48 protein-coding genes, 1 pseudogene and 1 riboswitch (2 of these 50 cut by a window edge) are annotated in these 56824 nt (G+C 69.4%); of the genes and pseudogenes, 25 read left to right on the forward strand and 24 right to left on the reverse strand.

Translation table 11 applies throughout. The annotated features are described in order from the left end of the window. Positions 1 to 512: the 5' portion of a cytochrome ubiquinol oxidase subunit I gene (locus ACIPRD_RS28955; protein ID WP_401567280.1), read on the reverse strand. 997 nt of this gene lie to the left of the window's left edge; 512 of the gene's 1509 nt are visible here — the first part of the coding sequence; the start codon lies at positions 510 to 512; its stop codon lies off the left edge, out of view. 224 nt (positions 513 to 736) lie between these two features. After that, positions 737 to 1816 carry a histidinol-phosphate transaminase gene (hisC, locus tag ACIPRD_RS28960; RefSeq protein WP_356402172.1) on the reverse strand — a complete coding sequence of 360 codons (1080 nt, stop codon included), beginning with the start codon at positions 1814 to 1816 and terminating at the stop codon, positions 737 to 739. 504 nt (positions 1817 to 2320) lie between these two features. Between hisC and ACIPRD_RS28965 the strand changes: the two genes are divergently transcribed. The 3 genes from ACIPRD_RS28965 (at position 2321) to ACIPRD_RS28975 (ending at position 6680) form a co-directional block, all read left to right on the forward strand. Next, entirely contained in the window at positions 2321 to 3433 is a 1113-nt protein-coding gene (locus tag ACIPRD_RS28965) for a LacI family DNA-binding transcriptional regulator (RefSeq protein ID WP_356402170.1), read from the forward strand. Positions 3434 to 4558: 1125 nt separating this feature from the next. Further along, positions 4559 to 5638: a metallophosphoesterase gene (locus ACIPRD_RS28970; protein ID WP_356402168.1), complete on the forward strand. Its 1080-nt coding sequence runs from the start codon at positions 4559 to 4561 to the stop codon at positions 5636 to 5638. A 181-nt stretch (positions 5639 to 5819) separates the two neighbouring features. Continuing rightward, entirely contained in the window at positions 5820 to 6680 is an 861-nt protein-coding gene (locus ACIPRD_RS28975; protein WP_401567284.1) for a hypothetical protein, read from the forward strand. A 75-nt stretch (positions 6681 to 6755) separates the two neighbouring features. Here ACIPRD_RS28975 and thiC read toward each other — a convergent pair whose 3' ends face one another. Further along, positions 6756 to 8552, reverse strand: a complete 1797-nt coding sequence (gene thiC, locus ACIPRD_RS28980; protein ID WP_401567287.1) for a phosphomethylpyrimidine synthase ThiC — start codon at positions 8550 to 8552, stop codon at positions 6756 to 6758. Beyond that, a riboswitch (TPP riboswitch) is annotated at positions 8545 to 8718 on the reverse strand. Its footprint overlaps the gene before it by 8 nt. Before the next feature lie 71 nt (positions 8719 to 8789). On the opposite strand from thiC, the gene ACIPRD_RS28985 reads away from it, so the two are divergent. Further along, positions 8790 to 10283, forward strand: coding sequence for a YibE/F family protein (locus ACIPRD_RS28985; RefSeq protein ID WP_401567290.1), 1494 nt, complete (start codon positions 8790 to 8792; stop codon positions 10281 to 10283). A gap of 140 nt (positions 10284 to 10423) precedes the next feature. Here ACIPRD_RS28985 and ACIPRD_RS28990 read toward each other — a convergent pair whose 3' ends face one another. The 4 genes from ACIPRD_RS28990 to ACIPRD_RS29005 form a co-directional block, all read right to left on the reverse strand. Continuing rightward, on the reverse strand, positions 10424 to 10861 hold the full coding sequence (locus ACIPRD_RS28990) for an SsgA family sporulation/cell division regulator (RefSeq protein WP_356402160.1): 438 nt from the start codon (positions 10859 to 10861) through the stop codon (positions 10424 to 10426). A 97-nt stretch (positions 10862 to 10958) separates the two neighbouring features. Further along, positions 10959 to 11825, reverse strand: coding sequence for an IclR family transcriptional regulator (locus tag ACIPRD_RS28995; protein WP_401567293.1), 867 nt, complete (start codon positions 11823 to 11825; stop codon positions 10959 to 10961). Positions 11826 to 12026: 201 nt separating this feature from the next. Then, entirely contained in the window at positions 12027 to 12239 is a 213-nt protein-coding gene (locus ACIPRD_RS29000; RefSeq protein WP_356402156.1) for a DUF5326 family protein, read from the reverse strand. A gap of 129 nt (positions 12240 to 12368) precedes the next feature. Next, positions 12369 to 12686: a cupin domain-containing protein gene (locus ACIPRD_RS29005; RefSeq protein ID WP_356402154.1), complete on the reverse strand. Its 318-nt coding sequence runs from the start codon at positions 12684 to 12686 to the stop codon at positions 12369 to 12371. 52 nt (positions 12687 to 12738) lie between these two features. On the opposite strand from ACIPRD_RS29005, the gene ACIPRD_RS29010 reads away from it, so the two are divergent. From ACIPRD_RS29010 to ACIPRD_RS29035, 6 genes are all read left to right on the forward strand, one after another. Continuing rightward, positions 12739 to 13116: a phage holin family protein gene (locus ACIPRD_RS29010; protein WP_356402152.1), complete on the forward strand. Its 378-nt coding sequence runs from the start codon at positions 12739 to 12741 to the stop codon at positions 13114 to 13116. A gap of 7 nt (positions 13117 to 13123) precedes the next feature. After that, positions 13124 to 13618, forward strand: a complete 495-nt coding sequence (locus tag ACIPRD_RS29015; RefSeq protein ID WP_401567297.1) for a low molecular weight protein-tyrosine-phosphatase — start codon at positions 13124 to 13126, stop codon at positions 13616 to 13618. Further along, the gene (locus ACIPRD_RS29020) at positions 13611 to 14762 is read left to right on the forward strand and encodes a cystathionine gamma-lyase (protein ID WP_401567299.1); all 1152 of its coding nucleotides are present in this window, start codon (positions 13611 to 13613) and stop codon (positions 14760 to 14762) included. Before ACIPRD_RS29015 ends, ACIPRD_RS29020 begins: the two co-directional genes overlap by 8 nt. Positions 14763 to 14971: 209 nt before the next feature. Next, positions 14972 to 15877 carry a LysR family transcriptional regulator gene (locus tag ACIPRD_RS29025; protein ID WP_356402146.1) on the forward strand — a complete coding sequence of 302 codons (906 nt, stop codon included), beginning with the start codon at positions 14972 to 14974 and terminating at the stop codon, positions 15875 to 15877. A gap of 88 nt (positions 15878 to 15965) precedes the next feature. Continuing rightward, positions 15966 to 16448 carry an NUDIX hydrolase gene (locus tag ACIPRD_RS29030; RefSeq protein WP_356402144.1) on the forward strand — a complete coding sequence of 161 codons (483 nt, stop codon included), beginning with the start codon at positions 15966 to 15968 and terminating at the stop codon, positions 16446 to 16448. Positions 16449 to 16605: 157 nt separating this feature from the next. Further along, on the forward strand, positions 16606 to 17472 hold the full coding sequence (locus ACIPRD_RS29035; protein ID WP_401567304.1) for a GNAT family N-acetyltransferase: 867 nt from the start codon (positions 16606 to 16608) through the stop codon (positions 17470 to 17472). A gap of 74 nt (positions 17473 to 17546) precedes the next feature. Here ACIPRD_RS29035 and ACIPRD_RS29040 read toward each other — a convergent pair whose 3' ends face one another. Together ACIPRD_RS29040 and ACIPRD_RS29045 are read right to left on the reverse strand one after the other, a co-directional pair. Then, positions 17547 to 17969 carry a heme-binding protein gene (locus tag ACIPRD_RS29040; protein WP_356402140.1) on the reverse strand — a complete coding sequence of 141 codons (423 nt, stop codon included), beginning with the start codon at positions 17967 to 17969 and terminating at the stop codon, positions 17547 to 17549. Between the two features lie 127 nt (positions 17970 to 18096). Beyond that, on the reverse strand, positions 18097 to 19305 hold the full coding sequence (locus ACIPRD_RS29045) for an MFS transporter (protein ID WP_401567306.1): 1209 nt from the start codon (positions 19303 to 19305) through the stop codon (positions 18097 to 18099). 142 nt (positions 19306 to 19447) lie between these two features. Here ACIPRD_RS29045 and ACIPRD_RS29050 point away from each other — a divergent pair, with 142 nt between their 5' ends. Further along, positions 19448 to 19906, forward strand: a complete 459-nt coding sequence (locus tag ACIPRD_RS29050) for a MarR family transcriptional regulator (RefSeq protein ID WP_356402136.1) — start codon at positions 19448 to 19450, stop codon at positions 19904 to 19906. A gap of 10 nt (positions 19907 to 19916) precedes the next feature. Beyond that, positions 19917 to 20369 (forward strand): GNAT family N-acetyltransferase, encoded by a 453-nt coding sequence (locus ACIPRD_RS29055; protein WP_356402134.1) that lies wholly within the window; start codon positions 19917 to 19919, stop codon positions 20367 to 20369. Positions 20370 to 20487: 118 nt separating this feature from the next. On the opposite strand, the gene ACIPRD_RS29060 is transcribed toward ACIPRD_RS29055, so the two are convergent. Both ACIPRD_RS29060 and ACIPRD_RS29065 read right to left on the reverse strand, forming a co-directional pair. Beyond that, entirely contained in the window at positions 20488 to 21879 is a 1392-nt protein-coding gene (locus ACIPRD_RS29060) for a serine hydrolase domain-containing protein (RefSeq protein WP_401567309.1), read from the reverse strand. A 269-nt stretch (positions 21880 to 22148) separates the two neighbouring features. Further along, on the reverse strand, positions 22149 to 23087 hold the full coding sequence (locus ACIPRD_RS29065) for a zinc-binding alcohol dehydrogenase family protein (protein WP_401567312.1): 939 nt from the start codon (positions 23085 to 23087) through the stop codon (positions 22149 to 22151). 82 nt (positions 23088 to 23169) lie between these two features. Here ACIPRD_RS29065 and ACIPRD_RS29070 point away from each other — a divergent pair, with 82 nt between their 5' ends. Next, positions 23170 to 23643, forward strand: a complete 474-nt coding sequence (locus ACIPRD_RS29070) for a MarR family winged helix-turn-helix transcriptional regulator (protein ID WP_401567315.1) — start codon at positions 23170 to 23172, stop codon at positions 23641 to 23643. A 99-nt stretch (positions 23644 to 23742) separates the two neighbouring features. Here the strand turns inward: ACIPRD_RS29070 and ACIPRD_RS29075 are convergent, their stop codons facing one another. The 6 genes and pseudogenes from ACIPRD_RS29075 to dnaB form a co-directional block, all read right to left on the reverse strand. Further along, positions 23743 to 25737, reverse strand: a complete 1995-nt coding sequence (locus ACIPRD_RS29075) for a LysR family transcriptional regulator (RefSeq protein ID WP_401567513.1) — start codon at positions 25735 to 25737, stop codon at positions 23743 to 23745. Positions 25738 to 25950: 213 nt separating this feature from the next. Continuing rightward, positions 25951 to 26391, reverse strand: a pseudogene (locus tag ACIPRD_RS29080) (TniQ family protein); the annotation flags it as partial. Next, positions 26388 to 27506, reverse strand: coding sequence for an AAA family ATPase (locus ACIPRD_RS29085; protein WP_401567318.1), 1119 nt, complete (start codon positions 27504 to 27506; stop codon positions 26388 to 26390). The gene ACIPRD_RS29085 and the pseudogene ACIPRD_RS29080, both read right to left, overlap by 4 nt. After that, positions 27503 to 29632 carry a helix-turn-helix domain-containing protein gene (locus ACIPRD_RS29090; RefSeq protein ID WP_401567321.1) on the reverse strand — a complete coding sequence of 710 codons (2130 nt, stop codon included), beginning with the start codon at positions 29630 to 29632 and terminating at the stop codon, positions 27503 to 27505. Before ACIPRD_RS29090 ends, ACIPRD_RS29085 begins: the two co-directional genes overlap by 4 nt. Continuing rightward, the gene (locus tag ACIPRD_RS29095) at positions 29629 to 30351 is read right to left on the reverse strand and encodes a TnsA-like heteromeric transposase endonuclease subunit (protein WP_401567323.1); all 723 of its coding nucleotides are present in this window, start codon (positions 30349 to 30351) and stop codon (positions 29629 to 29631) included. The genes ACIPRD_RS29090 and ACIPRD_RS29095 overlap by 4 nt, the downstream gene beginning before the upstream one ends. Positions 30352 to 30546: 195 nt before the next feature. Continuing rightward, positions 30547 to 32022, reverse strand: coding sequence for a replicative DNA helicase (gene dnaB, locus ACIPRD_RS29100; RefSeq protein WP_401567325.1), 1476 nt, complete (start codon positions 32020 to 32022; stop codon positions 30547 to 30549). 458 nt (positions 32023 to 32480) lie between these two features. On the opposite strand from dnaB, the gene ACIPRD_RS29105 reads away from it, so the two are divergent. Further along, complete coding sequence (locus ACIPRD_RS29105) at positions 32481 to 33818, forward strand: MATE family efflux transporter (RefSeq protein WP_401567328.1); 1338 nt, start codon at positions 32481 to 32483, stop codon at positions 33816 to 33818. Positions 33819 to 33978: 160 nt separating this feature from the next. Here the strand turns inward: ACIPRD_RS29105 and rplI are convergent, their stop codons facing one another. The 4 genes from rplI to rpsF all read right to left on the reverse strand — a co-directional run bounded on the left by rplI (position 33979) and on the right by rpsF (position 35662). After that, positions 33979 to 34425: a 50S ribosomal protein L9 gene (rplI, locus tag ACIPRD_RS29110; RefSeq protein ID WP_356402125.1), complete on the reverse strand. Its 447-nt coding sequence runs from the start codon at positions 34423 to 34425 to the stop codon at positions 33979 to 33981. Positions 34426 to 34443: 18 nt separating this feature from the next. Next, on the reverse strand, positions 34444 to 34680 hold the full coding sequence (rpsR, locus tag ACIPRD_RS29115) for a 30S ribosomal protein S18 (RefSeq protein WP_003949403.1): 237 nt from the start codon (positions 34678 to 34680) through the stop codon (positions 34444 to 34446). Positions 34681 to 34720: 40 nt separating this feature from the next. Then, a complete protein-coding gene (locus ACIPRD_RS29120) occupies positions 34721 to 35299 on the reverse strand; it encodes a single-stranded DNA-binding protein (RefSeq protein WP_356402123.1) in 579 nt (192 codons plus the stop codon). A 72-nt stretch (positions 35300 to 35371) separates the two neighbouring features. Beyond that, positions 35372 to 35662 (reverse strand): 30S ribosomal protein S6, encoded by a 291-nt coding sequence (gene rpsF / locus ACIPRD_RS29125; protein WP_086797674.1) that lies wholly within the window; start codon positions 35660 to 35662, stop codon positions 35372 to 35374. A gap of 273 nt (positions 35663 to 35935) precedes the next feature. On the opposite strand from rpsF, the gene ACIPRD_RS29130 reads away from it, so the two are divergent. From ACIPRD_RS29130 to ACIPRD_RS29140, 3 genes are all read left to right on the forward strand, one after another. After that, complete coding sequence (locus tag ACIPRD_RS29130) at positions 35936 to 36253, forward strand: hypothetical protein (RefSeq protein ID WP_356402120.1); 318 nt, start codon at positions 35936 to 35938, stop codon at positions 36251 to 36253. Between the two features lie 256 nt (positions 36254 to 36509). Then, positions 36510 to 37631 (forward strand): peptidoglycan bridge formation glycyltransferase FemA/FemB family protein, encoded by a 1122-nt coding sequence (locus ACIPRD_RS29135; RefSeq protein WP_356402118.1) that lies wholly within the window; start codon positions 36510 to 36512, stop codon positions 37629 to 37631. A gap of 81 nt (positions 37632 to 37712) precedes the next feature. Continuing rightward, positions 37713 to 38744 carry an alanine racemase gene (locus tag ACIPRD_RS29140; protein WP_356402117.1) on the forward strand — a complete coding sequence of 344 codons (1032 nt, stop codon included), beginning with the start codon at positions 37713 to 37715 and terminating at the stop codon, positions 38742 to 38744. 150 nt (positions 38745 to 38894) lie between these two features. On the opposite strand, the gene ACIPRD_RS29145 is transcribed toward ACIPRD_RS29140, so the two are convergent. Together ACIPRD_RS29145 and ACIPRD_RS29150 are read right to left on the reverse strand one after the other, a co-directional pair. Next, positions 38895 to 40400, reverse strand: a complete 1506-nt coding sequence (locus ACIPRD_RS29145; protein WP_356402114.1) for a glycosyltransferase 87 family protein — start codon at positions 40398 to 40400, stop codon at positions 38895 to 38897. Positions 40401 to 40537: 137 nt separating this feature from the next. Then, the gene (locus ACIPRD_RS29150; RefSeq protein ID WP_401567334.1) at positions 40538 to 43264 is read right to left on the reverse strand and encodes a transglycosylase domain-containing protein; all 2727 of its coding nucleotides are present in this window, start codon (positions 43262 to 43264) and stop codon (positions 40538 to 40540) included. Between the two features lie 363 nt (positions 43265 to 43627). Between ACIPRD_RS29150 and ACIPRD_RS29155 the strand changes: the two genes are divergently transcribed. The 3 genes from ACIPRD_RS29155 to ACIPRD_RS29165 all read left to right on the forward strand — a co-directional run bounded on the left by ACIPRD_RS29155 (position 43628) and on the right by ACIPRD_RS29165 (position 46871). Next, positions 43628 to 44305 carry a helix-turn-helix transcriptional regulator gene (locus tag ACIPRD_RS29155; protein ID WP_356402110.1) on the forward strand — a complete coding sequence of 226 codons (678 nt, stop codon included), beginning with the start codon at positions 43628 to 43630 and terminating at the stop codon, positions 44303 to 44305. Positions 44306 to 44349: 44 nt separating this feature from the next. After that, positions 44350 to 45432 carry an inositol-3-phosphate synthase gene (locus ACIPRD_RS29160; RefSeq protein ID WP_401567337.1) on the forward strand — a complete coding sequence of 361 codons (1083 nt, stop codon included), beginning with the start codon at positions 44350 to 44352 and terminating at the stop codon, positions 45430 to 45432. Between the two features lie 104 nt (positions 45433 to 45536). Then, on the forward strand, positions 45537 to 46871 hold the full coding sequence (locus ACIPRD_RS29165; protein ID WP_401567340.1) for an MFS transporter: 1335 nt from the start codon (positions 45537 to 45539) through the stop codon (positions 46869 to 46871). Between the two features lie 104 nt (positions 46872 to 46975). Here ACIPRD_RS29165 and ACIPRD_RS29170 read toward each other — a convergent pair whose 3' ends face one another. Beyond that, positions 46976 to 48418 (reverse strand): CCA tRNA nucleotidyltransferase, encoded by a 1443-nt coding sequence (locus ACIPRD_RS29170; protein ID WP_356402104.1) that lies wholly within the window; start codon positions 48416 to 48418, stop codon positions 46976 to 46978. Positions 48419 to 48675: 257 nt separating this feature from the next. On the opposite strand from ACIPRD_RS29170, the gene ACIPRD_RS29175 reads away from it, so the two are divergent. The 5 genes from ACIPRD_RS29175 to ACIPRD_RS29195 all read left to right on the forward strand — a co-directional run. After that, entirely contained in the window at positions 48676 to 51048 is a 2373-nt protein-coding gene (locus tag ACIPRD_RS29175) for a DUF6049 family protein (protein WP_401567343.1), read from the forward strand. A 46-nt stretch (positions 51049 to 51094) separates the two neighbouring features. Further along, entirely contained in the window at positions 51095 to 53539 is a 2445-nt protein-coding gene (gene murJ / locus ACIPRD_RS29180) for a murein biosynthesis integral membrane protein MurJ (protein WP_401567345.1), read from the forward strand. Positions 53540 to 53657: 118 nt separating this feature from the next. Continuing rightward, entirely contained in the window at positions 53658 to 55379 is a 1722-nt protein-coding gene (locus tag ACIPRD_RS29185) for a protein kinase family protein (protein WP_356402098.1), read from the forward strand. 28 nt (positions 55380 to 55407) lie between these two features. Continuing rightward, a complete protein-coding gene (gene sigM, locus ACIPRD_RS29190) occupies positions 55408 to 56133 on the forward strand; it encodes an RNA polymerase sigma factor SigM (protein ID WP_401567348.1) in 726 nt (241 codons plus the stop codon). Continuing rightward, positions 56130 to 56824, forward strand: partial view of an anti-sigma factor family protein gene (locus tag ACIPRD_RS29195; RefSeq protein WP_401567350.1) — the 5' portion only. It continues 214 nt past the right edge of the window; only the first 695 of its 909 coding nucleotides appear in the window; the start codon lies at positions 56130 to 56132; its stop codon lies off the right edge, out of view. Before sigM ends, ACIPRD_RS29195 begins: the two co-directional genes overlap by 4 nt.

The following is a 56824-nucleotide window of genomic DNA, read 5'->3' on the forward strand; positions in this document are numbered from 1 at the left end:
AGTTCGGCGCGGCCCCTGGCCTTGTCGATCCGGTAACCGACGGGGTGCTGCATCCAGGAGTTGGCCGCGAGGATGAAGTACGCCGACAGGATCGTGCCGAGGGAGACCATCCATATGCAGGCGAGGTGGATCCTCTTGGGCAGCTTGTCCCAGCCGAAGATCCACAGGCCTATGAAGGTGGACTCGAAGAAGAAGGCGATCAGCGCCTCGAAGGCGAGCGGGGCGCCGAAGATGTCACCGACGAACCGCGAGTAGGCGGACCAGTTCATGCCGAACTGGAACTCCTGCACGATGCCGGTGACCACACCCATCGCGATGTTGATCAGGAAGAGCTTGCCCCAGAACTTCGTCGCCCTGAGGTACCGCTCCTTCTCCGTACGCACCCAGGCGGTCTGCAGGCCGGCCGTGAGCGCGGCCAGAGAGATCGTCAGAGGGACGAACAGGAAGTGGTAGACGGTGGTGATGCCGAACTGCCAGCGCGCCAGTGTCTCCGGCGCCAGAGCCAGTTCCACGTCGTCACTCTCCTTACGTCGCCGCAATACCGTGGCGTTTCGCCCCATATGTCACGAAATACACGGAGCAATCGGTCGAGCTTGTGAAAGCGTTCACATTCACAAGCCATTATGGCGCACAGGTATTCGGGGAGAGAAGGGGGGGTCCACGGGGCAACGAGAAGGGCCCCGCCCAAGGCGGGGCCCGTCGGCCTCAGTTCGGGACCCCCTACGGGTCCCCCGGCTCAGCCGTCCTTGCGGAACGCCTCCGCGACCTTCAGGAAGATGTCGTTGCCCTCGGTCTCCCCGATCGTCACCCGCACGCCCTCGCCCGGGAACGGCCGGACCACCACGCCGTGCTCCTCACAGGCCTGCGCGAACGCGGCCGTGCTCTCCCCCAGCCGCAGCCACACGAAGTTGGCGTGGCTCTCCGGCACCGTCCACCCCTGCGCCCGCAGCGCCTCGACGACACGCTGCCGCTCGCACACCAGCGAGCCCACCCGGCCCAGCAGTTCGTCCTCGGCCCGCAGCGAGGCGATAGCCGCCTCCTGCGCGAGCTGGCTGACACCGAACGGCACCGCGGTCTTGCGCAGCGCCGCGGCCACCGGCTCGTGGGCGATCGCGAAGCCGACCCGCAGCCCGGCCAGGCCGTACGCCTTGGAGAAGGTGCGCAGCACGCACACGTTCGGCCGGGTCCGGTACAGCTCGACGCCGTCGGGCACCTCGGGGTCGCGGATGAACTCCCGGTAGGCCTCGTCCAGCACCACCAGCACGTCCTTCGGGACCCGGTCCAGGAACCGCTCCAGCTCCGCCCGCCGCACCACGGTGCCGGTGGGGTTGTTGGGGTTGCAGACGAAGATCAGGCGCGTCCGGTCGGTGATCGCGTCCGCCATCGCGTCCAGGTCGTGCACGTCGCCGTCCGTCAGCGGCACCCGCACCGAGCGCGCACCGCTGATCTGCGTGATGATCGGATAGGCCTCGAAGGAGCGCCAGGCGTAGATCACCTCGTCGCCCGGTCCGCTGGTGGCCTGGATGAGCTGCTGGGCCACGCCCACCGAGCCGGTGCCGGTGGCCAGATGCGAGAGCGGGACGCCGAAGCGGTTCGACAGCTCCTCCATCAGGCCACCGCAGGCCATGTCCGGGTAGCGGTTGAGATTGCCGGCGGCGGCGGTGACGCTCTCCATCACACCCGGCAGCGGGGGGTAGGGGTTCTCGTTGGAGGACAGCTTGTAGGCGACCGGACCCTCGGCCGCGGCCGCCTTGCCCGGCTTGTAGGTGGGAATACCCTCCAGCTCCGCGCGCAGCTTGGGGCTCGTCTCGCTCACCGCAGTCCTCCTCACGACAAGCCGGCGGACCGTCGACGCCCCCGGCTTCCTCCAATGCTCCTCACCTTATGAGGATCCGGCGCGCTTGCGTACCCGCGCGAGGCCGAGCCCCGCGGGCTCGGCCGGACCGGGCACCGGGCGGCGGGCACCCGGCCCGCGGACCCGGAGAGCCCGGCCGGCGGCTCCCGGGAACCCGGCCCGCGGGCATCCGGGGGCATCGTCGTACGAAGGCGTACGTATCGGGGGGCGCGCTCCACATATATCTATGCGCCGGTAGCTCGCGCCGTGGCGCGCATCCCTCGTGCAGGTGAGTTGAGACCTCTTCGAAACATCGGACACTTGGCAGGCCCATGCGTGCCGACGAGTCAGGTACCACCGTCGAACCCACCAAGTGCCTGGATTTCCAAGGCAGTTGATCATTTATGATCATGCAGAAACGTGCCTGTCAACGCGTGCATATGCGTCCGCACTACCCCACCGCATGAGCCCTACTATCGGCTCGCCATGACAGCAGCAGGGAAGCACCAGGTGAGCCGCGCGGAAACCTCACGTCGAGGCAGCCGGCCGGGCCGGGCGGGCATCAGAGACGTGGCCGCCGCCGCCGGCGTCTCCATCACGACCGTGTCCGATGCCCTCAACGGCAAGGGCAGGCTCCCGGACGCCACCCGACGCCACGTCCGCGAGGTCGCCGACCGGCTGGGATACCGTCCCTCGGCCGCGGCCCGCACCCTCCGTACCGGCAAGTCGGGCCTGATCGGCCTGACCGTGACGACGTACGGGGATGAACCTTTCACCTTCACCGAGTTCGCGTACTTCGCCGAGATGGCGCGGGCCGCCACCTCGGCCGCGCTCGCCCGCGGCTACGCGCTCGTGATCCTGCCCGCGACCTCGCGCCACGACGTCTGGTCGAACGTCGCCCTGGACGGCACCGTCGTCATCGACCCCTCGGACCAGGACCCGGTCGTCAGCGAGCTGGTCCGCCAGGGCTTACCCGTCGTCTCCGACGGCCGCCCGGCCGGCTCGCTGCCCGTCACCGCCTGGGTCGACAACGACCACGAGGCGGCCGTCCTCGGGATCCTCGACCACCTCGCGGACGCCGGCGCCCGCCGGATCGGCCTGCTCACGGGCACGACGACGGACACGTACACCCATCTGTCGACCACCGCGTATCTGCGCTGGTGCGAGCGGGTCGGCCAGGACCCGGTCTACGAGGCGTACCCCGCGCACGACCCCTGCGCCGGAGCCGTCGCCGCCGACCGCCTGCTCGCCCGCCCGGACCGCCCCGACGCCGTGTACGGCCTGTTCGACCCCAACGGCACCGACCTCCTCGCCGCCGCCCGCCGCTACGGCCTGCGCGTCCCCGAGGACCTGCTGCTGGTGTGCTGCAGCGAGTCCACGGTGTACGCCACGACCGAGCCGCCCATCACCACGCTCTCCCTGAAGCCCCGCCGCATCGGGACGGCGGTGGTCCAGCTCCTCATCGACGCGATCGAGAACGTCGATTCCGACCAGCCGGTCGAGCAGGTGATACCGACCGAACTGATCGTGCGCACCTCATCCCAGCGACGCCCCCAGCGCACGACGGTCAGCCCGCCGAGAACCCCGGAGGGCGGGTGACGCGGTCCTCCGGAGGACGGGTAGCGAGACCCTGAAGGGCGGACGGGGACGCTCGGGCCGTGCGGGCCGCGGGGCGCCGTTCGGCCGGGACGGCGGGCGCGCGGGGCGGGGTGGCACGGCTGGACGGCGCGGCAGGCGCACAGGGGCGGTCCCCGGCTGGGACGGCGGGCCCGCGGAGGCTTCGCGCGGGAACGGTCGGACGGCAGCGCCGGCGCGCCGGCGGGAGCAGCCGGACGGCCGGGACGGCACTCGGGCGGCAGCGGCCGGACGGGGACGGGACGGCGGGCACGCGGGGGCTTCGCGCTGGAACGGTCGGATGGCAGCACCGGCGGCAGCGGCCGGACGGGGACAGGACGGCTGGCGCGCAGGGGCTTCGCGCTGGAGCGGCCGGGCCCGGGGACAGCGTGCGCGCGGGCGTGATGGCGGGCAGGACGGCAGGGCGCCTGCCGGTCGACCGCCCGCCGCCCCGCCCCCGTCCTGGCCGCATCGGACGACGAGCTCGCCGCGACTGCGCGGTCCGGTCGCGCTCACGGCCGTGGAGGCCGCCGCCTCGGTCACCCACCTCCGTCCCCACCGTGCCCTGCCCCGGGACGGCGAGCGCGCCTCGGCCGCGCGGTCCCGCTCCGATCACGGCCGTGGCGGCGGTGCGCGCGGCGCGAGGCGGCCGGATGCCCGCGCCTGGGGGTGCCGACGGCCCGGCGGAGGTGGTTCCCGACCCCGTCGACGCGTCTCCCTGCCGGCACGGGCCAGCCGCGGCCGCGCGTACGGGGCAACGGCGATCCGCCCCTCACCGGCCGCGTACGCCGGATACGGGCGCCGGATACGGGCGCAGGGGAAGGACCGGAGCGCGGACGCCCCTCCCGTCACCCCTGACACACCTGTGCCTGAGGTCCGGCGGACCGGGCGACCGCCCCGGCGGCTGCCCCCGGGGACCGCGGACAGCAGGTCGAACCCCTGCCCAAACGGGGCGAAAGCCGCGGTGAACAGGAGTCTTGCGCCGATTCACCACCCCTGGGTCATCACACGGAGCGACGCACATTCCTATGATGGGCCCACGACACCGCGGGCCGCTGCGACCAGGCAGTCCGAAGCGGTGCAGATGCGGCGCGATGGTGGAGGGGTCTGATGACTCAGGGGGCCGGTCAGGGACCCGCGGTGGAGCGGACGGCGACGCTGCGCGACTTCCGCGTACCCGCGTACGTCCACGAGGCTGGTCCGTACGCGCACGTCCCCCACCCCGGAGACGCCCGTCCGCCAGCCGACGAGGGCTACCCCGAGGGCTACACCCCGACGGAACGCGACCTGCCCGTCATCCAGCGCGGCGACACGCTCCGGATGCCGACGGTCGAGCCGGACCTCGCCGTCGCCCCGCAGCCCGGCACCGGCCACGGCCCGCTGTACGTCGTCGGAGACGTCCACGGCTACCTCGACGAGTTGCTGGCCGCCCTGCAGGAGCAGGGTCTGATCGACGAGGCGGGCCAGTGGTGCGCGGGCACCGCCCGGCTCTGGTTCCTCGGCGACTTCACCGACCGCGGCCCGGACGGCATCGGCGTCATCGACCTGGTGATGCGGCTGTCCGCCGAGGCGGCCGCCGCCGGCGGCTACTGCAAGGCCCTCATGGGCAACCACGAGCTGCTGCTCCTCGGCGCCAAGCGGTTCGGCGACACCCCCGTCAACTCCGGCGCGGGCACCGCCACCTTCCAGGCGGCGTGGCTGCTCAACGGCGGCCAGAAGACCGACATGGACCGCCTCCAGGACCACCACCTGCAGTGGATGGCCCGGCTCGACGCCGTCGAGCAGGTCGACGGCTATCTGCTCGTGCACTCCGACACCACCGTCTACCTCGACTACGGCGACTCGATCGAGGCCGTCAACGACACCGTCCGCGAGACGCTGACCCGCAACGACGCGGACGAGGTGTGGGACCTGTTCCGCAAGTTCACCAAGCGCTTCTCCTTCCGGGACGAGGGCGGCGCGGACGCGGCCCGCTCCCTCCTCGATACGTACGGGGGCACCCGTGTCGTTCACGGCCACAGCCCCATCCCCTATCTGCTCGGCCAGGTCGGCTCCGAGGAGGGCGAGGACAGCGGCGGCCCCAACGTCGAAGGCCCGCATGTCTACGCCGAAGGCCTGGCCATCGCCATGGACGGCGGCGTGACCATGGCCGGAAAGCTGCTGGTGCAGCAACTCCCCCTGGACGACTGAACGTTCACGGGGCATAACCGGCCTGGCCGGGGGTGCTCCGGTCGGCCCGCAATTTCCGCCAACCCCCTGTCACCGTGTGCCGTCACGGCTCTACCATCGGCTTATCCGTAGCAGGCTCCCCTCCGTTTCTGCCCGACGGCTCGTCCGCGTGCGAGCCCCAAGCCCTACGGAGCATCGGGGGATGCACATGAACAGCGTTCCGCAGCACCTGCTGAGCGAGGACCGCCAGGAATTCGAGCGGGCCCTCGATGAGGCGCTGCGCTCCGCACCACACCGGCCGGAACTCGCCGCTGTAGGACAACGGCTGAACTCCGAACAACTGCGCACCATGGCACTCAACGCCATCGCCCTCATCACGGCGGCCGCGGCGAGCGAGTACCAGCACTACGTGAAGGTCCGCCAGGATCTGCGCGAACCGGCGTCCACCACCCCGGCGCCCGCCGCCTCCGGTTCCGCGGAGACGGGTACGAGCGCCCTGGGACTCGCCACCACGCTCGGCGAGACCGCCGAGTCCACCGGAGCCGGCGCGGTGGCCGTGGTCGCCGTCCTGGCCCCCGTCCTCGCCGGCACCGCCGCCGTGATCTTCCTGCTGGTGGGCTACATCCTCAGGGTGCTCGCCCCCGGCAAGACCTTCGCCCGGACCATGCTCACCGCCGGCTGGGTCTTCGGCGCCGTGGCCGCGGCCTCGATCCTCGTCGCCGCCGTGGGACTGCTGATCACCGCCCTGCGCAACAGCGCGACCGCGGAAGCCACCAGCCATGAGGAGGCGAGCCAGGTGGTGGCCGGTGCCCGGGAGGCCTGGCGGGACGCCCTGCTGGAACGCGGCATAGTGCCGTTCCTGGAGGAGGCCCTCGCCCAGCCGGGTACGGCCGCCCTGCACCGCACCGCACCGCCGGCCCCGACCGGCAGGATGCCGCGCCTGGGCTACGACCGCCCCGGCTTCACCAGCCCGGACGACGGCGGCGTTTCCGGCCGTCCGAGCTTCACCAGCCCGGACTACACCAGCCCCGACTTCGGCGGCCCGGAGAACCGGCCGGAATAGCCCCGGCTCGCGCCCCCGGCGGGGCGCGAGCCGGACGCCCGTCACACGGTCAGTACGACGTCCGGTGAGCGGTGATCACTCGGCGATCGGCAGATAGACCCGGTTGCCCGAGGCCGCGAACTCCTGCGACTTCCGGGCCATGCCCTCCTCGATCTCGGCCTTGCCGCTTCCGTGTTCGCGCCGGATGTCCTGCGAGATCCGCATGCTGCAGAACTTCGGACCGCACATGGAGCAGAAATGCGCCGTCTTGGCCGGCTCGGCCGGAAGCGTCTCGTCGTGGAACTCCCGTGCCGTGTCCGGGTCCAGGGCGAGATGGAACTGGTCCTCCCACCGGAACTCGAAGCGGGCGTCGGACAGTGCGTCGTCCCACTCCTGCGCACCGGGGTGCCCCTTGGCGAGGTCGGCGGCGTGCGCGGCGATCTTGTAGGTGATGACGCCCGTCTTGACGTCATCGCGGTCGGGCAGACCCAGGTGCTCCTTGGGCGTGACGTAGCAGAGCATCGCCGTGCCCCACCAGGCGATCATCGCTGCGCCGATACCCGAGGTGATGTGGTCGTACGCCGGCGCGATGTCCGTGGTCAGCGGGCCGAGCGTATAGAACGGAGCTTCATCGCAGATCTCCTGCTGAAGGTCGATGTTCTTTTTGATCTTGTGCATCGGGACGTGACCGGGGCCCTCGATCATCGTCTGTACATGGAAACGCTTGGCGATCCGGTTGAGTTCCCCGAGCGTGCGCAACTCCGCGAACTGCGCCTCGTCGTTGGCGTCCGCGATCGAACCGGGCCGCAGACCGTCGCCGAGCGAGTAGGTGACGTCGTAGGCGGCGAGGATCTCGCAGAGTTCCTCGAAGTTCTCGTACAGAAACGATTCCTTGTGGTGCGCGAGGCACCACGCGGCCATGATCGAGCCGCCCCGCGAGACGATGCCGGTCTTCCGGTCGGCGGTGAGCGGGACGAACGGCAGCCGCACGCCGGCATGGACCGTCATGTAGTCCACGCCTTGCTCGGCCTGCTCGACGACGGTGTCCTTGTAGATCTCCCAGGTCAGCTCCTCGGCCCTGCCCTCGACCTTCTCCAGTGCCTGATAGAGCGGCACCGTGCCGATGGGCACCGGGGAGTTGCGCAGCACCCACTCCCGGGTGGTGTGGATGTTGCGGCCGGTGGATAGGTCCATGACCGTGTCCGCCCCCCAGCGGGTCGCCCAGGTCATCTTCTCGACCTCCTCCTCGATGGAGGAAGTGACCGCGGAGTTGCCGATGTTGGCGTTGACCTTCACCAGGAACCGCTTGCCGATGATCATCGGCTCGATCTCCGGATGATTGACGTTGGCCGGCAGTACCGCCCGGCCGGCCGCGATCTCCTCACGGACCACCTCGGCGGACACGTTCTCCCGCAGGGCCACGAACTCCATCTCCGGAGTGATCTCCCCCCGGAGCGCGTACGCGAGCTGCGTCACCGCCTTGCCGTCACGGCCCCGGCGGGGACGGCGCGGACGGCCCGGGAAGACCGCGTCCAGGTTGCGCAGACCCCCTCGGGGTGACGTGTGCCTGATCCCGTCGTCCTCGGGCCGGACGGGGCGCCCCGGATATTCCTCGGTGTCGCCGCGGGTGGTGATCCAGTTCTCCCGCAGCCGCGGCAGGCCCCTGCGGACATCGGTGTCCTGGGCGGGATCGGTGTACGGGCCCGACGTGTCGTACAGCGTGACCGACTTCCCGTTGGTGAGGTGCACCTGACGGACCGGCACACGCAGATCGGGGCGCGAGCCCTCGACATACGACTTGTGCCAGCCGATGGACGTTCCGGCCTCCCGCTGCGACGACTCGTCGGTCGCGCTCCGTGCGGAGGCAGGCGTGCGTGCGTCCTTGTTGGTCATCCGACCTACTCCCTACGCCGGCATTACCCGGTAACAGGTTCAGCGGTCGGCGCAGCGGCTTCCGTTCGCCGATGTTCCCGGTGGAATCGCGTTCCACGTGAAACATCGCGTGTACGGAGGTCAGCGCCCTCTCAGCCCGGTGCTCCGAGCTCCCGCGTGTGCAAAGTTGTCTCCACGCTAGCGTCCTGTGTGGTGCGAAGAACAGTGGACCTCCCCCGTTCTTGCAATGATCTGGCCGTGACCACGACGCATCAGCCCCCCTTCCCTCCGCCCGGGCCACCCCGCCGGCAGGGCGCCGGTCACGGTGCCCGCCAAGGCGCCGACGGCGGGCACGGAGCGGGTCCGGGCCCCGGCTCGGCCCCCGGAGACGGACGCGGGCACGGGGACGGACACGGGGACGGCGGTCACGGGTCCGGCGGCGGTCACGGCCACGCGCACAGCCACAGCCACGGGCCCGCCGCGCCCGTCTCCAAGCACCTGCGCAAGGTCATCGCGGCGATCCTGGTGCCGTTCAGCGCCGCCGTCATGGTGGGGCTCGTGGTGCTGTGGCCCGGGGGAGCACCACCGCACCAGCGCAGCGGCGTCGGCTTCGACCGCCAGAGCCGGCAGGCCACGGTGACCCAGGTCGTCGAGGTGGACTGCGCCTCGGTCAACGCCTCGGGAGGCGCCCGGTCCGGCTCCCTCTCCGATGGTGGCAGTGGCGGTCCAGCCGGTGAGAAGGCGAAGGGCAGTTGCAAGCGGGCGACGGTCCGGGTCGACACCGGCGGCGACAAGGGGCGTACGTTCACCGAGATCGTGCAGCCGGACCAGTCGCGGCAGTTGCACCAGGGCGAGAAGGTCGTGGTCGCCTATGAACCCTCCGCGCCGAAGGACCTGCAGTATTCGGTCACCGACGTGAACCGGCAGTTCCCCATGGCGCTGCTCGCCGGGATCTTCGCGCTGGCCGTCGTGGTGGTGGGCCGGCTGCGCGGCGTCATGGCCCTGGTCTCGCTGGCGGTCAGCTTCCTGGTGCTGACCCTCTTCATCCTGCCCGCGATTCTCCAGGGATCGAATCCGCTGCTGGTGGCCGTGGTCGGGTCGAGCGCGATCATGCTCATCGCGCTCTACATGTGCCATGGCCTGTCGGCCCGTACGTCGGTCGCGGTGCTCGGTACCCTCGCCTCGCTGCTGCTGATCGGCGTCCTCGGTTCGCAGTTCATCGGCTGGGCGGCGCTCACGGGCAACACGGACGACAACACCGGTCTGATCCACGGTCTCTATCCGTCCATCGACATGAGCGGCCTGCTGCTGGCCGGCGTCATCATCGGTTCGCTCGGCGTCCTGGACGACGTGACGGTGACGCAGACCTCGGCGGTGTGGGAGCTGCACGAGGCCAATCCGGCGATGGGCTGGCGCGGACTGTACCGGGCGGGCATCCGGATCGGCCGCGACCACATCGCGTCCGTGGTCAACACCCTCGTCCTCGCCTACGCCGGTGCCGCGCTGCCGCTGCTGCTGCTGTTCTCCATCGCGCACAGCGGTGTGGGGGACGTGGCCAACAGCGAGCTGGTGGCGGAGGAGATCGTGCGCACCCTGGTGGGGTCGATCGGCCTGGTCGCCTCGGTGCCCGTCACCACCGCTCTCGCCGCCCTCGTGGTGTCGGCCGACCGGACCGGCAAGGACGGCGGAGCTCCGGCCGACCCCCGGACGGTTCCCGAGCGGGCCGGCAGGGGACGGCGCCGGAAGCGGTGAGCGGGGCCGGAAGCTCCGGGCGGGCCTGATTCGCGGGCGGGGCCGGTCGGTCCGGCAGCCCATGCAGAAGCGTTTCTGCATGGGCCCGCAAGGTTCACCGGGAGCGGCGTAGCGTTTCGGCTGCTCGGTGCCGGAACGCTTCAGCCCGCGCTCTGTTCCTCGGCCAGAATGCGGTCCAGGGCCTCGTCGAGGTAGGCATCGAAATCGGCCAGCGCACCCTCCTGGCCGAGCGGCACGAGCTTGTCCGTCCGGTCGAGGAAGGCCACCAGCGGAGGCGCCGACGAGCGGAACAGGGCCTGGTCACTGCCCACCTGAAGCCTGATCAGCACCTCGCCCAGCACCTCGGAGTCGGCGGGTGCGATGTGCACGTCACCCTCGCCGCACGGCCTGCCCACTCCGTCGATCATCAATTCCCGGCCGAACGCCCAGGTCACCGGGGCATCACCGGGCAGATGGAACGTGAGCCGCACCGCATAGGGATCTCTGGCCTCGTAGCGCAACTCCACCGGAATGCGGAAGGAAAGCTCCTCCGAGACGAGGAAGCTCATCATCACTTCTGCCTGTACGGACTCGCGCATCGCCTACCCCGTCATATGACATGGACTGGCCGGGATCGATCCCTGACCGTGCTCAAATCTTGCTGAACGTACACAGCAGATCACAAGGAGTGAGTTTTCAGATACTGATAGAGAGTGTCAGGGCTCCGAGATGGCGCGCGACCTCACCCTGCAGACGCTGTGTCACCGGCATCAGCCGGTCGGCCTGGTGGGCGGGGACCGAGACGGCCAGTGTGGCAGCCATGGTGCCCACGGTGATGGGAATCGCGGCACAAACCGCCCCCAGGGCGTATTCCTGACGCTCCACCACCGGCTCCATGCGTCCGGTCCGGGCCAGCCGCCTCAGCAGGGCGTCGTTGTCCCGCACGGTGTACGGCGTGAGGGAACGGGCGGGATAGCGGGAGAGATGGTCGCGGCGGGCGTCCTCGTCCAGCTGGGACAGCAGACACTGTCCGACGGCGTGCGCGTGCCCCGTCTCACGGAAGTCGGCCCACTCCTCGACCGCCGGAGCCTCCCGGGACGCGGAGACGCACATGACCTCGATCTCGCCGTGCCGGTACATCGCGAGATAGACCGGTACGCCGAGGGAGTCGCGCCAGTGCGCGAGCGTGTCGGCCACCGTGCTGCGACGTTTCTGCTGCGCTCCGCTGCTGCTCAGCCGCTCGGCCGCGGCCCCGAGGAAGAACCTGCCGCGGTCGCGGCGCAGATAGCCCTCGTGCACGAGGGTGCGCAGCAGGTGATAGGCGGTGGGCAGCGCGAGCCCGGTCTCGCGGGCGAGTTGCTTGGCGGGAGCGCCGTACTCGTGTGCCGCGACGGTCTCCAGCAGGCGCATGGCGCGCTGCACCGACCCGATGAGGGTCGCGGAGCGTGTGTCGCGGGCGGCGGAGGCGGGCGGCCGCTGCATGGGGGGCGCGCAGGGCCGGGTCCGAGGGGGAGGTGCGGGAGGTGCGTGGGGTCCTGCCGGTGCGGTGTCAACCGTGGCCAAGGGTCACTCCCGGAGCGCGAGGGGTGGGGGCAGCCCGTGCGAGGAGAAACACGGGTGGGGTGGGTGCCGCCCGTGGGTCGGGGTCCCACGGGAGTCCGGACTCTAACCGTCCGCCACCGCGCGCAGACGGCCTGCCGGGGAAACTTCCCTCCCCCGAGGGAACCGGTGACCCGTGTTACCGCCCGGCCGCTCCCGCGGCCCTCACCAGTCGCTGCGCGAGGAGGAGTTCGAGGTGAACTTCCGCACGATGTAGACCAGCCCGCCGACCAGGGCGACGAACAGCAGCACCTTGAAGAGCAGCCCGATCACGAAGGTGATCACAGCTCCTATGAGGCCGCCGAACACGACCAACGCGATGACCGGCACCGCGACCCACTTCACCCACCACGGCAGCCCCGCGAAGATCTCTCGCATGCCCTTGTCCCCTTGCGCTCGCAGTTCTCGATGTCTGTCTCGATGCTAGGGCCGCGAGGGGCTCCTGTGGGGGCCGGGCGGCCCTTGTCCTCCCCTGAACCGACCCTGAGGCAACCCTGAGAGCCGGCCTCACGCCTCGGGCGGAGAGAAGACCACCAGCACCCTCAGATCCTCACTGATGTGGTGGAACCTGTGGGTCACGCCCGCGGGCACGTAGACCACGCTGCCGCGGGCCACATCGGTCGTCTCCGGCCCCACGGTGATCGACGCGCGGCCGCTGACGACGAAGTACACCTCGTCCTGGCTGTGCGGCTTCTGCGGGTCGTGCTCGCCCGCGTCGAGGGCGTAGAGGCCGACCGACATGTTCCGCTCCCGCAGGAACTGGAGGTAGGCACCGTCGTTGGCCGCCCGCTCCGCCTCCAGCTCGTCCAGCCGGAATGCCTTCATCGTCGTCCGCCCTCACCGCTGCTCGTCGTCCTGGTCTGCCACGATCAGACACATGAAGAATTTCCTAGTCAAGACGATCGCGAACGCGGGCGCCCTGGCGGTCGCGGTGTGGGTGCTCGACAAGATCACCCTCACCGGTGACAGCACGGGCAAGAAGATCGGCACGCTGATAATCGTCGCGCTGATCTTCGGCTTGGTGAACTTCCTGGTCAAGCCGATCGTGAAGGTGCTCACCTTCCCGCTCTTCATCCTGACCCTCGGCCTGATCACCCTGATCGTCAACGCGCTGATGCTGCTGCTCACCTCATGGGTGTGCGACAAGCTCGACCTGAGTTTCCACGTGGAGGGGTTCTGGACCGCCGTGCTCGGCGGCCTGATCATCTCGGTCGTCTCCTGGGCGCTCCATGTCGTCCTGCCCGACAAGGACTGATCCCGTCATGACCTACCGCGTCTGTTTCGTATGCACCGGGAACATCTGCCGTTCTCCGATGGCCGAGTCCGTCTTCCGCGCGCGGGTGGCCGAGGCCGGGCTCGACGGCCTGGTCGAGGTCGACAGCGCGGGCACCGGTGGGTGGCACGAGGGCGACGATGCCGATCCGCGCACGGTCTCGGTGCTCGACGAGCACGGCTACGGCACCGAGCACACCGCGCGGCAGTTCCGGCCGTCCTGGTTCGCCCACCTCGATCTCGTGATCGCTCTCGACACCGGACACCTCAAGGCACTGCGCCGTCTCGCGCCCACCGAGGAGGACGCGCGCAAGGTGCGCCTGCTGCGTTCCTACGATCCGGCGGCCGGCGCCGACCCCGATGTCCCGGATCCCTATTACGGGGGCCGGGACGGCTTCGAGGAGTGCCTGGAGATGGTGGAGGCGGCGAGCACCGGACTGCTCGCCGCCGTCGAGGAGCGACTGGAGGGACACACACATGAGTGAGGCCATCGAAGGCTCCGGCCGCACCGGCGACGGCACGCGCGCGGTACGGGCGGGGCTGCCCGAGCCGGTCAAGCACGAGCCGACCCTTCCCGGGCCGGTGTTCGCCGCGCACTTCCACCTTCCGGGCGAGGTGACGGGACCGTACGCCTACGGCCGCGACGACAACCCGACCTGGACGCTGCTGGAGCGCGCGATCGGCGAGCTGGAGGCGCCCGGCGAGGACGGCGTGGAGACGCTGGTGTTCGCCTCCGGCATGGCCGCGATCTCCGCGGTGCTGTTCTCCCAGCTGCGCGCCGGCGACGCGGTGGTGCTGCCCGCGGACGGCTATCAGGTGCTGCCGCTGGTACGCGCCCAGCTTGAGGCGTACGGCATCGAGGTGCGCACCGCGCCCACCGCCGGCGACGCCCAGCTGGGGCTGCTCGACGGCGCCCGGCTGCTGTGGATCGAGTCCCCGTCGAACCCGGGACTCGATGTGTGCGACATCAGGCGCCTGGTCGAGGCCGCTCACGCGCGCGGCGTCCTGGTGGCGGTCGACAACACCCTCGCCACGCCGCTCGGACAGCGTCCGCTGGAGCTCGGCGCCGACTTCTCCGTGGCCAGCGGCACCAAGCAGCTGACCGGTCATGGGGACGTACTGCTGGGCTATGTCGCCGGACGCGACGGCGAGGCGATGGCGGCCGTACGCCGCTGGCGCAAGATCGTCGGGGCGATCGCCGGTCCCATGGAGGCGTGGCTCGCCCACCGCTCCATCGCCACGCTGCAGCTGCGGGTCGACCGGCAGAACGCCACCGCGCTCAAGGTCGCCGAGGCGCTCCGCGGACGGCCCGAGGTCACCGGCCTGCGCTACCCGGGGCTGCCCGAGGACCCCTCGCACAAGATCGCCTCGCAGCAGATGCGCCGCTTCGGGTGCGTGGTGTCCTTCACCCTGGCCTCGCGCGCGCGTGCCGAACGCTTCCTCGAGGCCCTGCGCCTGGTCGAGGACGCGACGAGCTTCGGCGGTGTGCGCTCGACGGCGGAGCGGCGCGGGCGCTGGGGCGGCGACGCCGTCCCGGAGGGCTTCATCCGCATGTCGGTCGGTGCCGAGGACGCCGAGGACCTGGTGGCGGACGTGCTGCGCGCGCTGGACGCGTCGTCCGCGGGGTGAGAAGAGCGCCGCGGCCGTGCTGAAGGGCGGTCCGAGCCTCCCCCCTCGTGGCTCGGACCGCCGGCGGCTCCGCGCGCGAAGAACCGTGCGAACAAGGCTAGTTGACTCTGCGTCAGTGTCCAATCACGGTAACGACAGAGACCTATCGACTTATTTATAGTTGGGGCCTGCCCGGGGCGGAGGAGGGCGGAGAGAGGGGAGGGAGTCCCGTGGACCTGGCCTTGCTGCGTACCTTCGTCACCGTGCACCGGGCCGGCTCCTTCACCCGCGCCGCCGCCCTGCTCGGCCTCTCCCAGCCGGCCGTCACCTCCCAGATACGCACACTGGAGCGCCAGCTGGGGCGCCCCCTGTTCCTGCGGCAGGCCCGCGGCGTGACGCCGACGACCATCGGCGACGAACTCGCCCACAAGGCCGCACCCCACCTCGACGCCCTGGTGGAGATCGCCGAGAGCGGCCTGGACGACGAACTGCCGGCCCGCACCCTGCATCTCGCCGGCCCACCCGAGTTCACCGCCGAACGCGCCCTTCCCGCCCTCACGGAGCTCACCGGTGACGACGGCAGGGGATTCGCGCTGAGGGCCTCCTTCGGGACCGCGGAGGAGACCCTGGAGGGGCTGGCCGCGGGACACCACGATCTGGCGATCAGCACGGCCAGGCCGCGAGGCGCGCTGCTGACCGCCGGCCCCCTGTGCGACGAGGAGCATGTCCTGGTCGCCGCCCCACGCTGGACCGAGCAGATCGACCCCGGGACGCTGCGCCTCAAGGGAGCGCCCGTGCTGGAGCACCTGCCCGTCGTCGAGGTCCACGAGTCGCTGCCCTTCGTCTCGCGCTACTGGGCCTCCGTCTTCGACTCGCTCCCGACCGCCTCGGGCACCGTCATCGTCCCCGACCTGCGCGCGGTGCTGGCCTGCGCGAGCGCGGGCGCGGGCCTGGCGGTGCTGCCCCGCTATCTGTGCGCCTCCGCGCTCGACCGCGGCGAGGTCGTGATGCTGCACGACCCGGCGGTGCCTCCCCTGCGGACCTACTTCCTGGTGGTCCGGACCGGCACACTCGCCATGCCGCATATCGCGCGGGCGTACGAGTGGCTCCAGCGCGCGGCCATCGGCTGGTGCTGAGCACTTTCTCCCCCGGTGCCACACGCCACGTCCGGCCGGTGTCGTCCCACGATGTTTCACGTGGAACCAGCCGGGCCACATTTCTCCCATGACCGTCCGACCCGTGGTCAAGCGCACCGCACGAGCCGTTCTCCTGGACGGTGACGACCTGATCCTGATCAAGCGCACCAAACCCGGCGTAGATCCCTACTGGGTCACCCCCGGCGGGGGAGTCGAAGCCGCGGACCCGACCGTCGTCGACGCCCTGCACCGGGAGGTGTACGAGGAACTCGGCGCCAAGATCAGCGATGTGGTGCCCTGCTTCGTGGACACGGTGGAGCACATCGGCGAGGACGGCGGCGCCACCGGCGTGAAGGTGCAGCACTTCTTCGTCTGCCGGCTGGAGTCCATGGACCCGTCACTGCGTCACGGCCCCGAGATCGAAGAACCGGCAGGTGAGTACGAGATCGTCCGCATCCCGTTCACCCGGGTCGGCATCGCCTCGGTCCACCTCGTGCCGCTGTCGCTGCGGCACTACCTGGACGGCAACATCGAGGGCGTCCGCGCCATGCACGCCCCCGACCTCGGATGACCGAACGGCGGTCCGGGGCAGACGAGCCTGGCCGGGTTTCACGTGAAACGCCACGCCTGTCCACCGCCCGCGCGGACGGCACCGCATGGCCAAAAGCACGTCCGTCCCCGTCGAAACGGGTGGACGCCAGGGGCGCCGGTCGGACAGCCTGACCTGCGTGCCGACTCCTTCCCTCGCCGTTCTACCCATCCGTCGTCTGACGCTCCGCGATCTCACCGCGTGCGCCGACCTGTCCGAGGACCGGGGGTGGCCCCGTGAGGAACACAAGTGGAGGTTCCTTCTCACCGCGGGCCACGGCTACGGCATCGACGACCCCGACGGCGGCTTGGTCGCGGCGTGTGTCGTCACGAAGTACGGCGCTCATGAGCGGCCCGATCTCGGCGCGGTGGGAATGGTCCTGGTGGCGGCGCGCCATGCCCGCCGCGGAGTGGGACGCCGCCTGATGCGGCACGTCGTCACGGCGATGGGCCCCACGCCCCTGACGCTGCACGCCACGCCCTATGGCCGGCCGCTCTACGAGGAGCTCGGGTTCAAGGTCACGGGCCGGGCGGAGATGCTCCTGGGCCACTTCGTACCGGGCGGCCCCGAGCCCAGGGCGTCGACCCGCGCGGCGACCGCGGAGGACCTCCCCGCGATCATCCGTCTCGACGAGGAGGTGTTCGGCGCCGACCGCACCCCTCTCATCACCCGCCTGCCGGCCTTCGCCGACCAGCTGCGGGTCGCCGAGAAAGGCGGCAGCATCACCGGCTACGCCGCCGCCTGGCCCAATATGGAGACCCATGTCGTCGGCCCGCTGATCGCGCGCGACACGGAGACGGCCAAGGCGCTCGTCTCCTCGCTCGCGGCCCGTACCGAACGTCCTCTGCGCACCGACATCGACGTACGGCACGAGGAACTGCGTACCTGGGCGAAGGCGCGAGGCCTGGCGTCCGTGGCGGAGAACTCCGTCATGACCTACGGCATCCCGGACCTCCCCGGGGACTGGCGGCGCCGGTTCGCCCCGCTGACGGTGGCCGCGGGCTGACCCGCTCCGCCCTACGCGGAACGCCGGCCCCCGCTCCTTGGCGGGGGCCGGCGTTCCGTACGGAAGGGTGGCGATCAGACGAGCGCCTGCACCGCCGCGGTGGCGAAGCCGTGGTCCTGGTCGGGGGCACCGCCGCCGACGCCGATGGCGCCGATCAGCCGGCCGTCACGGTGGACGGGGAGACCGCCGGCGATGAACAGCAGAGGCCGGTCGAGGGCCGTGGGCAGCGTGTGGAAGAGACCGCCGGGCTGCACGAAGTCGACCAGGTCGGCGGTGGCCGCGTTCAGCTGGAGCGCCGTGTAGGCCTTGCGGGTGCTGGTCTCACCGGAGATCAGCACGGCACGGTCGTCCCGGCGGAAGGCGAGCAGGTGGCCGCCGGCGTCCAGGACGGTGACGCTGACGGTGACACCGGCCTCCTCGGCCGCGCGGCGGGCCGTGGCGACGAGAAGCTCGGCGTCCTCGGTGGTGAGCGGGAGGACGGGGGTGGTGGTGCTCATGGAAGTTCTCCTTGGGGTGTTACCGAGGTGAGGTGGTGCCGTACGGACCGGCGGCCGGAGTGCTCCCCCAGCCGACCGCGCGGTGGCCGGCGGGCGTGAGGTGCGCGCCCGCCGTGCCCGGACGGAGTCAGTGGTGGACGGGCGCGGACCGCTCGACGGTCGCCCCGGGGGCGGCCACGGTGCCGGCGGAGCCGTCGCGGCGCTCCAGGACGGCCGAGAGGAAGGCGAGGACCAGGGCGGCCGCGGCGAGGATGGCGCCGACCCAGTTCGGGGCGGTGTACCCGAAGCCGGCCGCGATGACCATTCCGCCGAGCCAGGCGGAGAGCGCGTTGCCCAGGTTGAAGGCGCCGATGTTCACGGCCGAGGCGAGGGTCGGAGCGCCGTGGGCCTGGTCGAGGACGCGCTTCTGCAGGGGCGGTACGGTCGCGAAGCCCAGGGCGCCGATCAGCGCGATGGTCACGGCTGCCGCGATCTTGTTGTGCGCGGTCAGCGTGAAGAGGGCGAGCACGAGGGCCAGGGCGCCCAGGGAGACGTACAGCATCGGCATCAGGGCGCGGTCGGCGAACTTGCCGCCGACCAGGTTGCCGACGACCATGCCGATGCCGAACAGGACCAGGAGCCAGGTGACCGAGCCGTCGGCGAAGCCGGCGACGTGGGTCATCATCGGGGCGATGTAGGTGATGGCCGCGAAGACACCGCCGAAGCCGAGGACGGTCATCGCCATGGCGAGCAGGACCTGGGCGTTCTTGAAGGCGGCCATCTCGTGCCGCAGGTGCACTCCCTCGGGCCGCGGCATCTCGGGCACCAGCTTGGCGATACCGGCGAGGCCGACGAGGCCCAGGGCGGCGACGATGCCGAAGGTGACGCGCCAGCCGACGTGCTGCCCGACGAGCGTGCCCAGCGGGACACCGACGACGTTGGCGACGGTCAGACCGGTGAACATCATCGAGATGGCTCCGGCCTTCTTGTCGGGGGCCACCAGTTCGGCCGCCACGACCGAGCCGATGCCGAAGAAGGCGCCGTGCGCCAGTGAGGCGACCACTCGGCCGATCATCATGACCGAGAAGCTGGGGGCTACGGCGGAGAGCAGGTTTCCGGCGATGAACAGCCCCATCAGCACCATCAGCATCCGCTTGCGCGAGATCTTGGTGCCGAGCACGGTCATCAGCGGAGCGCCGATCACCACGCCGAGGGCGTATCCCGTCACGAGCAGGCCGGCGGTGGGGATGGAGACCCCGAAGTCACCCGCGACCTCGGGCAGCAAGCCCATGATCACGAACTCGGTCGTTCCGATTCCGAAGGCCCCGATCGCGAGGGCCAGAAGCGCGAGAGGCATGGAGGGGACACCTTCCCAGAAGATTGCATGAGCGCTTTGCGTGCGTTCACAATAGTTGCAGACGCGGGTTAAATGCAAGGGCGGGATATTGCGCCCGTGCTCTACCCTGGTTCCATCCGCTCCGTGACGGAGGAAAACGCCCATGACCGCGACCGACCCCGCACTCACCGCCCTCGCCCAGGGCTGGTGCGCCCTCTCCCTGCTGCACGGGAGGATCGAGACGCACATCGAGCGCGCCCTGCAGTCCCAGCACGACCTCAGCGTCCGCGAGTACTCGCTCCTGGACGTGCTCAGCCGGCAGCACGACGGCGAGGGGGGCCACCTTCAGATGAAGCAGGTCGCCGACGCCGTCGTCCTCAGCCAGAGCGCCACCACGCGCCTGGTCACCCGGCTGGAGGACCGCGGCCTGCTGGAGCGCTACCTGTGCCCCACCGACCGCCGCGGCATCTACACGAACGTCACGGAAGCGGGCCTGGGCCTGCTGGAGGCGGCACGGCCCACCAACGACGCGGCACTGCGCGAGGCCCTCGAAGAGGCGGCCGGAAAGACCGAACTGGCCCCGCTGGTACGAGCCGTGAAGTCGCTCCGCCTGCCCGCGTAGGGTGCGGATCATGCGAGAACCAGAGATCCGGCGCGCCACCGAGGACGACATACCGGCGATCGTCGCCATGCTCGCCGACGATCCCCTGGGCGCCCTGCGTGAGTCGCCCGACGACCTGACGCCCTACCTGGCGGCGTTCGAGCAGCTGGACGCCGATCCGAACCAGCAGCTCGTCGTGGCCGTCCGCGAGGGCCGTGTGATCGGAACGCTCCAGCTCACCCTCATCCCCGGGCTTTCCCGCAGAGGAGCGAGCCGCGCGCTCGTAGAGGCCGTACGCGTCCATGCCGACGAGCGGGGCAGCGGGCTGGGCGGCCGGCTCGTCCAGTGGGCGATCGACACCTCACGGCGACTCGGCTGCCACATGGTGCAGCTCACCTCCGACAAGTCACGCACCGACGCCCACCGCTTCTACGAGCGCCTCGGCTTCACCGCGTCGCACGAGGGCTTCAAGCTGAGCCTGTAAGCACCGGCGCTCGGCATACACACCACCAAGTGCACGGAGAAAGCGGCCTGTTTCACGTGAAACAGGCCGCTTTTCCCTTTACGCAGCGCTTCGTTCACCGCTCGCTCTCCCTCAGGCACTACGCCTGGCCGGCACCTCGCCACCCTTGCGGGTCCACCCCGCCGGGCACAGGAGCCTCCGGGTCGTACGGCAGGCGGGTGAACACGAACGACCCCAGGTCGAGATGACTGGTGGAGCCGTCAGGGCGCCGCACAGGCCGCAGCACTTCTCCGGCGTAGTAGCCCTCCAGCCCGGTCCAGGTGCCGTCCCCGTTCGAGCGGAAACGGGCGCGCCGGCCGCCTCCGGCCAGCGGTCCCAGCGAGAGGGAACCGTCGGCCGACAGCCGCAGGGCGAAGGGCTGAGTGCCCCAGTACCACTGGCCGACCAGTTCCAGGACGGTCGGATCGACCTCGTCCAGGGGGCGCCACGGCTCGGGGATCCGCGGCTCGGCCTCGGCGACGATCCGCACGAGATCGGCGCCCACCGCCCCGAGCAGCGGGCCGCTGGTGCAGTTGGCGAGCACCACCGCCGCCACGTCGTCCTCCACGCTGAGGGTGAGGTTCGCGAGGAAGCCGGGCAGCGAGCCGGAGTGCCCGGCGAGCAGCCTGCCGTCGCGCTGCTGGATCTGCATACCGAGTCCGTACGTCGCACCGGTCTCCAGGTCCGCGATCTCCGCGGGGGCAGCCGGGGTGCGCATCTCCCGTACCGACTCGGCGCTCAGCACACGGTCGTCACCCGCGGCCAGGAAAGCGGCGAACCGCGCGAGGTCGGCTGTCGTGGACCACAGCTGACCGGCCGGCGCCATCCTGCCGAGGTCCTCCAGCGGTTCGGGCAGCAGGGCATCGGCCCAGGGGTGCACGGCCCAGCCGCCCGCGTGCGGCGCGCGCGGCTGGGTGCTGGTGCCGGTGAGGCCGAGGGGTCCGAGCACCTCGGCACGCAGCACCTCCTCCCAGGGGGCACCGCGCAGTTCCTCCACCAGGGCGCCGAGCAGTGTGTAGCCGGGATTGGAGTAGTGGTGGCGGCGGCCGACGGGGTGCAGCAGCGGCTGCTCGCCCAGCACATCGCTCAGCTCGGGGCGCAATGAGCCCGGGGTCCGCTCCCACCAGGGCGCCGGCGACTCGGCGGCCAGTCCGGCGGTGTGGGAAAGCAGTTCGGCGATCGTGGCCTCACCGGCGCCGGTGCCCGGCAGATGCTTCTCCAGCGGATCGCCGAGGTCGAGCAGCCCCTCGTCGCGCAGCCGCAGCACCAGCACGGCGGTGAAGGTCTTCGTGATCGACCCGATCCGGTACTGCACGTTCTCGTCCGGGCCGTGGCCGTCCACCGAGGTCCGCGCCCCGTGCCACACGGCCCGGCCGCCGCGCACCACCGCGGCCACCAGCGAGGGCGCTCTGCCCTCGGCCTGCGCCACGGCGATCCGGTGCAGCAGCGCGCGGCGCGTTCCGGGGAGCAGTTCTTCCTGAGGTGTCGTCATGCGCCCAGTCCACCGTCCGGGGCGCCGGACGTCGAATCCGTTTCCCCGCAGAACGCGAGGAGGACCGCTCCGAGGCGGAGGTGGCCCTCTCGGCGGACGATCCTGTAGGATCTCGCCGTCCGTGGCATAGCTCGACGCTGTGACCTGCGTCTTCTCTGGTTGCCTCACGGCTTGGCCGATGAGTTCTGTCTCACCGTCGTGTCATTTCCTCTGCGGGCGCCTCCCGGCTGCAGAGGCCATGCGTTTCCCGATGCGGCTCAGCGTCACCGTCAGGGCAGCAGGACGACCTTGCCGAGGTTGGCACGGGCTTCGATGATCTCGTGCGCTCGTGCCGCGTCAGCCAGCGGGATTTGGGCGTGGACGACCGGCTGCAGCTGTCCGGACAGCGTCAGCTTCCACAGTTCCTCGCCATGCTGGTCATAGAGCTCGCGGTGAGTGTTGGCGAACCTCGCCATGGTGAGCCCCGTGATGGTTTTCGATCCTGCCAGGAGGTCGAAGGCGGGAACAGTGCCGCCGCCCGAGTTGAAGAAGACGAGTCGCCCGCCGGGTGCAAGGGCGGAGACGGCGCGTGGGAGCAGATCTCCGCCGACTCCGTCCAAGACGACGTCGACTGGCTCCCCCCAGCTTTCGCTGTCGTAGGTCACGATCTCGTCGGCACCGAGACCGCGGAGGAACTCCGCCTTGGTGTGCGAACTCACGGCCGCGACGACCCGTTCAATGCCCTGAAGCTTGGCCAGTTGGACGGCAAGATGCCCCACTCCGCTCGCGGCGCCCGTGATCAGGACCGACTCGCTCCCCAGGGGGCGGGCCGTGGCGAGGGCAGCGAAGGCGACGTGTCCACTGCGCACCAGTGCGACGGCCTGGATGGCGCTCGCTCCGTCCGGTATGCGGCTCGCCATGAAGCCGGGGACGATTGCCAGTTCGGAATACGAGCCACCGCTGAAAGTGAGCGACGTGACGCGGTCGCCGACCTGGAAATCTGTCACCTCCGGGCCGAGTGCGATCACTGTGCCGGCAACCTCGCCTCCGAGGACTCCCGGTAGCGGCGTCCTGCCGTCTACTCCGCGAACCTTGCGCACGGAGGGAAGGGTCACGCCGATGGCTTCCGTGCGAACCAGTAGTTCTCCCGGGCCGGGCTCGGGGGCCTCCGCGTCTTCGATGCGGAGCACTTCCGGACCGCCGTACTCATAGAAACGAACCCGCCTCATGCACACCTCCAGGTCATTGGTGGACCCAACGATAGCGAAAGATCGTAGGGGCCACCAATGATTTTCTGGTTAGTCTGGCCCTATGTCCGAGACCACCAGCGCTCCCGCCCGTATCCGCTCCCTCCCCAGCTGGCTCCTGGGTCGTGCAGCAGCTCGGGGGCACCGGCTCGTCGCCGAGGCCCTCGCTCAGGTAGGCATGCGGATGATGCACCATGCCGTGCTGTCAGCCGTCGCCGAACTGGAACCCGTATCGCAGGCCGAGCTGGGCCGCAGCCTGAGCATCGATCCCAAGGACATGGTCGCGATCCTCAACGACCTCCAGAACGACGGCCTCGTGACCCGCGCGCCGGACGCCAAGGACCGTCGCAAGAACGCCATCGCCCTTTCACCGAGCGGGGAACGTCGCCTGCTTCAGACGGAGAAACTGGGCCGTGAAGCGAACGATGAGCTGACCGCCGGCTTGACGCCTGCCGAGCGAACCCAGCTCATGGGTCTCCTCGCGCGCATAGTCCAGCAGGATGAGCCCTGCGCCGAAACCGGCCCCGGGGGCGAATAGCACTCGTCACGCATGCCGGGGGACAGCGAGGCAGCCGTCCCACCCTGAGGGCGGGAAGCCTCGGCATCATGCCCAAATTCTCGGCCAGCGCCTCCATGGTCACGTTCCGGAGCCGGACTTTCGCACCGCTGCGGCAACTCTCCTGCCGAACCGGGTAGGTCTCATCCTGCGGCCGCGTTCGGCGCGCTCGATCAGGGGCTGGCCCAGGTCTTTCTCCAGGCGGTTGATCTGGGTCACCAGCGTCGACTGGTGAATGCCAAGGGCTCGGGCAGCTTCGGTAACGGTGGGGTAGGGCAGGGCGGCGACGAAGCGTTCAAGTCGCTGCCGGGCATTTGGGCTGGTCAGGGCGTCACGCAGGATAGCGGGGGCATCTGCGGCCTGCTCGGGGGTGCGGAGGGCGGTGTGGTGGCTGGCACCGCCGCGTGACCGGAGGGGGATGTTGTGGGTGTGGGCCCAGCGGGCCATGTTCGCGGTGCTCATGCCGGTTTCGCGGGCGAGGTCCGGCAGCGTTCGCCGGCGGTGGACGTACTGCTCGATGAGCCAGGCCCGTTCGATGGCGCCGTGGCGCTTGTAGCCCTGTGGGCCCTCGCGGAGCGGGATTCCGTACTCCTTGGCGAGATCGGTCAGCAGTCTGCGGGAGACGCCTGCGAGGGTGGCGATCTGCTGGAGGGACCGGTGTTCTTCGAGGTAGAGATGGGTGAGGCGCTCTGCCGGGATGGTTTGCCGGGCTTGCTGCCGGATGCGGCCGGTGGCTCTGGCGGCGTTCTTCGTCAGCGGGAGCGCGGGGGCTGGGTCTTCGTCGAGGACATGTCGGATGGCCTCGACGGTCGTTCCCAGGACCTGGGCGGCGTGCTGAACGGGGTGCCGGCGTTCTCGGACGAGTTGGTGCAGGCGGGATAGGTCGATGTGCGCCGGGTCGGGTCCGGGAAGGGAGAGTCCCGCCAGCAAGGTGGCGGGAGGCTGCCAGGTCACGGGCTCGTCGTGGATGTGGTGCGAGGCGAGGAATTCGAGGGCTTCTTGCTGGAGGGCGTGTGCGAGTTCTGGGGTCTGAAGCGCAGTGAAGCGCCAGGACGTCGCCCGGAACTCCGCGCTGTCGAGCCCGGCGAGGTCGTCAGGAGCCGATTCGGCAGGCAAGCCGCTGAGGCGTCGGAATAGCTGGCTGCGGGCGATGCGTTCGCGCCGTCCGGTCCCCGGCGGCGTTCCGGTGCGGCGGCAGATCTCCAGCCAACGGTCGTGGGGAAGCAGGCCGATGTAGTCCAGGAGTCGGCGTCGGCCGTAGTCGACGGGCGTGTCGTTGGCGTCGAGGTGGTCGGTGAGCCGGTCCAGGGCGGTGACGATGTCCGGCCATTGCGGAAGGTTGTCGAGTTCTTGGAGGAGGCGTGAGATCTCGATGCCGTCGGTGACGTCGCCGACCAGCCCGGCGGCCTGGTCCAAGGAAGTGCGGCTGTCGGGGATCAGCAGCAGGGCGGCGAGGACGGGGGCCAGGGCCCGTGCGTGGATTCCTGCGGGCGGTGTGAGCCGGACCGTCCAGGACGGCCAGAACATCGTGGGGATCTTCCTGGCTCGCTGCTCGATATCCCGGGTGGTCTTCGTCGGCCGGCAGGGAGTCTCGGTCGTGGTGCGGTAGCGGAGGTGCTCGCTGGGGCGGAGGGAAGGGGCGAGGGCAGCCAGGTGCACGGACTGCAGCACCGGACTGATGCCCCGGCCCCAGTCGTCGATGCTGGTCGCCGAGATCTGCGTAAGTTCCTCGCGTACTGCTTCCAGCAGCCCCCGCAGGGCCTCGCCGGCCGGATGGATTCCTGGCTGTTCCAGGATGCCCAGGGCCATGGTGACCGCAACAGCGGCATCCGCGGCTCGCGGCGGGGCCATGAACCCCGGGCGGTCTGCCGCCTGTTCAGCGTGTGGAGAAACCGGATCGGTGGCGAGGTGCGTTTCTGCGATGTCGGCCGGTATCTGTTCACGCAGGACAGCAGCGGGCAGGTCGGTCAGGACGCGGATGCCCAGGGCCCGGATATCGGCCAGCACTGCCGGTGCCGACTGGGGAACAGCCTGGTAGGGGCCGAAGGCGGCCGTCGGCCCGTCGATGATCTCCATCACCCGGTCCTGCGCCATGAGAACCGGATGGCCAGGAGGGAGGAGAAGCGTCGGAGCACGGGTCAGATCGGTTCCGCAGCCAGCCGTAACCGGGCCGCCAGAGCGGACCGGTGGATTGCCGCAGAGTTCAGGTCGAGGAACAGACCGACCTGAACGGGGCCGCTGCCGCGGAACCCGCCCGCAGTGCGGGCAGCAGTCCGCCAGCAGTCGACGGTGCCGGGTGCAGGCGAAGGAGAAACCGAGCCTCCAGGACAACTGCCAGCGCCCCCCACTGGAGTGGAGGCAGTCCGGGCAGAACCGGGATCCCCGTCCGCGTCCCCAAAGGACATGCCGCGACACGGCCCGGCCTCCGGCACTCATCTGCAGGGCCCGTCCGTCGTAGTGCACCAGGGTCAGGGCAGTAACTGCCTCCGGGGCCGTCCCGGTGGCGTGCGCGACGGCAGCGGTCAACTGCTCGTCGAGGAAGATCGTCCAGTCTGCCGGGATGCCCCGGAACTGGTTCCCGGCCCGCTGCCGGACCGGGAAACCGAAGTGCAGCAGGACATCACCGAGTGTGGTGTCCATCCGCCTGGCCGTCGCCTCCAGCCAGGAGTCCAGTGCCTCGCCGGGCAGTGGAGACAGCCGGATCGGGAGGGTGCGGACCAGTGGTCTCATGCGGCTCGTCGGCTCCGGGCCCGCGGACGGCTGGTCAGCCGCTTCTTCTCCAGAGCGGCCTGGAGTTCGAGGCGGGCTGCTTCGGACGCCTCGTCGTTCTTCACCCGGTCCATCAGCTCCTGGTCCAGCCGTTCAGCGCCGGTGCGGACCGCCCGCTGGCAGCCGCGGTTGATCAGCGTCATCAGCGAGCCGATGTGTCCGGTGCTGCGGGCGAAGAGGTAGTCCGACAGGTCGTCCGCGAGCATGCCGGGGTGCTTGTCGGTGAGTACGACGCGCTGTTCGAGGGCCAGCAGCATCTGCCGCCATTCCCGGCGCCCGGCCTCCTCGTCGATGGTGAACGGACGCAGTCCCAGGCGTGTGGTGCGGCGGCCGGTCTGGGCCAGAGCGGTGTCACGCCCGTTCGTTCCCTCGCCGAACAGGCCCTTCTCCGCGAGTTCGACCCCGACCATCAGCAACGTCACCGGGAACTCGTTGGCGATCCACTTCAGGTGATTGCTCACCTCGATGCCGCTCTTCTGTCCCCATTTCAAAAAGTGCAGATCGTCCAGAACCACCAGACGGACATCGCAGGACAACACGCAGTCCAGCACCCGCCGTCCGAACTGGGCGGTGGTGCCCCGCCCAGTTCCGGGGTGGCCGAAGAACTCCAGCATGGCCCGGTTGAGGTCCTTCATCCCGGTGTTCCCGGTCAGCCCGACCCGGCAGACGGGGATCCGCTCGTGTCCCTGGCTCGTGAACGGGCCCGACTCCTCGATCTCCCGTTGGTGGAAGTCGCGGGAGAAGGCCAGCACCGAGGTCGTCTTGCCCAACCCTGGAAACGCGTCGACGGCCACTGCCCCCTTGGCCTTGTCGCCATCCTGCTCGTTGCTGTCGACGATGTCCCACAAGTCCTCGTGGAGCTCTGCCAGTTGTGGTGTCTTGACCGGGCCGATGTTCGCGTGCCACTTCCTGCGCTGCCGGTCGTAGTCCGCCCGCGCCTGCATGGCCAGGGACTTCAGCTGCTTCCGGGTCAGCAGATCGGGCCGACTGCGGCGAGGGCCCTCGGCGAACGCCTTGAAATCCTCCTTCCGCGACAGGGCGAGACTGTCCGGCTCCGGAACACGTTCCTCGCTCACACGTCCACCAGAGCCTCGGCGTAGAAGTCGTTCTCCTCGGCGAGGTCCTCCAGATCGACCTCGTCGTCGTCCCCCGTCTCCGTCACCACGTCGGGCTCGCGCGGTTCCGCTGTCTCCTCGTCCTGACCGAGGGCCTTGCGTACGGACGGAAGCGAGACGACCGTCTCCGCCTCACTCTCCGGAAGCTCGATAGCGGTCTGCTCGCGCGAGAGCCGCAGGGCCATGCGCCGCTCGGCAATCGTGGTGCCCAGCCCGAGGTTCCACCGCTGAAGCAAGTCGGCGACGGCCAGCCGATCGTCGGGAAAGCGATACTTCGAGGCGGCCAACTGCCGGGCAAATGTCAACGCGTCCTCACTCAGCGGCATCTCGGCCGACGGCGCGTGCTCCCAGGTCAGGGTGTGCCATTCGCGGGTTGTGGGGTTGCGGAAGTAGATCTTGGTGATGTCGTCGGGGTCCACCTGGAACGGCCAGCCGTTCTTGACCGGACTGTCGTAGGGGCTGCGGATACCCGGCTCGGGCAGGCCGGGACCGCTGTAGCGGCGCCGACCGATCTCGACCCCGTAGTGCTGAACCGTGCGCCACTTCGTGGCGAGGAACTCAAAGGCCAGGTCCTTGTCCCGCGGGACTTCAATCCAGCCGGCCCGGGCCATCCCGTGCTCGAACATCTTCGCTGGGGACATCCGCAGCCCCGGCACCCCCGGATCGACCAGACTCGCGTGCGGCCTGCAGTGATAGACCACCGCCGTCCACTCCTGGATCATCGCCTCCAACTCGTCCAGGAAGAAGAACGCATCGTCCTCCGGAGCCTCGCCCCGAGAGTGGATGTCCGGACCCTTGTAACCGGGAAGCGCCTCAAGCAGCCCTTCCCTCAAGGTCCGGAAATACCGCTCCACCGGTCCCTTGTCCCGGCCCGTCCGCAACCTCGCGGGCTGGATCGATATCCCCATCCGGCGGCAGACGCTCGTCAGATGCTCCGAGATGTAGACCTTGCCGTGATCGACCACCAGTGTCTCGGGCACCAGCGGTGGCGAGGCCAGCCCGGGACCGACGGCACCCTCGACGTCGACCAGGACCGTGCGCGGGATGCCGTGCTCGGGCCAGACCGCACCGCGTGGCCAGTCCCGCCCCGCCGGCCGCGGCCTGAACGACTGGAACAACACCGCGCTGACATCTACCGCCTTCGTCGACACCGGCGTCAGCCGGATCCCGGTGATGCAGCGGGTATACCAGTCCATCGCAACCGTCAGCTCGGCCTGCACCCACTTCAACGTCAGCGGATCGAACGCGAACACGTCCAACCGCGTGGTGTCCATCAGTAGATACTCACCCGGCCGCGCCGGCCGCAGCTTCCCGTACGGACCTTCCGGACGATCCGCGATATCCCGGTTCCGTTTCGTACTCAGCCGGAACAGCGGATGCCTCCGCTCCAGGCCCTCCAGCACCCGAAAGGCAGTCGCCCGGCTCGGCTGCGGCACCACCTCCGGACCGAACCGGGCAACCACCCGGGCCCGCGTCCGCTCAATCACCAGTGTCCGCGACGGCTTCGACTGATCAGTGTGCTCGACCATCACCTCCAGCGCGGTCTCCACCCACCGGTCATCGACCGACGGCTGCGTCGGTCCGGACAAGCCGCGCTTCGAGACAAGCCCGGCCTCACCATGACGCCGAAAATCCGCGACCCATTGCTTGATCGAGCGGACCGACACCCCAAGTTCCCGAGCCTTCGCTGCGTACTTGGCCTCGGCCGGCTCACCGGCCCCGTACTCGGTGCGAGGTTCTCCTTCGCGTACAAGTTCCGCACTGCCCGAGCGGTAGCCCGTCAGGACCTCGCGGACATGTTCTGCTCGTTCGAGGACTTTCCGCCGCTCATCATCACGCAGTTGGCCCAGGACAACCGAAGCGATCTCCTCAGCATCATCCGCCGACGGACCTGCCTGGTCAGGAACGATCTCGGCACGGTCGGAGAACAACAGTTCCTTCAGGGACAGCCGCCGGACGCAGCCATGCCCGTCCTTGAGGACCACCTCGTTTCCCCTGGTCGTCGCCGCCAGCTCGACCACTTCGACGGTCTCTCCGTCGTAGCGGAATCGCGTACCGACTCCGACGCGAGCCCCGGCCCTGCTCATGCCGCCTGGCGCAGCGTGCACGACGGGCCGAGTGGCTGGTCGAGATCGGTAACAAGACTCTGCGTCCAGAGCAAATGATGGATGGCTGACCGGACCTGGGGTTCCGGCTGGCCGGGCAGACAGGCTGCAGCCCGCCCCAAGGGCACCCCATCGAGATCAATTCCACGAAGCTCTTCCAGCAGGGCGGCGTTGAACAGCCAGTCCCTGCGGTAGCCCGCCAGAAATCGGACATTCTCCAGCTCCACCGTCGGAGGCTCGCTCCAGACCTCGTACTTCCATCCGCGCGCCTCCACCGCCTGCCGGGTCCAATCGAAGGTGAACGCGACCTCGGGCTTGGACACGCGGTGCAGTGGCTTGACGTCAACGATCACCGGCACCTGGTCGGTGAGCAGGAGATAGTCCGGGATGTGCTTGCGGACCTTCCCTTCCAGCACGGTCTGAAGCAGGAAGGGCTGAGCCACGATGCCGTGGACGCTGCGATCGAAGTCCGCGAAGAGCAATCGGGCCAGCTCCAGGCGGGACTCGTAGATGACGTGGTCGTGCATGGTCGCCGACCAGTAGGTACCCGAGTAGTGCTTCTGCCCTCGGCGCCAGCGGAAGACCCGCCAGGGCGCCGCGGAGAACAACAGATCTTTGGAAGCGGCGGGCCAGGCATACTCCTCGACCTCGTCGCCATCATGGCGGCGCACTCTGACCACAACTTCCGCAGCAATGCCCACGACGTACCCCCACCCAGACCATGGTCCGTACGACCAGACTGCCCACTGTCGAGAGCAGACGCCTGAGCTTGGAGCCAAGTAGCCCGAAAGAGTGAACGCGCCGACCTGCTTGTCTCACGACCGCTTCATAAGTGCAGCCGATATGAAGCGGAGCGTGAGACTGTGCAGCGAAATCTGAGACCCTACAGATCCGGATCAGGTCTGTGCCATGTCCACGAAGCGGGAGTAGTGGCCCTGGAAGGCGACAGTGATCGTGGCCGTGGGGCCGTTTCGGTGCTTGGCGACGATCAGGTCGGCCTCACCCGCGCGCGGGGACTCCTTCTCGTAGGCGTCCTCGCGGTGCAGCAGGATGACCATGTCCGCGTCCTGCTCGATGGATCCCGACTCACGCAGGTCGGAGACCATCGGCTTCTTGTCGGTGCGCTGCTCGGGACCACGGTTCAGCTGGGAGAGCGCGATGACCGGGATCTCCAGCTCCTTGGCGAGGAGCTTGAGGTTACGGGACATGTCCGAGACCTCCTGCTGGCGGTTCTCGGCGCGCTTGGAGCCACCGGACTGCATCAGCTGGAGGTAGTCGATGACGACCAGCTTGATGTCGTTGCGCTGCTTCAGCCGGCGGCACTTGGCCCGGATCTCCATCATCGACAGGTTCGGGGAGTCGTCGATGTAGAGCGGGGCGGCCGACACGTCCGGCATCCGGCGGGCCAGACGCGTCCAGTCCTCGTCGGTCATCGTGCCGGAGCGCATGTGGTGCAGGGCCACGCGCGCCTCGGCGGACAGCAGACGCATCGCGATCTCGTTGCGGCCCATTTCGAGGGAGAAAATGACGCTCGGCAGGTTGTGCTTGATCGACGCCGCGCGTGCGAAGTCCAGGGCGAGCGTGGACTTACCCATGGCGGGACGCGCGGCGATGACGATCATCTGGCCCGGGTGCAGGCCGTTGGTCAGGGAGTCGAAGTCGGTGAATCCGGTCGGGACACCGGTCATCTCGCCGCTGCGGGAGCCGATCGCCTCGATCTCGTCGAGGGCGCCCTCCATGATGTCGCCGAGCGGCAGGTAGTCCTCGCTGGTGCGCTGCTCGGTGACGGCGTAGATCTCGGCCTGGGCGCTGTTGACGATCTCGTCGACGTCGCCGTCGGCCGCGTAGCCCATCTGCGTGATGCGGGTGCCGGCCTCGACCAGGCGGCGCAGGACGGCACGCTCGTGGACGATCTCGGCGTAGTACTCGGCGTTCGCCGCCGTCGGCACGGTCTGGACGAGGGTGTGCAGATACGCGGCGCCGCCGACCTTGTTGATCTCACCGCGCTTGGTGAGTTCGGCGGCGATGGTGATCGGGTCGGCCGGCTCACCCTTGGCGTAGATGTCCAGGATGGCCTGGTAGATCGTCTCGTGAGCGGGCTTGTAGAAGTCGTGGCCCTTGAGGATCTCGACGACGTCGGCGATCGCGTCCTTGGACAGCAGCATGCCGCCCAGGACGGACTGCTCGGCCTCCAGGTCCTGCGGCGGGACACGCTCGAAGGAGGAGCCCGCACCGTCCCAGCCGCCGCTCTCCCGGCCGCGGTCGTGCTGATCGTCGCGGCTGCGGACGTCGCTGCGACGGCGGGAGGCAGGCAGACGGTCACTGGGTCCGCTGTCGGCCCACGGATCGTCCAAGGGCTCGGAAATGCTCACCGAGCGACCTCCTCCCGTCCGCACGGCGGACCTCGCCGTGCCCTCTTTTGTACGGCACGACACTGACAAATAAGAGGCCCAACTCCGGTTCTGGCGCGTCGGATTTATGACGTTTACCGGGCCGGGGGAAGGAGCGGGCGCCGGACAACCGTAGGCCCGTCGGCACCTTCAGCCAATCTGGTTATCCACAGGCCATGTGGACGACGGCCCCGATGCTGTGGAGAACCTGCCGAAACCTGTGCACGACTCGGTGGACAGCCCTGTGAACAAGCCCTCTATCAGCTCGACGACATCACCCTGACCTGCACCTTTGTCGTCCACCGGCTGTGCAGAAGAAAAACTTTCCCCATCGGGCCAAGATCGCTTCGAACGCTGCGCGAAAGTACGCGGCTCAAGACCCAGAGTAAGGGTCTCAAGATAGTTGCATCACTTACCTGTGGACGATTAGATTGATGCACATGACACAGGCTCCAGCCGTCCCCCCGGCCACCCGCCGCCGGCACGACCGCGAGATCGTCACACTCGCCGTTCCGGCGTTCGGCGCCCTCGTCGCTGAGCCGCTCTTCGTCATGGCCGACAGTGCGATCGTCGGCCATCTCGGCACCTCCCAGCTCGCCGGCCTCGGCGTCGCCTCGGCCCTCCTCACCACCGCGGTGAGCGTCTTCGTCTTCCTCGCGTACGCCACCACGGCCGCGGTGGCGCGACGGGTCGGAGCGGGCGATCTCCGGGCGGCGCTCCGCCAGGGCATGGACGGCATCTGGCTGGCCCTGTTCCTCGGCGCCGGCGTCATCGCCGTCGTTCTGCCGCTGGCACCCGGCATCGTGACGCTGTTCGGCGCATCCGCCACCGCGGCGCCCTACGCCACGACCTACCTGCGCATCTCGTCGCTGGGCATCCCCGCCATGCTGGCCGTCCTCGCGGCCACCGGTCTCCTGCGCGGCCTGCAGAACACCCGGACCCCGCTGTACGTGGCCGTCGCCGGCTTCATCGCCAACGCCGCGCTCAACGCGGGACTGGTCTACGGCGCCGGCCTGGGCATCGCGGGCTCCGCCTGGGGCACAGTCATCGCCCAGTGCGGCATGGCAGCCGTCTACCTCGGCGTGGTCGTCCGCGGCGCGCGACGGCACCATGCCTCCCTGCGTCCGGACCTCGCCGGCATCAAGGCTTCGGCACAGGCCGGAGTTCCCCTGCTCGTCCGCACACTGTCCCTGCGGGCGATCCTCATGATCGCCACGGCCATGGCGGCTCGCCTCGGTGACGCCGACATCGCCGCCCACCAGATCATCCTGTCCCTGTGGAGCCTGATGGCCTTCGCCCTCGACGCGATCGCGATCGCCGGACAGGCCATCATCGGCCGCTACCTCGGCGCGGGCGATACCCAGGGGGCTCGCGAGACCTGCCGGCGCATGGTGCGGTGGGGTCTCGCGACGGGTGTCGTCCTCGGGCTGATCGTCGTGGTCGCCCGGCCGCTCTTCCTGCCCCTGTTCACCAGCGACTCGGTGGTGAAGGACGCAGCGCTGCCGGCGCTGCTGATGGTGGCACTCTCCCAGCCCGTCTGCGGGATCGTCTTCGTCCTGGACGGCGTCCTGATGGGAGCCGGCGACGGCCCGTATCTCGCCCGGGCGATGGTCCTCACCCTGGCCGTCTTCGCGCCGGTGGCCCTGCTCGTCCCCACGCTGGGCGGCGGCCTCACCGCTCTCTGGGGGGCGATGACCCTGATGATGACCGTCCGGCTGCTCACCCTCTGGCTGCGCGCCAGGTCAGGCCACTGGATCGTGACGGGCGCGACACGCTGACCGTTTCACGTGAAACAGCCCGTGATCGCTCGTTTCACGTGAAACGAACCCGCCGCCCCGCACCCATGGGGTTGTCCTGACCGCATGGGAAAGGGGCCGCATCCCCGGAGGGATGCGGCCCCTTTCACCGGCTCGTGCGAGCGCGGCGATCACTCGGCGATCAGGCCGAGACGACCTCGATGTTGACCTTGGCGGCAACCTCGGGGTGCAGACGCACGGACGTCTCGTGGGCGCCCAGGGTCTTGATCGGAGAGGTCAGCTCGATGCGGCGCTTGTCGACCTCGGGGCCACCGGAAGCCTTGATCGCGGAAGCGATGTCGGCCGGGGTGACGGAACCGAAGAGACGACCGGCGTCGCCGGAGCGGACGGCCAGACGGACCTTGACGCCCTCGAGCTGGGCCTTCACGGTGTTGGCCTGCTCGATGGTCTGGATCTCGTGGATCTTGCGGGCGCGGCGGATCTGCGCCACGTCCTGCTCGCCACCCTTGGTCCAGCGGATAGCGAACTTCCGCGGGATCAGGAAGTTACGAGCGTAACCGTCCTTGACGTCAACAACGTCGCCGGCGGCACCGAGGCCAGAGACCTCGTGGGTGAGGATGATCTTCATGTTTCGGTCACCCTTCCCTTATCGCGCGGTGGACGTGTAGGGCAGCAGCGCCATCTCACGGCTGTTCTTCACGGCCGTGGCGACGTCACGCTGGTGCTGCGTGCAGTTGCCGGTCACGCGGCGGGCACGGATCTTGCCGCGGTCGGAAATGAACTTCCGCAGCATGTTCGTGTCCTTGTAGTCCACGTACGTGACCTTGTCCTTGCAGAAAGCGCAGACCTTCTTCTTAGGCTTGCGCACAGGCGGCTTCGCCATGGTGTTTCTCCTGTGTGATCAAGAAGTGGGGATACGAGCCCTAGAAGGGGGGCTCGTCCGAGTAGCCGCCGCCACCGCCGGAGTTTCCACCCCAGCCGCCGCCGCCCTGGTTGCCGCCGGCGGGAGCGCCGGAAGCCCACGGGTCGTCGGACTGAGAGCCACCCTGCTGGCCGCCGCCGGAGTTTCCACCCCAGCCGCCGCCACCCTGGTTGCCACCGCCGCCGTAACCGCCCTGGCCACCGCGAGCGCCACCACCGGCGGTCTTGGCGACCTTGGCCGTGGCGTTGCGCAGGCTGGGGCCGACTTCCTCGACATCCAGCTCGTAGACCGTGCGCTTGACGCCCTCACGGTCCTCGTAGGACCGCTGCTTCAGACGGCCCTGCACGATGACGCGCATGCCCTTCTGGAGCGACTCGGCGACGTTCTCCGCCGCCTGACGCCAGACCGAGCAGGTCAGGAACAGGCTCTCGCCGTCCTTCCACTCGTTCGTCTGGCGGTCGAAGGTGCGGGGGGTGGACGCGATGCGGAACTTCGCGACCGCCGCACCGGACGGGGTGAAGCGCAGCTCGGGGTCATCGACAAGATTGCCGACGACCGTGATGACGGTCTCGCCTGCCATGGGGAACCTCTCGGCGGGTTTGCTCTGGCTGCTTGCTTGCTACTCGAATCCCGAGATCAGCTGAGCCGAAGCTCAGTGCATCTCGGGACGGAGGACCTTGGTCCGGAGGACCGACTCGTTCAGGTTCATCTGGCGGTCGAGCTCCTTGACGACCGCAGGCTCGGCCTGCAGGTCGATGACCGAGTAGATGCCCTCGGGCTTCTTCTTGATCTCGTACGAGAGACGACGACGGCCCCAGGTGTCGACCTTCTCCACCTTGCCGTTGCCCTCACGGACGACGGAGAGGAAGTTCTCGATCAGGGGGGCGACAGCGCGCTCCTCCAGATCGGGGTCGAGGATGACCATCACCTCGTAGTGACGCATGTGGAACCCACCTCCTTTGGACTCAGCGGCCACGGTCGTTCCGTGGCAGGAGGGTTGTTATGCGTACGCAACGGTATCGGCCACCACTGACAAGTGGTGGCTCCGCGAAGAGCCGCCGCAGTGACCTGGGAAGGTCTGGGCAGACACCGGTGCAGACGTTACAGAGTACCCGCACACCGCTTCCGGTTGAAATCCGGCGGGGTGGACCGCCACTCTGTACACATCGGGTGTGTATGGCGCTACAGTGCGCCGCGATCCGCAGGAGGTGCCCACATGGCACAGGCATTGCGTCCCAACACCGCCGGATCCCTCTTCGCCACCGACGGCAAGCCCCATCCCCTCCAGGACACCCTCACCGTGGTGACCCTGGCCCTGGGCCTGCTGTCCTTCATCACCTGCTTCTTCGACGGTCTGCACCTGCTCGCCTCCTGGGCCGGGCTGGCGGGCCTCGTCGTCGGCGCCTACGGACAGTGGATCTCGGTGACCACACGGGAGCGCTTCGGCCTGATCCTGGGACTCGGTGCCTCGGGAATCGGCTTTCTGATCAGCATGGCCAACGGCGGTCTGTTCGGCGGTGTCATCGGCGGCTGAGGCCGCCGCGCGAGCCCGCGCTCCGCTCTCAGCCCCTCTCGGCCCGCCCTTTCACCCCCCTTTCCACCCATCCGTCGACCCCCTTCCGGGACGGCGGCCGATCGACGCGGCATCGCGGGACGTCCCGGCGGCCGGGAAGCCGGGACGTCGGTGCCGTACGCCCCAGTCAGGGCGCTCTCCAGGCGCAGTAGGCTTCGGCGCGAGAGCCGGAGCCCCTGTACCCATGGGGACACACCAGCCCGAGGAGCGCCCCGACATGAGCCTGACCCTGAGGACCATCAGCCGCGAGCAGCATCTGGCGTACATCCAGAGCCTGCCGTCGGCAAGCCACATGCAGGTCCCGGCCTGGTCCGACGTCAAGGCGGAATGGCGTTCGGAGAACCTGGGCTGGTTCGACGAGCGCACCGGCGAGATGGTCGGTGCCGGCCTGGTCCTCTACCGCCAGCTGCCCAAGATCAAGCGTTACCTCGCCTACCTCCCCGAGGGCCCGGTCATCAACTGGTTCGCGCCGAACCTGGACGACTGGCTGCAGCCGATGCTGGCCCACCTGAAGCAGCAGGGCGCCTTCTCCGTGAAGATGGGCCCGCCGGTGATCATCCGCCGCTGGGACGCGGAGACCATCAAGAAGGGCATCCAGAGCCCGGACGTGAAGCGCCTGCGCGACATGGAGGCCGACTTCATCGAGCCGCGCGCCTTCGAGGTGTCGGACAAGCTGCGCCGCATGGGCTGGCAGCAGGGCGAGGACGGCGGCGCCGGCTTCGGTGACGTCCAGCCCCGCTACGTCTTCCAGGTACCGCTGGCCAACCGCTCCCTGGAAGAGGTCCACAAGAACTTCAACCAGCTGTGGCGCCGCAACATCAAGAAGTCGGAGAAGGCCGGCGTCGAGGTCGTCCAGGGTGGTTACCAGGACCTGGAGGAGTGGCAGCGGCTGTACGAGATCACGGCCGTGCGCGACCACTTCCGCCCGCGCCCGCTGTCGTACTTCCAGCGCATGTGGACGGCCCTCAACACCGAGGACCCCAACCGCATGAGACTGTATTTCGCCCGCCACAACGGGGTGAACCTGTCGGCGGCGACCATGCTGATCGTCGGCGGTCACGTCTGGTACTCCTACGGCGCCTCCGACAACGTCGGCCGTGAGTTCCGTCCCTCGAACGCGATGCAGTGGCGGATGCTGCGCGACGCCTACGCGCTCGGCGCCACCGTCTACGACCTGCGCGGAATCTCCGACTCGCTGGACGAGACGGACCACCTGTTCGGCCTGATCCAGTTCAAGGTCGGCACCGGCGGCCAGGCGGCGGAGTATCTCGGCGAGTGGGACTTCCCGCTGAACAAGCTGCTCCACAAGGCGCTCGACATCTACATGTCGCGCCGCTGAGCCCCGGCGTTTGATTCCATAGCCTTCACAGCTCTCCCTCTCTGATCCACCCCAGCCACGAGAAAGGTCCCGGGTCCGGCCATGGCGCTCACGCTCTACGTCGACACCGCGCGCTGGCGGGCGCACCACAAGCACGTGCAGGAGCAGTTCCCGGGCCTCGTCCCGGTCTGCAAGGGCAACGGCTACGGCTTCGGACACGAACGGCTGTCGGAGGAGGCCACCCGCCTCGGCTCCGACATCCTCGCCGTCGGCACCACGTACGAGGCCGCGCGCATCAAGGACTGGTTCGGCGGCGACCTGCTGGTGCTGACGCCGTACCGCCGCGGCGAGGAGCCGGTGCCGCTGCCGGACCGGGTGATCCGCTCGGTGTCGTCGGTGGACGGCGTGTACGGCCTCGTGGGCGCCCGGGTCGTCATCGAGGTGATGTCCTCGATGAAGAGGCACGGCATCAGCGAGCAGGACCTGCCGCAGCTGCACCAGGCCATCGAGAACGTCCGGCTGGAGGGCTTCGCCATCCACCTGCCGCTGGACCGCACCGACGGCACGGACGCCGTCGAGGAGGTCATCGGCTGGATGGACCGGCTGCGCGCGGCCCGGCTGCCGCTGCACACCATGTTCGTCAGCCACCTCAAGGCCTCGGAGCTGGCCCGGCTCCAGCAGCAGTTCCCGCAGACCCGCTTCCGCGCGCGCATCGGCACCCGGCTGTGGCTGGGGGACCACGACGCCACGGAGTACCGGGGCGCCGTCCTGGACGTCACGCGAGTGGCCAAGGGCGACCGGTTCGGCTACCGGCAGCAGAAGGCCGCTTCCGACGGCTTCCTGGTCGTCGTGGCCGGCGGCACGTCGCACGGCGTGGGCCTGGAAGCGCCGAAGGCCCTGCACGGTGTGATGCCGCGGGCCAAGGGCGTCGCGCGGGCCGGCCTCGCCACGGTCAACCGGAACCTGTCGCCGTTCGTCTGGGCGGGCAAGCAGCGCTGGTTCGCCGAGCCGCCGCACATGCAGGTGTCGATCCTGTTCGTGCCCTCGGACGCGCCCGAGCCGAAGGTCGGCGACGAGCTGGTGGCCCATCTGCGGAACACCACCACCCAGTTCGACCGTCTGCTGGACAAGTAGCGGACCGCAGCCGGGCGGCACCACCGGACCGCCGGCAGCACGACCGGACCCCCCGCAGCACCACTGGTCCGCAAAAGGAGAAGGCCGTACACGCTTCTGCCGTGTACGGCCTTCTTCATGCCCTTCGACCGGGACAGGGCGGGTGTTCGCTCAGAGCGAAAGTTCCCCGTCCGGTGGCGTGCCCGGCCTTCCCCAGTCCACCTGGGCCGCCTCGCCGTCCGCGGGAGACAGCCGGCGGGACACCGGTCCGAACACGTGGACGTCCGGCGCGCCGTCGAGGACACCACCGGAGGGGTCGTCGTCGCCGGTCCGGCGGACCACGTCGTGCTCCGGCCTGAGGATGTCCCGTACGACGACGGCGCACAGGTACAGCGTGCCGAGCAGGTGCAGCGCGATCGCCCACTGGTAGCCGTGGGTCGGCAGGCCCTTGTGGGCGTCTCCGCTGGTCGTGTAGGCGAGGTACATCCAGATGCCCAGGAAGTACGCCACCTCGCACGCCTGCCAGATCAGGAAGTCCCGCCACTTGGGCCGGGCGAGGACCGCCAGCGGGACGAGCCACAGGACGTACTGCGGGGAGTAGACCTTGTTGGTGAGGATGAAGGCCGCCACCATCAGGAACGCCAGCTGGGCGAAGCGCGGCCGGCGTGGTGCGGTGAGGGTCAGCGCCGCGATGCCCAGGCAGCAGGCCAGCACCAGCACGGTGGCCGTGTTGTTCACGAAGCCGGTGCTGAGCGGGGTGGTCGAGTTCTGGGCCCAGATCAGCCAGAAGGAGCCGAAGTCGACGCCGCGGTCGTGGCTGAACCGGTAGAACTTCGACCAGCCCTGGAAGGCGAACAGCATCACCGGCAGGTTCACCACCAGCCAGGCCACCACCGCGCCGGCCGTCGCCCGGCCGAACTCCCGCCACCTCCCCGCCCGCCAGCACAGCACGAACAGCGGGCCGAGCAGGAAGACGGGGTACAGCTTGGCGGCCGTGGCGAGCCCCAGCAGCACGCCGAAGGCGACGGTGCGTCCCCTCGACCACATGAGCATCGCGGCGGCCGTCAGGGCCACCGCCAGGAGGTCCCAGTTGATGGTGGCGGTGAGCGCGAAGGCGGGCGCCAGAGCGATCAGGAGGCCGTCCCAGGGGCGCCTGCGGTGCGTACGGGCCACGCAGACGGCGATGACGGCGGCGCAGGCCATGAGCATGCCGGCGTTGACGAACCAGTACCACTGTTCCTGCTGCTGGATGCTGCCGCTGCCCGGCGTGAGCCAGGCGGCGACCTCCATGAAGACACCGGTCAGCACCGGGTACTCGAGGTAGTCCATGTCGCCGGGCAGCCGGTCGAAGTACGGCACGAGCCCGTCGGCGAAGCCCCGCCCCTGGTAGAGGTGCGGGATGTCCGAGTAGCAGGCGTGCGTGTACTGCGAGCTGGCGCCGAAGAACCAGGCGCCGTCGTAGCAGGGCGCCTTCTGGACGAGGCCGAGGGCGAACATGCCGATCGCGACCAGTGCGACGACCCGTACGGGAGTCCACCAGGACGTCCCGAGCAGGGCGTACCGCCCGACGGGGCCGCCGATCAGCTCGCTGCCGGCCGCGGCGACCTCGTCCTCCCTGGTCGGCCGTACCGGATCCGGCTCGTGCACGCTCGCTTGCGTCGATTCTGCACTGGGCATGGGCCACATCCTGCCGTACGCGTCCGGGAAGCGGTCCCCGCACCGGGGGTCTGTGTTCCGCGCGCACGGGAAAGTCGCGCGGACACGCGAAAGGGGCACCGGTTTCACCCGGTGCCCCTTGTCACGTCACGGACGGATCAGTTCTTCGTGCCTCCGAAGAACGTTCCGCCGCCGTTGTTGCCGCCTCCGCCGTTGTTGCCGACACCGCCGTTGGCGGCCCCTCCGACGTCGGCGCCGGTGGTGTCGGTCGACGTCGGTGTGGGCGACTGGCCGCCGTCGGCCGCACCACCGTTGCCGTTGGCATTGCCTCCGGTCTGGTTGCACTTCCAGTCCCACGGGGCGCAGGTCTGGGTCTGCGTCGGCGTCGGACTGGCCGACTCGGTGGGCGACGCGGTCGGCGACGGGGACGAGGTCGGGCTCGGGGCGACCGTCGGGGTGGGCGTGGGGCTCGGCTCGGCGTTGACGATCGTGCCGATCGGAGTCGGCGTCGGGAAGTTCATCACCGGCTGGCCCTGAAGTGCCTGCGACATGTAGTCGTGCCAGATCTCGGCCGGGAACGAAGCACCGTGGATCTTCGCCTGGCCACCCGTGTTGTACATCTCCAGGAACGTGCGGTTCTTGTTCCTGGCGTCGTCGTCCATGCGGAACATGCAGATCGAGGTGGACAGCTGGGGGGTGTAGCCCACGAACCACGCGGACTTGTTGCCGTCGGTCGTACCGGTCTTGCCGGCCACCTGGCGGCCAGGCAGCTTGGCCTTGGTGCCGGTGCCCTTCTCGACCACGTTCCGCAGAACGTCGGTGATGTTGTCGGCCACCTCCGCCGAGTAACCGTCCCGAGGAACGGCTTTGTGCTTGTAAGAGGTTCCGTCCGCGTCCTTGACTTCCATGACCGAGAACGGATCTCTCTGCTGCCCACTGGCGGCGAAGGTGGCGTACGCGCCGGCCATACGGATCGCGCTGGGGTCGGACGTACCGATTGAGAACGACGGGTAGTTGGCGCTGGCCAGACTCCCCTTGAGAATGCCCGCGTCTATAGCGCTCTGCTTGACCTTGTCCAGACCCACGTCCATGCCGAGCTGGACGTACGCGGTGTTGACCGACTCCTGCATCGCGTAGCGGAGGTCGACGTCGTAACCCGGTTTACCCGGTTCGACGACGTCCTTGTCGTCGTCATTGGTCTGGAGCCATTCCCTGCCCTTGTCGTCGGTCCAGACGTCCCCGTTGTACTGGTGGATCTTGAGCTTGTTCTTGCCGCTGTAGATGCTCTTGGGAGAGACGACGGTCCGCTCTTCACGCGGCTGGTCCGCAACCCCCTTCGGGTCGCGTACACCCCATTCCATCGCCGCCGCCAGCACGAACGGTTTGAACGTCGAGCCCACCTGGGCACCGGTCGCGTCGGCGTTGTCGGTGAAGTGCTTGGTCGCGTCCTCGCCGCCGTAGATGGCCTCGATGGCACCCGACTTAGGGTTCACGGACGCGCCGCCGAACTGGACGTACTTGTCGTACTTGGGCCGCAGGTCCGGCTTGATGTTCGCCGACCGGACCTTCTGGACGGCCTTCTCCAGCGCGTCGACCTTCTTCTTGTCGAAGGTCGTGCGGATCGTGTAGCCGCCCCGCTGCAACTGGAGTTCCGTGATGTCCGTGTTGTGGACGATGTACGACTTGGCGAGGTCGACCAGGTAACCGATCTGACCGCTCAGCCGGGTGTTCGACCGCGGGCTCTTGATGGGCGGGAGCGTGCGGTACTTGTCCCGCTCCGCGGCGGAAAGGTGGCCGTACTCCACCATCTTGTCCAACGTGTCCTGCATCTGCAGCAGGGCACGACGGGAGTTGTTGGCCTGAGTGGCGTTCACGTCGAGGTAGGTGGCGCCTGCCGGGTCGTAGTACGTGGCGCCCTTGACCAGTGCGGCGAGGAATGCGCACTGACCTGGATTCAAGTTCTTCGCGTCCTGGTTGAAGTACGCCCTGGAAGCAGCCTGAATGCCGTAGGCCCCCCGGCCGAAGTAAGCCGTGTTGAGGTAGCCCTGCATCACGTCTTCCTTGCGGACCGTGGCCCCCACCTTGATCGCGACGAAGATCTCCTTGAGCTTACGGGAGATGGTCTGCGACTGGTCGTTCAGCATGGCGTTCTTGACGTACTGCTGGGTGATGGTGGAGCCACCCTGCGTCTCGCCGCCCCGGGCCATGTTGAAGATGGCACGCCCGATGCCGTTCGGGTCCACACCACTATCGGTCTCGAAGGTCTTGTTCTCCTGCGAGATCACGGCGTAGCGCATCTTCGCGGGGATCTGCGAATAGTTCAGGTTCTGCCGGTTGACCTCGCCACCGGTGGCGACCATCACCTGGCCGTTGGACCACTCGAAGACGTTGTTCTGTGCCGAGGCCGCGTCCGCGACGTTCGGCACGGTCACCATCGCGTACCCGACACCCGCCACGGCCACCAGGCTTCCGACGAAGCCGATGAACATGCCGGTGACAAGCCTCCAGGACGGCACCCAGCGCTGCCATCCGTACTTGCCCGCACGGGGGTAGTCGATGATCCGTTTCTTGGCGGGCGGGGCCGAGCGCCCCCTGCCACGCCCCGGGCCGGCCGGGCCACCAGGGCCTCCGCGCCCGCCGCCGGGTTCGGCGGCGCGACGGCGGTTGCCACCACTTCTCTGCGTGGCGCGGCGCGCTTCGGCGCGGCTGCCGGCTTCCGGACCGTACGAACCGGATCCGGAAGCCGGCTCATAGGAGTCGGCAGAGGATCCGGCGGCGCCTCGCGGTGTCCCGCGGCGGCCGGAGGAAGGGTCGGGCTGGCCGCGTCGGGCCGCGGCACGTCCGCCTCCCTGCGGCGGCGGCGGTTTACGACGGTGCTCGCTCATCGAACGATTACTCCTCGGGCAGGCGCACCCGTGCGCGCCTGGAAACAGCGACTGGTTTCCGGTCCCCCCGAAATACGGATGTGGTCGGTCACGCATTCACCCGTACTGCACCGAGGACCACGACGCTCCCCGGGCATCACATGGTTCCCGGTGGTGTGCATGCCGCACAGACTACGCACCGCGAAAACGGCCGAGTCCCGGACTTCCCCCCAAACCAGGCAAGTTGCCTCCTGTGAATCATGGATGTGATCCCGTTCACCGTCGTCCCTCTTGTCGCACGGGTCGAGCCGTTCTATCGTCGGGATGTATCGAGTCGATACATCAGCGCGAGATAAAGACGCGGTGGACCGAGAGGAGGCGATCATGAGCCGTCGTTCCGGCATCCTCGAGTTCGCCGTGCTCGGACTGCTGCGCGAGTCTCCTATGCACGGCTATGAGCTGCGTAAACGGCTCAATACGTCCCTGGGTGTGTTCCGGGCGTTCAGCTACGGAACCCTCTACCCCTGCCTCAAGACGCTGGTCATCAACGGCTGGTTGATCGAGGAACCGGGCAACACCAGGGAGGATGCCGCCCCCCTCGCCGGACGCCGGGCAAAAATCGTGTACCGATTGACGGCAGAAGGTAAGGAGCACTTCGAGGACCTGCTCTCGCAGACCGGTCCCGACGCGTACGAGGACGAGCACTTCGCCGCACGGTTCGCCTTCTTCGGGCAGACCTCGCGCGACGTGCGCATGCGCGTGCTGGAGGGCCGGCGCAGCCGCTTGGAAGAGCGGCTGGAGAAGATGCGGGCGTCCCTCGCACGCACCAGGGAGCGCCTCGACGACTACACGCTCGAGCTCCAGCGCCATGGGATGGAGTCCGTGGAGCGTGAAGTGCGCTGGCTGAACGAGCTCATCGAGAGCGAGCGGGCCGGTCGGGACCGTAAGGGTGCCGAAACCGGGGAGTCCGCTCAGCAGAACACCACATCTGGAGCGACGGGCGGCCTGCCCCGTCCCGGGGATCACCCCGGGACGGATACGCCCGGCGACACCGCCACGTGACGGCCCGGTCAGGGCCTCACTCGTACACACAGGGAGCAACCGGAATGGGTTCGGTTCGCGTAGCCATCGTCGGCGTGGGCAACTGTGCCGCGTCGCTGGTGCAGGGAGTCGAGTACTACAAGGACGCCGACGCCGCGTCCAAGGTCCCCGGCCTGATGCACGTGCAGTTCGGTGACTACCACGTGCGTGACATCGAGTTCGTCGCCGCCTTCGACGTGGACTCGAAGAAGGTCGGTCTCGACCTGGCGGACGCCATCGGCGCCTCCGAGAACAACACCATCAAGATCTGCGACGTGCCCTCCACCGGGGTCTCCGTCCAGCGCGGCCACACCCTCGACGGCCTCGGCAAGTACTACCGCGCCACCATCGAGGAGTCGGACGCCGAGCCGGTCGACGTCGTCCAGGTCCTGAAGGACAAGCAGGTCGACGTTCTGATCTGCTACCTGCCCGTGGGCTCCGAGGACGCGGCGAAGTTCTACGCCCAGTGCGCCATCGACGCCAAGGTCGCCTTCGTCAACGCCCTCCCGGTCTTCATCGCCGGCACCAAGGAGTGGGCGGACAAGTTCACCGAGGCCGGTGTGCCGATCGTCGGTGACGACATCAAGTCGCAGGTCGGCGCGACCATCACGCACCGCGTCATGGCGAAGCTGTTCGAGGACCGTGGCGTGCGCCTGGAGCGCACCATGCAGCTGAACGTCGGCGGCAACATGGACTTCAAGAACATGCTCGAGCGCGACCGCCTCGAGTCCAAGAAGATCTCCAAGACGCAGGCCGTCACCTCCCAGATCCCCGACCGGGAGCTCGGTGACAAGAACGTCCACATCGGCCCGTCCGACTACGTCGCCTGGCTGGACGACCGCAAGTGGGCCTACGTCCGCCTCGAGGGCCGCGCCTTCGGCGACGTCCCGCTGAACCTGGAGTACAAGCTCGAGGTCTGGGACTCCCCGAACTCGGCCGGCATCATCATCGACGCCCTGCGCGCCGCGAAGATCGCCAAGGACCGCGGCATCGGCGGCCCGATCCTCTCCGCGTCCTCGTACTTCATGAAGTCCCCGCCGGTGCAGTACTTCGACGACGAGGCCCGCGAGAACGTCGAGAAGTTCATCCGCGGCGACGTCGAGCGCTAGCCCGGCCCGGCGCCGCGCCGGCGCCGAGAGAACGCTCCTGCCAGGGCTGTGAGGGTCCCCGGGTCTCTACCCGGGGACCCTCCGCGTGTGTGAGGCTGAGGCCCATGCCCGTCGTCAGTGACCTGCGCGTCCTGCTGCGCCTGCGGGACTTCCGGCGTCTGTTGTCCGTCCGGCTGCTCTCCCAGGGCGCCGACGGCGTGTACCAGGTCGCGCTCGCCGCGTACGTCGTCTTCTCTCCGGAGAAGCAGACCTCGGCCACGGCGATCGCCTCGGCGATGGCCGTCCTGCTGCTCCCCTACTCGCTGATCGGCCCCTTCGCGGGCGTTCTGCTGGACCGCTGGCGACGACGGCAGGTCTTCGTCCACGGCAACGTGCTGCGGGCTCTCCTGGCGGCGGCCACCGCGGTACTGATGGCCGCTCATGCGCCGGACTGGCTGTTCTACGTCTCCGCGCTGTGCGTCACGGCCGTCAACCGCTTCGTCCTCGCCGGTCTGTCCGCCGCGCTGCCACGCGTGGTGGACGCGGACCTCCTGGTCCTGGCCAACTCCCTGTCCCCGACCGCCGGGACGCTCGCCGCGACGGCCGGCGGCGGGCTCGCCTTCGGCGTACGGCTCCTCACGCCCGGCTCCGACGCCACCGTGGTGCTGCTGGGCGCCGTCCTCTACCTCTGTGCCGGCCTGACATCCCTCAGCCTGGCCCTCGCACGACTGGGCCCGGACCGGAAGGCGACGCGCCCCCGCCTGCGGACCGCGCTCGCCGAGACGGCTCGCGAACTGCTCGCCGCCGGCCGGCACCTGGCGGCACCCCGGCGCAGGGGAGCCACCCTGGCACTCGGGGCGATGACCGCGATGCGCTTCTGCTACGGCGCGCTGCTCGTCCTGCTGCTCATGCTGTGCCGGTACGGCCTCTCCTCCACTCCCGAGGACGGACTCCGGCTGCTGGGACTGGCGCTGGCGGTCTCCGGCGCGGGATTCTTCGGCGCGGCCGTGGTGACACCGTGGGCAGTAGGACGCATCGGCCCCGGAATGTGGATCGCGGTGTGCGCGGGCGCCGCGACCGTTCTCGAGCCGGCGCTCGGCCTGCCCTTCGCCACCGGCCCTCTCCTGGCCGCGACCTTCACGCTCGGCCTGATCACCCAGGGCGCCAAGATAGCCACGGACACGATCGTCCAGGCTTCGGTCGAGGACAGCTTCCGAGGGCGCGTCTTCTCCGTCTACGACGTCCTGTTCAACGTCGCGTTCGTCGGAGCCGCCGCGGTGGCGGCCCTCATACTCCCGCCGGACGGCCACTCGGCGTCCCTGGTGCTGCTCACTGCTCTGCTCTACGGCATCGTCACAGCGATCGCGGCGCGTTACGAACGGCGCCAGAACAGCGGAAAGGGTGCTGTTTCACGTGAAACATCGCCCGCCTCGGCTCGGGAAGCAGAGACGCAGATCTGAAGCCGAACGGCATTCGTGCCGAGTCATTGACACAAGAGAGCCTGGTGACGTTTCGCGCTGTTTCACGTGAAACATCACCAGGCTTCCCGGCCCGGCTCGCGGCCTCAGTCCTGCTCGGCCCACCACTCCTTGAGGGCGGCCACCGCGGCGTCGTGCTCCATCGGGCCGTTCTCCAGGCGCAGCTCCAGCATGTGCTTGTACGCCTTGCCGATGGCGGGGCCCGGGCTGACGCCCAGGATCTCCATGATCTGGTTGCCGTCCAGGTCGGGGCGGATGGAATCGAGCTCCTCCCGCTCCTGGAGCTCGGCGATGCGCTCTTCCAGCCCGTCGTACGTGCGGGACAGCGCGGCCGCCTTGCGCTTGTTCCGGGTGGTGCAGTCGGACCGGGTCAGCTTGTGCAGGCGGTCCAGCAGCGGGCCGCCGTCACGGACGTAGCGGCGGACCGCCGAGTCCGTCCACTCGCCGGTGCCGTAGCCGTGGAAGCGCAGATGGAGCTCGACCAGGCGCGAGACGTCCTTGACCAGCTCGTTGGAGTACTTCAGGGCCGTCATGCGCTTCTTGGTCATCTTCGCCCCGACCATCTCGTGATGGTGGAACGAGACACGGCCGTCCTTCTCGAAGCGGCGCGTGCGCGGCTTGCCGATGTCGTGCAGCAGCGCCGCCAGGCGGAGCGTGAGGTCGGGACCGTCCTGCTCCAGCGCGATGGCCTGCTCCAGCACGATCAGCGAGTGCTCGTAGACGTCCTTGTGCCGGTGGTGCTCGTCACTCTCCAGGCGCAGCGCGGGCAGCTCGGGCAGGACGTGGTCGGCCAGCCCGGTGTCGACCAGCAGAGCCAGCCCCTTGCGCGGGTGGGCGGACAGGACCAGCTTGTTCAGCTCGTCCCGGACCCGCTCGGCCGAGACGATCTCGATGCGTCCGGCCATCTCCGTCATCGCGGCGACAACCTCGGGGGCGACCTCGAAGTCCAGCTGGGCGGAGAACCGCGCGGCGCGCATCATGCGCAGCGGGTCGTCGGAGAACGAGGCCTCCGGCGTGCCGGGGGTACGCAGCACCCGGGCCGCGAGATCGTCACGACCGCCGTACGGGTCGATGAACTCCTTCTCCGGCAGCGCCACGGCCATCGCGTTGACCGTGAAATCGCGGCGGACCAGGTCCTCCTCGATGGAGTCGCCGTAGGACACCTCGGGCTTGCGCGAGGTGCGGTCGTACGCCTCCGACCGGTAGGTGGTGATCTCGATCTGGTAGCCGTCCTTCTGGGCACCGACCGTGCCGAAGGCGATCCCGACCTCCCAGACGGCGTCCGCCCAGGGGCGCACGATCTTCAGCACGTCCTCGGGACGCGCGTCGGTGGTGAAGTCCAGATCGTTACCCAGCCGGCCGAGCAACGCGTCGCGGACCGATCCGCCGACCAGGGCGAGCGAGAACCCGGCCTCCTGGAAGCGGCGGGCGAGGTCGTCGGCGACGGGAGCCACCCGCAGCAGCTCGCTCACCGCGCGCTGCTGCGCCTGGCTCAGGGCAGCGGGAGTGTCTTCGTTGGGGTTCGGCACAACAGAACAGGGTACGTGGCGCGGGCGGCCGCGGTCGCCTCGATCGAGCGGCACGGACGCCTCCCGTCATACCCGCACAAGGCACTGCCCTTGCGGCGTACACCAGCTCTCCACTCGATACTGGATATAGAGGACGGGTCGCCGCCGATTGCCGATCTTGTGGAGCGGTCCGCGGCACTTCACCTCCGCGAGCATCGTTACCATGCGTGGACGCACATTCCGACGACCACTGACGACGACGAGGGACGGGCGAGCGCGTGGCCGAGGCGGCTGACTTCCAGGGGACCAGTGCCTCACCTGCCCGGCGCTGGATGCGGCACACCGGGGCACTGCTCGCCGGAGCGCCGTTGCTGGCCGGGCTGATGCAGCTGCCCGCCGCGGCGCCCGCACAGGCGGCCTCCGCGGACACCGTGTCCGTCTCGCTGGACTCGCTCAGTCCCACCGCGCCCACCGACGGGGACACCGTGACGGTGTCCGGCACGGTGACCAACAACGGCAAGCGCATGGTCACCGGCGCCCATGTGAACCTGCGGGTGGGACCCGAGCTGAACACGCGCTCGGCGATCGACGCCGTCGCCCGGCACTCCGACGATGTGCAGAACGACACAGGGACCGAGGTCGGCGGCAAGTACACGCAGAAGTTCGCCAAGCTGGCTCCCGGCGTCGCGGAGCACTTCAGCATCTCGGTCCCCGTGGACAAGCTGGACCTCGGCGACGACGGCGTCTACGCCTTCGGGGTCGCTCTGTCCGGCCAGACCTCGGCGCGCCCCTGGGACCAGATGCTCGGCATCCAGCGGACCTTCCTGCCCTGGCAGCCGTCCGAGGCGGGCACCAGGACCAGGACGACGTTCCTGTGGCCGCTGCTGTCCACGGTGCACATGTCCGCCAGGACGGGGGCCGGGGAGCTGCAGACACCGGTCTTCCTCAACGACGATCTGGCCGACGACCTCGAGCCGGGCGGCCGGCTGTCGCAGATGGTGCAGCTGGGCAAGGACCTCGACATCACCTGGGTGATCGACCCGGACCTGCTGGCCTCGGTCGACGCGATGGCCAAGGGCTACCGGATCCAGGCCCCCGGCGGGACCACCACGGCGGGCCCGCGGGATCACCAGGAGCTCGCCAAGCAGTGGCTGGACGGTCTGCAGAAGGCCGTGGCGGGCAAGGAAGTCGTCGCGCTGCCCTTCGCCGACCCGGACCTGGCCTCGCTCGCGCACAACGGCACCAGCGTCACCGGTTCGCTCAGCCACCTCAAGGACGCGACCGACGTCGCCGCCACGACCGTCAAGACCGTGCTCCACGTCACGCCGAACACGGACTACGCGTGGCCGGTGGACGGTGCCGTCGACCCGTCGATCATCAAGGTCGCAACCTCCGCGGGTGCCGACCGGGTGATCGCCCGCAGCGACAGCCTCCAGGAGAGCTCCCGGCTCCCCTACACCCCGTCCGCCGCGCGCCCGATCGGCGGCGGCACCACGGCGGTGGTCTCCGACGCACGGCTGTCCACGGCCTTCGAGGGCGACCTGACCAAGGCCGGCTCCGCCACGCTCGCCGTACAGCAGTTCCTGGCGCAGAGCCTCGAGGTGAACGCCCAGTCGGACAAGCAGCGCAGCATCGTGGTGGCCCCGCAGCGCATGCCGTCGGCGAGCCAGGCCCAGGCGATGGCGGCGGCGCTGAAGACGCTCCAGGCCGGCGGCTGGTCCCAGCCCCAGGACCTGACGGCCGCGGTCAAGGCCAAGCCGGACCCGCGCGCGACCACACACATCCCCTCGATGTCCGCGTACCCGTCCTCGCTGCGCAGGCAGGAACTGCCGAAGGACGCCTTCGGCCAGATCGCACGCACGCAGGACAAGCTCGACAACTTCCAGGTGATCCTCACCGACCAGTCCCGCGTGGTCACCCCGTTCGGGCGGGCCATAAACCGGGAGATGTCCACGGCGTGGCGCGGCCGCGGCGAGGAGGCGGGCACCTTCCGCGACGGTGTCGAGGACTGGCTCGACGGCCTCTCCGACGAGGTCAAGCTGATCGACAAGTCGGAGACGAAGCTCTCCGGCCGCAGCGCGACCATCCCGGTGACCGTGCAGAACAACCTGGTGCAGCCCGTCGACCACCTGGTCCTGCGGGTCACCTCCACCATGCCGACCCGTCTGAAGATCGGCGGCAAGGCGTACTACGAGCAGCCCGTCGACGTCTCCGGCGGACACAGCCAGTCGGTGAAGTTCCCCACCTCGGCCAACGCCAACGGCCGGGTCGGTGTCATCGCGCAGCTGTACACCGAGGACGGCCAGGAGTACGGGGACCCCGTCGGCTTCGACGTGAAGGTCACCGAGGTCACGCCCACGGTCATGCTGGTCATCGCCATCGGTGTGCTCCTCCTGGTCCTCGCCGGCTTCCGGATGTACACCCAGCGCAAGCGCGCGGCCGCGCGGCAGGCCGAGGACGGCGGTCCCGACGGGGCGGGGGAGCACACCGACGGCGGCCCCGGGAACCCCGGCACCCCCGGTGACCGTCTCCCCGAGGAGTCCGGATCCCCGTCCGGGGCGGACGACCCGGACCAGCCGAGTGACCCTGCGCCGGACACCGCACCGGAAAGCGCCGACCCTTCGGGGACGGGTGAGAGAGTGGACCGTTGAGCGATGTCGTGGCCGGTGTGGCCCGGGACGATGAGGTGGGGCAACCATGAACGCGCCGTACGACGGTGACCGCGGCCAGAGCGCCGCGCCCGGCTCGGGCTACCCCGAGACCCCGCCCGAGCCGGGCGAGGAGACTCCGCAGCCCGGTGCGGACACGTACCTCCAGGACGCCTACGACCAGGACCCCTACCGGTCCCAGGATCTGAGCGCCCAGGACCCGGTCGCCGAGGCGCTCTACGACCGCGCCGCGCACCCGCCGCCGGCCTCCGGAGCGTTCGACCGCCGGCAGCCGCTCTACGCACCGCCGACGCAGTCGCCGTACGCCCCGGACCCGCGCGTGTGGGCCCAGACCCCGGCACCCGAGCCGGACGGCGACGCCACCCAGTACCTCCCGTACGGCGACGACCCGCGCACGACCGAGTTCGTGGGCGTGGACGATCTCGTCTCCCACTCCGGTGAGGAGTACCACGAGCCGGACGCCTTCGCGCATCTGCTGCGGGACCAGCAGCAGGGCGGCGTGCCCGGCTCCGCCGAGCAGCAGAGCGGCCCCGGCCAGGCCCCGCGTCCCGGACACGGGGCCGCCGGGCCGTACGCGACGCCCCGTGCCCAGGCACCTCAGCAGACCGGCCGGCCGACGGTCCAGGATGCCGTGCCGGGGTACCAGCAGGGCGCCCGCCCCGGCGGCAGCCCGATGCAGGCTCCGGCCGCGGCCGCCCCCGGTCCCTACGCGACGGGGCCTTCCGGCCCGGCCGGGTACTCCGGTTTCTCCGGCCCCTCCGGTCCGGCGGGCTCCACCGGCCCCTCCGGTGCCCCGAGCGCGGCCGAGGCCCCCGTGCCTCCGGCCACCGCGCCGAAGAAGGGCGGCCGTGCCTCCGGACTGATGAAGTCCAGCGCCCTCATGGCGGCCGGCACGATGGTCTCCCGCCTCACCGGCTTCGTCCGCTCCGCGCTGATCGTCTCCGCGCTGGGCCTCGGCTTCCTCGGCGACTCCTTCCAGGTCGCCTACCAGCTGCCGACGATGATCTACATCCTCACCGTCGGCGGCGGCCTGAACTCGGTCTTCGTGCCCCAGCTGGTACGGGCGATGAAGGACGACGAGGACGGCGGCGAGGCCTTCGCCAACCGCCTGCTCACCCTCGTGATGGTGGCTCTGGCCGCTCTGACCGGTCTCGCCATGTGGGGCGCGCCCCTCCTGGTGCGCCTGCTGTCGAACGAGGTCGCCACCAACCCGGCCGCCAACGACGTGGCCGTCACCTTCACCCGGTACTTCCTGCCCTCGATCTTCTTCATGGGCATCCACGTGGTGATGGGTCAGATCCTCAACGCACGCGGCAAGTTCGGCGCGATGATGTGGACCCCGGTCCTGAACAACATCGTCATCATCGTGACGCTCGGCATGTTCATCTGGGTCTACGGCACCGCCGCCCACTCCGACATGACCGTCACCAACATTCCCGCGCAGGGTCAGCGACTGCTGGGCGTGGGCGTGCTGCTCGGCCTGGTCGTCCAGGCCCTGGCGATGATCCCCTACCTGCGCGAGACCGGGTTCCGCATCCGGCTGCGCTTCGACTGGCGGGGCCACGGCCTGGGCAAGGCCGCGATGCTCGCCAAGTGGACCATCCTGTTCGTGCTGGCCAACCAGGCCGGCGCCATGATCGTCACCCAGCTCTCCACGGCCGCCGGCAAGGACTCCGGCGTCAAGGGCACCGGCTTCGCCGCCTACGCCAACGCACAGCTGATCTGGGGTCTGCCGCAGGCCATCATCACGGTGTCCCTGATGGCCGCGCTGCTGCCGCGCATCTCGCGCTCGGCCTCCGAGGGCGACGCCGGCGCCGTCCGCGACGACATCTCCCAGGGTCTGCGCACGACCGCCGTGGCCATCGTGCCGATCGCCTTCGGCTTCCTGTCGCTCGGCATCCCGATGTGCACCCTGATCTTCGGTTCCTCCGGCACCGGCTCCGCCACCAACATGGGCTACATGCTGATGGCCTTCGGCCTGGGCCTGATCCCGTACTCGGTGCAGTACGTCGTCCTGCGCGCGTTCTACGCCTACGAGGACACCCGGACGCCCTTCTACAACACCGTGATCGTGGCGGCCGTCAACGCGAGCGTCTCGGTGCTCTGCTACTACCTGCTGCCGGCCCGCTGGGCCGTCGCCGGCATGGCCGCCGCGTACGGCGTCGCCTACGCCATCGGCGTCGGTGTCGCCTGGCGTCGCCTGCGCAAGCGGCTGGGCGGCGACCTGGACGGCTCGCGGGTGCTGCGGACCTACGCGCGCCTCGGCATCGCCTCGGTCCCGGCGGCCCTGCTCAGCGGCGCGGCCTGCTACGGCATCGGACACACCCTCGGTCAGGGCGTTCTCGGTTCCTTCGCCGCGCTCGTCGTGGGCGGCGCGGTACTTCTCGGGGTCTTCTTCGTCGCCGCCCGCCGGATGCGGATCGACGAACTCAACTCGCTCGTGGGCATGGTGCGCGGGCGTCTGGGGCGCTGAGTCGGGGGTAAGCGCACAACCATCGTCCGCTGCTGCGTGTCGTGCATAGCGGCGGACTGTGGGCACAATTGATTTCGGCGTCGGACAGCGTGCAACGGATGGGGAGGCAGGGACGACGGTGGCGGAACGGAGCACGGCTGCCGTCGACGTGGCAGACAACAGCGGCGAGCAGCCGCTGGCCGCCAAGGCGGACCAGTCCACGGCCGACGGGGTGGCCCAGAACGCAGAGCGGGACACGGACAGGATCGAGGTACAGGGGAGCGGCACCGAGGGTCCCGCGGTCAACCCCTCGCCTCCCGAACTGCACAGCGGCCACAAGCTGGCCAGACGCTACCGCCTCGAGGAATGCGTCACCCGTCTGGACGGATTCAGCAGCTGGCGGGCGGTCGACGAGAAACTCCGCCGTGCCGTCGGCGTGCACATCCTGCCGGCGGACCATCCGCGAGCCCGGTCCGTGCTGGCCGCGGCCCGTTCCTCGGCGCTGCTCGGCGACCCGCGATTCGTGCAGGTCCTCGACGCGGTCGAGGAGAACGACGTCGTCTACGTCGTGCACGAGTGGCTGCCCGACGCCACCGAGCTCACCGCGCTGCTCGCGGCCGGCCCGCTGGAGCCGCACGACGCCTACCAGATGGTCAGCCAGATCGCGTCCGCCATGGCGGCCGCGCACCGTGAGGGCCTCGCCCATCTGCGGCTGAACCCGAACGCCGTGCTGCGTACCTCCACCGGTCAGTGGCGCATCCGCGGTCTCGCGGTGAACGCCGCCCTGCGCGGTGCCACCTCCGACACCCCGCAGCGCGCCGACACCGAGGCGATCGGCGCCCTGCTGTACGCGGCGCTGACCCAGCGCTGGCCCTACGAGAACGACGCCTACGGCCTGTCCGGCCTGCCCAAGACCATCGGCCTCATCGCACCGGACCAGGTGCGGGCCGGCGTCCACCGCGGCCTGTCCGAACTCGCGATGCGCGCCCTCGTCAACGACGGCGCCACGGCCTCCCGGCACGAGTCGGCATGCACCACGCCGGAGGAGCTGGTCAAGGCCATCGGCGAGATGCCCCGCATCCGCCCGCCCGAGCCCGCGTTCACGGCTCCGCCGGAATACCAGCGCACGACCTACCAGCAGGGCACCTACGGCCGCCAGGCGCCGCACCCGGGCGCCACGCAGCCGGTCGCGGGCCCGCCGGCCCCGCTGCAGAGCCGCACGGGCCGGGCCCTGAAGTGGGGCGTCTCCGCTCTGCTCATCGCCGCACTGGGCCTGGGCAGCTGGCAGCTCGCGGACGCCCTGATGAACCAGGGCGGCAAGCAGGACGACACCACCAAGACCCAGACGCAGGAAGACGGCGACAAGAACAAGGCTCAGCCCAACCCGGTCAAGCCGATCGCCATCCAGGGCGCCAAGGAGTACGTGGCGGCCGGTCAGGCCCAGCACCCCAACGACGTGGCACTGACCTACGACGGTGACCCGGTCACGGGATGGCGGACCAGCCACTACGACGACGGTCCGGAGTTCAAGATCAAGCCGGGCGTGGGCATCGTCTACGACCTCGGCTCTCCTCAGGATGTCTCGGGTGCGACGCTCTCCCTCCGGTACGGCGGCCCCCACACGACCGTCGGCCTCTACGCGACGGACTCCCTGAGTTCGGCCACCCCGGTGACCTCGATGACGCAGCTCGGTGAGGCCACGACGTCCACCAAGACCGCGCAGATCAAGGTCACCAAGCATCAGAAGAGCCGCTACGTGCTGGTCTGGATGACCGCGATGCCCTACTCCGGCGCGGACTCCGTCAACTACAGCGAAGCCGGTTTCAAGCAGGCGTTCACGGAGATCAAGTTCACTCACTGACGCCGGCCGGACGGGGGAAAGGGGTCCGATGGCCGACCACGCCATGTACAGCGCAGCGAGCGACCAGGACCTCCTCACCCGCCACGTCCAGGGTGACCCCGATGCCTTCGGGGAGATCGTGCGAAGGCATCGGGACCGGCTGTGGGCCGTGGCACTGCGGACGCTGGGGGACCGGGAGGAAGCCGCTGACGCGGTGCAGGACGCACTGGTGTCCGCCTACCGGGCCGCCCATACCTTCCGAGGCCAGTCGGCCGTCACGACCTGGCTGCACCGGATCACCGTGAACGCCTGCCTGGACCGCGCACGCAAGGCCGCCTCGCGGAAGACCGCGCCGGTCGACGACACCGAGCGTCTGGAGCAGCTGCTCGAGCCGCACGAGTCCGCCTCCGCACCGGCCGAGCGCAACGACGTGCACCGGCAGCTGCTGGAGGCGCTCCGCACCCTTCCCGCGGAGCAGCGCGCCGCGCTCGTTCTCGTGGACATGCAGGGGTATCCCGTGGCCGAGGCCGCGCGGATCCTCGAGGTGCCGACGGGAACGGTCAAGAGCCGGTGCGCGCGGGGCAGAGCGAGACTCCTCCCTCTGCTCACCCACCTCAGGCCCGGCGGCACCGATGACGAGAAGCAAGCGGAGCCGGGACGGAACCGGATGCAGGGGGCATCCGTCCCACCTGCGACAGGCTCTCCCGGAGCGGACCCGGGGCATACAGGAGCGACGGATTCAGCCGTGGTGAAGGGCGGAGGTGGGCGAGCATGACGTCTTCGACAGACACGGCGGGGCACCCGGACGTCGACGAGATCGCCGACCTCGCCGAGGGACTCCTCGCCCCGGATCGCAGCACGGACGTACAGCGCCATCTGGACGAGTGCGTGCCGTGCGCCGATGTCCGGGCCTCACTGGAGGAGATCCAGGGGCTGCTGGCGGCCGTACCGAGCCCGTCTCCCATGCCGGCGGACATCGTCGACCGTATCGATGCCGCTCTGGCCGTCGAGGCCCGTGTTTCACGTGAAACACCGCCCCCACTCTCCACCGGCGCCCCGATGACACCGGAGGTGCGGGAAGCGTCGAGCCTGTCGGAACGGCCCGCAGGACGCCCTCGCGCGACCACGGGCCCCGGACGCAAGGACCGCGGTCGCGACCGCCGCAAGCGGACCGTCGCGTTGGGGGCGGTGCTCACCGCCGCCGTCCTCGGGACCGGGTCGCTGCTGATCCTCTCGCTCGGGGGCGGTAACGGCACGTCCTCGGACACGGCGGCCGGCGACAAGACGGCACCGACGACCTCGGCCTTCTCCGGAGCGAGTGTCCAGAGCCAGGTGCAGGATCTGCTCGCCGCACGGAAGGGACCGCAGCGGGGCTCCGAGCGGCCGCAGCGCGGAATCGAACCCGGGCAGAGCGCACCAGGAACGACGGAGAGCGCCAACACCTTCGCCCAGACCGCGGTCTCCGT

The organism is Streptomyces sp. NPDC090108 (assembly GCF_044747185.1).
In the GTDB taxonomy this organism is placed as follows: Bacteria; Actinomycetota; Actinomycetes; order Streptomycetales; family Streptomycetaceae; genus Streptomyces.

Excerpts from the sequence above, each read along its gene's own strand:
- rpsF (WP_086797674.1), bottom strand. The coding sequence starts at position 35,662 with ATGCGTCACTACGAGGTGATGGTCATCCTCGACCCCGATCTGGAGGAG.
- ACIPRD_RS29040 (WP_356402140.1), bottom strand. The coding sequence starts at position 17,969 with ATGAGCACCACCACCCCCGTCCTCCCGCTCACCACCGAGGACGCCGAG.
- ACIPRD_RS29000 (WP_356402156.1), bottom strand. The coding sequence starts at position 12,239 with ATGCGAGAGATCTTCGCGGGGCTGCCGTGGTGGGTGAAGTGGGTCGCG.
- ACIPRD_RS29020 (WP_401567299.1), top strand. The coding sequence starts at position 13,611 with ATGAGTGAGGCCATCGAAGGCTCCGGCCGCACCGGCGACGGCACGCGC.
- ACIPRD_RS29155 (WP_356402110.1), top strand. The coding sequence starts at position 43,628 with ATGAGCCGTCGTTCCGGCATCCTCGAGTTCGCCGTGCTCGGACTGCTG.
- murJ (WP_401567345.1), top strand. The coding sequence starts at position 51,095 with ATGAACGCGCCGTACGACGGTGACCGCGGCCAGAGCGCCGCGCCCGGC.
- ACIPRD_RS29055 (WP_356402134.1), top strand. The coding sequence starts at position 19,917 with ATGCGAGAACCAGAGATCCGGCGCGCCACCGAGGACGACATACCGGCG.
- thiC (WP_401567287.1), bottom strand. The coding sequence starts at position 8,552 with ATGACCAACAAGGACGCACGCACGCCTGCCTCCGCACGGAGCGCGACC.
- ACIPRD_RS28970 (WP_356402168.1), top strand. The coding sequence starts at position 4,559 with ATGACTCAGGGGGCCGGTCAGGGACCCGCGGTGGAGCGGACGGCGACG.
- ACIPRD_RS29015 (WP_401567297.1), top strand. The coding sequence starts at position 13,124 with ATGACCTACCGCGTCTGTTTCGTATGCACCGGGAACATCTGCCGTTCT.
- sigM (WP_401567348.1), top strand. The coding sequence starts at position 55,408 with ATGGCCGACCACGCCATGTACAGCGCAGCGAGCGACCAGGACCTCCTC.
- ACIPRD_RS29130 (WP_356402120.1), top strand. The coding sequence starts at position 35,936 with ATGGCACAGGCATTGCGTCCCAACACCGCCGGATCCCTCTTCGCCACC.
- ACIPRD_RS29120 (WP_356402123.1), bottom strand. The coding sequence starts at position 35,299 with ATGGCAGGCGAGACCGTCATCACGGTCGTCGGCAATCTTGTCGATGAC.
- rplI (WP_356402125.1), bottom strand. The coding sequence starts at position 34,425 with ATGAAGATCATCCTCACCCACGAGGTCTCTGGCCTCGGTGCCGCCGGC.
- ACIPRD_RS29160 (WP_401567337.1), top strand. The coding sequence starts at position 44,350 with ATGGGTTCGGTTCGCGTAGCCATCGTCGGCGTGGGCAACTGTGCCGCG.
- ACIPRD_RS29065 (WP_401567312.1), bottom strand. The coding sequence starts at position 23,087 with ATGAGGCGGGTTCGTTTCTATGAGTACGGCGGTCCGGAAGTGCTCCGC.
- rpsR (WP_003949403.1), bottom strand. The coding sequence starts at position 34,680 with ATGGCGAAGCCGCCTGTGCGCAAGCCTAAGAAGAAGGTCTGCGCTTTC.
- ACIPRD_RS28990 (WP_356402160.1), bottom strand. The coding sequence starts at position 10,861 with ATGCGCGAGTCCGTACAGGCAGAAGTGATGATGAGCTTCCTCGTCTCG.
- ACIPRD_RS29050 (WP_356402136.1), top strand. The coding sequence starts at position 19,448 with ATGACCGCGACCGACCCCGCACTCACCGCCCTCGCCCAGGGCTGGTGC.
- ACIPRD_RS29105 (WP_401567328.1), top strand. The coding sequence starts at position 32,481 with ATGACACAGGCTCCAGCCGTCCCCCCGGCCACCCGCCGCCGGCACGAC.
- ACIPRD_RS29090 (WP_401567321.1), bottom strand. The coding sequence starts at position 29,632 with ATGAGCAGGGCCGGGGCTCGCGTCGGAGTCGGTACGCGATTCCGCTAC.
- ACIPRD_RS29070 (WP_401567315.1), top strand. The coding sequence starts at position 23,170 with ATGTCCGAGACCACCAGCGCTCCCGCCCGTATCCGCTCCCTCCCCAGC.
- ACIPRD_RS29045 (WP_401567306.1), bottom strand. The coding sequence starts at position 19,305 with ATGCCTCTCGCGCTTCTGGCCCTCGCGATCGGGGCCTTCGGAATCGGA.
- ACIPRD_RS29060 (WP_401567309.1), bottom strand. The coding sequence starts at position 21,879 with ATGACGACACCTCAGGAAGAACTGCTCCCCGGAACGCGCCGCGCGCTG.
- ACIPRD_RS29165 (WP_401567340.1), top strand. The coding sequence starts at position 45,537 with ATGCCCGTCGTCAGTGACCTGCGCGTCCTGCTGCGCCTGCGGGACTTC.
- ACIPRD_RS29030 (WP_356402144.1), top strand. The coding sequence starts at position 15,966 with ATGACCGTCCGACCCGTGGTCAAGCGCACCGCACGAGCCGTTCTCCTG.
- ACIPRD_RS29145 (WP_356402114.1), bottom strand. The coding sequence starts at position 40,400 with ATGCCCAGTGCAGAATCGACGCAAGCGAGCGTGCACGAGCCGGATCCG.
- ACIPRD_RS28965 (WP_356402170.1), top strand. The coding sequence starts at position 2,321 with ATGACAGCAGCAGGGAAGCACCAGGTGAGCCGCGCGGAAACCTCACGT.
- ACIPRD_RS29150 (WP_401567334.1), bottom strand. The coding sequence starts at position 43,264 with ATGAGCGAGCACCGTCGTAAACCGCCGCCGCCGCAGGGAGGCGGACGT.
- ACIPRD_RS29135 (WP_356402118.1), top strand. The coding sequence starts at position 36,510 with ATGAGCCTGACCCTGAGGACCATCAGCCGCGAGCAGCATCTGGCGTAC.
- ACIPRD_RS28975 (WP_401567284.1), top strand. The coding sequence starts at position 5,820 with ATGCACATGAACAGCGTTCCGCAGCACCTGCTGAGCGAGGACCGCCAG.
- ACIPRD_RS29005 (WP_356402154.1), bottom strand. The coding sequence starts at position 12,686 with ATGAAGGCATTCCGGCTGGACGAGCTGGAGGCGGAGCGGGCGGCCAAC.
- ACIPRD_RS29140 (WP_356402117.1), top strand. The coding sequence starts at position 37,713 with ATGGCGCTCACGCTCTACGTCGACACCGCGCGCTGGCGGGCGCACCAC.
- ACIPRD_RS29010 (WP_356402152.1), top strand. The coding sequence starts at position 12,739 with ATGAAGAATTTCCTAGTCAAGACGATCGCGAACGCGGGCGCCCTGGCG.
- ACIPRD_RS29075 (WP_401567513.1), bottom strand. The coding sequence starts at position 25,737 with ATGGAGATCATCGACGGGCCGACGGCCGCCTTCGGCCCCTACCAGGCT.